The organism is Reyranella sp. (assembly GCF_030651995.1).
GTDB lineage: Bacteria > Pseudomonadota > Alphaproteobacteria > Reyranellales > Reyranellaceae > Reyranella.
The window spans coordinates 1-57,384 of sequence record NZ_JAUSBN010000062.1; the positions used below are offsets into that span (position 1 = coordinate 1).

Annotated in this window: 47 protein-coding genes (1 of these 47 only partly in view); 27 read left to right on the plus strand and 20 right to left on the minus strand. The window is 67.2% G+C overall.

The features are described from left to right. The first annotated feature begins 53 nt into the window (after window positions 1-53). Together Q7V45_RS19165 and Q7V45_RS19170 are read left to right on the plus strand one after the other, a co-directional pair. Window positions 54-1,184 carry an acyl-CoA dehydrogenase family protein gene (locus tag Q7V45_RS19165; protein ID WP_304854966.1) on the plus strand — a complete coding sequence of 377 codons (1,131 nt, stop codon included), beginning with the start codon at window positions 54-56 and terminating at the stop codon, window positions 1,182-1,184. An 11-nt stretch (window positions 1,185-1,195) separates the two neighbouring features. Further along, the gene (locus Q7V45_RS19170) at window positions 1,196-2,452 is read left to right on the plus strand and encodes an acyl-CoA dehydrogenase family protein (RefSeq protein ID WP_304854967.1); all 1,257 of its coding nucleotides are present in this window, start codon (window positions 1,196-1,198) and stop codon (window positions 2,450-2,452) included. Window positions 2,453-2,467: 15 nt separating this feature from the next. On the opposite strand, the gene Q7V45_RS19175 is transcribed toward Q7V45_RS19170, so the two are convergent. Further along, on the minus strand, window positions 2,468-3,589 hold the full coding sequence (locus Q7V45_RS19175) for an autotransporter outer membrane beta-barrel domain-containing protein (protein ID WP_304854968.1): 1,122 nt from the start codon (window positions 3,587-3,589) through the stop codon (window positions 2,468-2,470). A 119-nt stretch (window positions 3,590-3,708) separates the two neighbouring features. On the opposite strand from Q7V45_RS19175, the gene Q7V45_RS19180 reads away from it, so the two are divergent. Together Q7V45_RS19180 and Q7V45_RS19185 are read left to right on the plus strand one after the other, a co-directional pair. Beyond that, window positions 3,709-5,358: an amidohydrolase gene (locus Q7V45_RS19180; protein ID WP_304854969.1), complete on the plus strand. Its 1,650-nt coding sequence runs from the start codon at window positions 3,709-3,711 to the stop codon at window positions 5,356-5,358. A gap of 10 nt (window positions 5,359-5,368) precedes the next feature. Next, window positions 5,369-6,313: a GTP-binding protein gene (locus Q7V45_RS19185; RefSeq protein WP_304854970.1), complete on the plus strand. Its 945-nt coding sequence runs from the start codon at window positions 5,369-5,371 to the stop codon at window positions 6,311-6,313. On the opposite strand, the gene Q7V45_RS19190 is transcribed toward Q7V45_RS19185, so the two are convergent. Beyond that, on the minus strand, window positions 6,277-7,275 hold the full coding sequence (locus Q7V45_RS19190; RefSeq protein WP_304854972.1) for a D-2-hydroxyacid dehydrogenase: 999 nt from the start codon (window positions 7,273-7,275) through the stop codon (window positions 6,277-6,279). The genes Q7V45_RS19185 and Q7V45_RS19190 overlap by 37 nt on opposite strands. Window positions 7,276-7,313: 38 nt before the next feature. Between Q7V45_RS19190 and Q7V45_RS19195 the strand changes: the two genes are divergently transcribed. Continuing rightward, window positions 7,314-7,895, plus strand: coding sequence for a glutathione S-transferase family protein (locus tag Q7V45_RS19195; protein WP_304854973.1), 582 nt, complete (start codon window positions 7,314-7,316; stop codon window positions 7,893-7,895). Between the two features lie 124 nt (window positions 7,896-8,019). On the opposite strand, the gene Q7V45_RS19200 is transcribed toward Q7V45_RS19195, so the two are convergent. The 3 genes from Q7V45_RS19200 to Q7V45_RS19210 form a co-directional block, all read right to left on the minus strand. Next, window positions 8,020-10,350, minus strand: coding sequence for a xanthine dehydrogenase family protein molybdopterin-binding subunit (locus tag Q7V45_RS19200; RefSeq protein ID WP_304854974.1), 2,331 nt, complete (start codon window positions 10,348-10,350; stop codon window positions 8,020-8,022). 80 nt (window positions 10,351-10,430) lie between these two features. Continuing rightward, window positions 10,431-11,069, minus strand: coding sequence for an NIPSNAP family protein (locus tag Q7V45_RS19205; RefSeq protein ID WP_304854975.1), 639 nt, complete (start codon window positions 11,067-11,069; stop codon window positions 10,431-10,433). Between the two features lie 17 nt (window positions 11,070-11,086). Further along, window positions 11,087-12,271, minus strand: coding sequence for a mandelate racemase/muconate lactonizing enzyme family protein (locus Q7V45_RS19210; protein ID WP_304854977.1), 1,185 nt, complete (start codon window positions 12,269-12,271; stop codon window positions 11,087-11,089). Window positions 12,272-12,462: 191 nt separating this feature from the next. Here Q7V45_RS19210 and Q7V45_RS19215 point away from each other — a divergent pair, with 191 nt between their 5' ends. Beyond that, on the plus strand, window positions 12,463-13,422 hold the full coding sequence (locus Q7V45_RS19215; protein WP_304854978.1) for a hypothetical protein: 960 nt from the start codon (window positions 12,463-12,465) through the stop codon (window positions 13,420-13,422). Window positions 13,423-13,593: 171 nt separating this feature from the next. On the opposite strand, the gene Q7V45_RS19220 is transcribed toward Q7V45_RS19215, so the two are convergent. From Q7V45_RS19220 to Q7V45_RS19230, 3 genes are all read right to left on the minus strand, one after another. Continuing rightward, the gene (locus tag Q7V45_RS19220; protein WP_304854979.1) at window positions 13,594-14,457 is read right to left on the minus strand and encodes a transglutaminase family protein; all 864 of its coding nucleotides are present in this window, start codon (window positions 14,455-14,457) and stop codon (window positions 13,594-13,596) included. 11 nt (window positions 14,458-14,468) lie between these two features. Beyond that, entirely contained in the window at window positions 14,469-15,554 is a 1,086-nt protein-coding gene (locus Q7V45_RS19225; protein WP_304854980.1) for a sensor histidine kinase, read from the minus strand. 331 nt (window positions 15,555-15,885) lie between these two features. Next, window positions 15,886-16,065, minus strand: a complete 180-nt coding sequence (locus tag Q7V45_RS19230; protein ID WP_304854981.1) for a hypothetical protein — start codon at window positions 16,063-16,065, stop codon at window positions 15,886-15,888. A 199-nt stretch (window positions 16,066-16,264) separates the two neighbouring features. On the opposite strand from Q7V45_RS19230, the gene groL reads away from it, so the two are divergent. After that, window positions 16,265-17,920, plus strand: a complete 1,656-nt coding sequence (gene groL / locus Q7V45_RS19235; protein WP_304854984.1) for a chaperonin GroEL — start codon at window positions 16,265-16,267, stop codon at window positions 17,918-17,920. A 48-nt stretch (window positions 17,921-17,968) separates the two neighbouring features. Continuing rightward, window positions 17,969-18,508 carry a hypothetical protein gene (locus Q7V45_RS19240; RefSeq protein WP_304854987.1) on the plus strand — a complete coding sequence of 180 codons (540 nt, stop codon included), beginning with the start codon at window positions 17,969-17,971 and terminating at the stop codon, window positions 18,506-18,508. A 33-nt stretch (window positions 18,509-18,541) separates the two neighbouring features. Here Q7V45_RS19240 and Q7V45_RS19245 read toward each other — a convergent pair whose 3' ends face one another. Further along, on the minus strand, window positions 18,542-18,826 hold the full coding sequence (locus Q7V45_RS19245; RefSeq protein ID WP_304854988.1) for an acyl carrier protein: 285 nt from the start codon (window positions 18,824-18,826) through the stop codon (window positions 18,542-18,544). Between the two features lie 489 nt (window positions 18,827-19,315). Between Q7V45_RS19245 and Q7V45_RS19250 the strand changes: the two genes are divergently transcribed. The 6 genes from Q7V45_RS19250 to Q7V45_RS19275 all read left to right on the plus strand — a co-directional run bounded on the left by Q7V45_RS19250 (window position 19,316) and on the right by Q7V45_RS19275 (window position 25,632). Further along, window positions 19,316-19,993: a DUF4286 family protein gene (locus tag Q7V45_RS19250; RefSeq protein ID WP_304854989.1), complete on the plus strand. Its 678-nt coding sequence runs from the start codon at window positions 19,316-19,318 to the stop codon at window positions 19,991-19,993. A gap of 47 nt (window positions 19,994-20,040) precedes the next feature. After that, window positions 20,041-20,892, plus strand: coding sequence for a sulfite oxidase heme-binding subunit YedZ (locus Q7V45_RS19255; RefSeq protein WP_304854992.1), 852 nt, complete (start codon window positions 20,041-20,043; stop codon window positions 20,890-20,892). A 12-nt stretch (window positions 20,893-20,904) separates the two neighbouring features. Next, on the plus strand, window positions 20,905-21,591 hold the full coding sequence (gene modB / locus Q7V45_RS19260) for a molybdate ABC transporter permease subunit (RefSeq protein WP_304854995.1): 687 nt from the start codon (window positions 20,905-20,907) through the stop codon (window positions 21,589-21,591). Next, a complete protein-coding gene (modC, locus tag Q7V45_RS19265) occupies window positions 21,588-22,649 on the plus strand; it encodes a molybdenum ABC transporter ATP-binding protein (RefSeq protein WP_304854998.1) in 1,062 nt (353 codons plus the stop codon). Before modB ends, modC begins: the two co-directional genes overlap by 4 nt. A 55-nt stretch (window positions 22,650-22,704) precedes the next feature. After that, complete coding sequence (locus Q7V45_RS19270) at window positions 22,705-24,333, plus strand: FMN-binding glutamate synthase family protein (RefSeq protein ID WP_304855000.1); 1,629 nt, start codon at window positions 22,705-22,707, stop codon at window positions 24,331-24,333. A 69-nt stretch (window positions 24,334-24,402) separates the two neighbouring features. Then, a complete protein-coding gene (locus Q7V45_RS19275) occupies window positions 24,403-25,632 on the plus strand; it encodes a PLP-dependent aminotransferase family protein (RefSeq protein ID WP_304855002.1) in 1,230 nt (409 codons plus the stop codon). Between the two features lie 71 nt (window positions 25,633-25,703). Here Q7V45_RS19275 and Q7V45_RS19280 read toward each other — a convergent pair whose 3' ends face one another. The 4 genes from Q7V45_RS19280 to Q7V45_RS19295 all read right to left on the minus strand — a co-directional run bounded on the left by Q7V45_RS19280 (window position 25,704) and on the right by Q7V45_RS19295 (window position 29,277). Next, window positions 25,704-26,123: a VOC family protein gene (locus Q7V45_RS19280; protein WP_304855004.1), complete on the minus strand. Its 420-nt coding sequence runs from the start codon at window positions 26,121-26,123 to the stop codon at window positions 25,704-25,706. A gap of 14 nt (window positions 26,124-26,137) precedes the next feature. Next, window positions 26,138-26,764: a YceI family protein gene (locus Q7V45_RS19285; protein WP_304855006.1), complete on the minus strand. Its 627-nt coding sequence runs from the start codon at window positions 26,762-26,764 to the stop codon at window positions 26,138-26,140. A gap of 25 nt (window positions 26,765-26,789) precedes the next feature. Further along, window positions 26,790-27,326, minus strand: coding sequence for an SRPBCC family protein (locus Q7V45_RS19290; protein WP_304855007.1), 537 nt, complete (start codon window positions 27,324-27,326; stop codon window positions 26,790-26,792). Between the two features lie 346 nt (window positions 27,327-27,672). Next, the gene (locus Q7V45_RS19295; protein WP_304855009.1) at window positions 27,673-29,277 is read right to left on the minus strand and encodes an NAD(P)/FAD-dependent oxidoreductase; all 1,605 of its coding nucleotides are present in this window, start codon (window positions 29,275-29,277) and stop codon (window positions 27,673-27,675) included. A gap of 113 nt (window positions 29,278-29,390) precedes the next feature. Between Q7V45_RS19295 and Q7V45_RS19300 the strand changes: the two genes are divergently transcribed. The 5 genes from Q7V45_RS19300 (at window position 29,391) to Q7V45_RS19320 (ending at window position 38,078) form a co-directional block, all read left to right on the plus strand. Beyond that, window positions 29,391-30,704 carry an FAD-binding oxidoreductase gene (locus tag Q7V45_RS19300; RefSeq protein WP_304855011.1) on the plus strand — a complete coding sequence of 438 codons (1,314 nt, stop codon included), beginning with the start codon at window positions 29,391-29,393 and terminating at the stop codon, window positions 30,702-30,704. Next, on the plus strand, window positions 30,701-33,001 hold the full coding sequence (locus tag Q7V45_RS19305) for a xanthine dehydrogenase family protein molybdopterin-binding subunit (RefSeq protein WP_304855012.1): 2,301 nt from the start codon (window positions 30,701-30,703) through the stop codon (window positions 32,999-33,001). The genes Q7V45_RS19300 and Q7V45_RS19305 overlap by 4 nt, the downstream gene beginning before the upstream one ends. Next, window positions 32,998-33,591 (plus strand): DUF938 domain-containing protein, encoded by a 594-nt coding sequence (locus Q7V45_RS19310; RefSeq protein WP_304855013.1) that lies wholly within the window; start codon window positions 32,998-33,000, stop codon window positions 33,589-33,591. The genes Q7V45_RS19305 and Q7V45_RS19310 overlap by 4 nt, the downstream gene beginning before the upstream one ends. Window positions 33,592-33,706: 115 nt before the next feature. Beyond that, a complete protein-coding gene (locus Q7V45_RS19315) occupies window positions 33,707-34,882 on the plus strand; it encodes an efflux RND transporter periplasmic adaptor subunit (RefSeq protein WP_304855015.1) in 1,176 nt (391 codons plus the stop codon). Window positions 34,883-34,901: 19 nt separating this feature from the next. Further along, on the plus strand, window positions 34,902-38,078 hold the full coding sequence (locus Q7V45_RS19320; RefSeq protein ID WP_304855016.1) for an efflux RND transporter permease subunit: 3,177 nt from the start codon (window positions 34,902-34,904) through the stop codon (window positions 38,076-38,078). A 17-nt stretch (window positions 38,079-38,095) separates the two neighbouring features. Here Q7V45_RS19320 and Q7V45_RS19325 read toward each other — a convergent pair whose 3' ends face one another. Together Q7V45_RS19325 and Q7V45_RS19330 are read right to left on the minus strand one after the other, a co-directional pair. Next, complete coding sequence (locus Q7V45_RS19325) at window positions 38,096-38,548, minus strand: hypothetical protein (RefSeq protein ID WP_304855017.1); 453 nt, start codon at window positions 38,546-38,548, stop codon at window positions 38,096-38,098. Between the two features lie 2 nt (window positions 38,549-38,550). Then, window positions 38,551-39,045, minus strand: coding sequence for a pyridoxamine 5'-phosphate oxidase family protein (locus Q7V45_RS19330; protein WP_304855018.1), 495 nt, complete (start codon window positions 39,043-39,045; stop codon window positions 38,551-38,553). 128 nt (window positions 39,046-39,173) lie between these two features. Here Q7V45_RS19330 and Q7V45_RS19335 point away from each other — a divergent pair, with 128 nt between their 5' ends. After that, window positions 39,174-40,397, plus strand: a complete 1,224-nt coding sequence (locus Q7V45_RS19335; RefSeq protein WP_304855020.1) for an FAD-binding oxidoreductase — start codon at window positions 39,174-39,176, stop codon at window positions 40,395-40,397. Here Q7V45_RS19335 and Q7V45_RS19340 read toward each other — a convergent pair. Continuing rightward, on the minus strand, window positions 40,394-41,791 hold the full coding sequence (locus tag Q7V45_RS19340) for an ATP-binding protein (RefSeq protein WP_304855022.1): 1,398 nt from the start codon (window positions 41,789-41,791) through the stop codon (window positions 40,394-40,396). The genes Q7V45_RS19335 and Q7V45_RS19340 overlap by 4 nt on opposite strands. Continuing rightward, entirely contained in the window at window positions 41,788-42,450 is a 663-nt protein-coding gene (locus Q7V45_RS19345; RefSeq protein WP_304855023.1) for a response regulator transcription factor, read from the minus strand. The genes Q7V45_RS19340 and Q7V45_RS19345 overlap by 4 nt, the downstream gene beginning before the upstream one ends. A gap of 161 nt (window positions 42,451-42,611) precedes the next feature. On the opposite strand from Q7V45_RS19345, the gene Q7V45_RS19350 reads away from it, so the two are divergent. The 4 genes from Q7V45_RS19350 (at window position 42,612) to Q7V45_RS19365 (ending at window position 46,833) form a co-directional block, all read left to right on the plus strand. Beyond that, entirely contained in the window at window positions 42,612-42,983 is a 372-nt protein-coding gene (locus tag Q7V45_RS19350; protein ID WP_304855025.1) for a PepSY domain-containing protein, read from the plus strand. Window positions 42,984-43,129: 146 nt separating this feature from the next. Continuing rightward, window positions 43,130-43,600 carry a DUF2271 domain-containing protein gene (locus Q7V45_RS19355; RefSeq protein WP_304855048.1) on the plus strand — a complete coding sequence of 157 codons (471 nt, stop codon included), beginning with the start codon at window positions 43,130-43,132 and terminating at the stop codon, window positions 43,598-43,600. Window positions 43,601-43,625: 25 nt separating this feature from the next. Further along, the gene (locus Q7V45_RS19360) at window positions 43,626-45,836 is read left to right on the plus strand and encodes a PepSY domain-containing protein (protein ID WP_304855028.1); all 2,211 of its coding nucleotides are present in this window, start codon (window positions 43,626-43,628) and stop codon (window positions 45,834-45,836) included. Then, complete coding sequence (locus tag Q7V45_RS19365; protein WP_370692629.1) at window positions 45,826-46,833, plus strand: FAD:protein FMN transferase; 1,008 nt, start codon at window positions 45,826-45,828, stop codon at window positions 46,831-46,833. Before Q7V45_RS19360 ends, Q7V45_RS19365 begins: the two co-directional genes overlap by 11 nt. Here the strand turns inward: Q7V45_RS19365 and Q7V45_RS19370 are convergent. Next, the gene (locus Q7V45_RS19370; RefSeq protein WP_304855033.1) at window positions 46,830-47,207 is read right to left on the minus strand and encodes a response regulator; all 378 of its coding nucleotides are present in this window, start codon (window positions 47,205-47,207) and stop codon (window positions 46,830-46,832) included. The genes Q7V45_RS19365 and Q7V45_RS19370 overlap by 4 nt on opposite strands. Window positions 47,208-47,431: 224 nt before the next feature. After that, window positions 47,432-49,216 carry an alpha/beta hydrolase gene (locus Q7V45_RS19375; protein ID WP_304855035.1) on the minus strand — a complete coding sequence of 595 codons (1,785 nt, stop codon included), beginning with the start codon at window positions 49,214-49,216 and terminating at the stop codon, window positions 47,432-47,434. Between the two features lie 260 nt (window positions 49,217-49,476). Between Q7V45_RS19375 and Q7V45_RS19380 the strand changes: the two genes are divergently transcribed. From Q7V45_RS19380 to Q7V45_RS19390, 3 genes are read left to right on the plus strand one after another with little or no spacing between them, the layout of a single operon-like run. After that, window positions 49,477-52,086 carry a plasma-membrane proton-efflux P-type ATPase gene (locus Q7V45_RS19380; protein ID WP_304855037.1) on the plus strand — a complete coding sequence of 870 codons (2,610 nt, stop codon included), beginning with the start codon at window positions 49,477-49,479 and terminating at the stop codon, window positions 52,084-52,086. Between the two features lie 14 nt (window positions 52,087-52,100). After that, the gene (locus Q7V45_RS19385; protein ID WP_304855038.1) at window positions 52,101-52,931 is read left to right on the plus strand and encodes a PPK2 family polyphosphate kinase; all 831 of its coding nucleotides are present in this window, start codon (window positions 52,101-52,103) and stop codon (window positions 52,929-52,931) included. Window positions 52,932-52,959: 28 nt separating this feature from the next. Next, window positions 52,960-54,192, plus strand: a complete 1,233-nt coding sequence (locus Q7V45_RS19390; RefSeq protein WP_304855040.1) for an SLC13 family permease — start codon at window positions 52,960-52,962, stop codon at window positions 54,190-54,192. Between the two features lie 32 nt (window positions 54,193-54,224). Here Q7V45_RS19390 and Q7V45_RS19395 read toward each other — a convergent pair whose 3' ends face one another. After that, window positions 54,225-57,384 carry the 3' portion of an AsmA family protein gene (locus tag Q7V45_RS19395; RefSeq protein ID WP_304855042.1) on the minus strand. Its footprint extends 11 nt past the window's final position, so only the last 3,160 of its 3,171 coding nucleotides appear in the window; its start codon lies beyond the right edge, outside the window; the stop codon is at window positions 54,225-54,227.

Sequence of the window (57,384 nt, forward strand, 5' to 3'; positions counted from 1 at the left end):
ACGCTTCCGGTCACCCCTCCCAGTGCCTAAAATCGGCGCTGGGAGGATTTTGTATGAAGTTCAGTTTCTCGAGCGAGCAGGAAGAGTTCAGGACCAGCCTGCGCCGCTTCCTGGCCGAACGCTCGCCCACCAAGGAAGTCCGGCGCCTGATGGAAACCGACGCCGGCTTCGAGCCCGCCGCCTGGCGCAAGCTCAACACCGAACTCGGCCTGACGGCGGTACGCATTCCGGAGGCCTATGGCGGCCAGGGATTCGGCTTCGGGGAACTCGGCATCGTGCTGGAGGAGATGGGCCGGGCGATGCTCTGCGCGCCCTTCTTCTCGACGGCCGTTCTTGCGACCGGCGCCATCCTGAATGCCGGCACGGAAGACGAGAAGCAGGCGCTCCTGCCCGGCATCGCCGCGGGCGACACGATCGCGACCTTGGCCTGGGTCGAAGCCCCCGCCCATTGGGATGCGGCGGCCACCAGGATGACGGCGACGTCGTCGGGCGGCACCTGGAAGCTCGACGGCCACAAGAGCTACGTGCTGGACGGCCACACCGCCGATCTCATCGTCGTGCTGGCGCGTGCGCCGGGCACCTCGGGTGACGCGGGCCTGTCGCTGTTCACCGTCAAGGGCGACGCCAAGGGGCTGGAGCGTCGGAACCTCAAGGTGATGGACCCGACGCGCAAGCTGGCGCGGCTGGACTTCAAGGGTGTCGAGGCGACCCTTCTCGGCACGGCGGGCGGCGCGGCGGCCCCGTTTGCCCGGACCATGGTCGAGGCTTCGGTCTGCCTCGCCAACGAAATGGCCGGCGTGTCCGAACGGCTGCGCGAGGATGCGCTGGCCTATGCGCAGATGCGCATGCAGTTCGGCCGGCCCATCGCCTCCTTCCAGTCGATGAAGCACAAGCATGCGGACATGCTGGTCGACGTCGAGTTGGCGAAGTCGGCCGCCTATTACGCTGCCGCGGCGCTCGACGAGGGCGACGAGGACATCGTCGCCGTGGCCTCGCTTGCCAAGGCGGCCGCCAGCGAAGCCGCCCTGCAGACGGCTGTCCACGCCGTCCAGATCCATGGCGGCATCGGCTTCACCTGGGACAACGACACCCATCTCTGGTTCAAGCGCGCCAAGAGTTCGGAGGTGCTGCTGGGCGATGCCCATCACCACCGCGAGAAGATGATGCAGAACTGGGCCGACTGAGGAGCACGAAGATGAGCGAACTCACCGAAGACTCCGTCCGCGCCGAAGTGCGCGCCTGGCTGGAAGCCAACTGGAACCCCGAACTGGGCCTCGTCGAATGGCGCAACAAGCTGGCCGATTCCGGCTGGGGCGTCCCGGGCTGGCCGAAGGAATGGTACGGCCGCGACCTGCCGGCCGGCCTGGTGCCGGTCGTCGACGAGGAATTCGCGCGCATCGGCGCGATCGGCGTCGCCAAGGCCGGCATCCGCACCCTGGCCGCCGCGACCATCCTGGCGCACGGCACGGATCTCCATAAGGAGAAGTACCTGCGCCGCATCCTCACCGGCGAGGATACGTGGTGCCAGCTGTTCAGCGAGCCCGGCTCCGGCTCCGACGTGGCCGGCGCCGTCACGCGGGCCGAGATGCAGGGCAACAAGTGGATCGTGAACGGCCAGAAGGTCTGGACGACCTCGGCCCATCACGCGCACTGGGGCCTGCTGCTGGCCCGCACCGACTGGGACCAGACCAAGCACAAGGGGCTTTCCTACTTCATCATCGACATGCACCAGCCCGGCGTGAACGTGCAGCCGCTGAAGCAGATGAACGGCCATGCCTCGTTCAACCAGGTGTTCCTGACCGACGCCGTGGTCGAGCCGGAGTTCCTGGTCGCCAACGTGGGCGACGGCTGGGCCGTCACGACCACGACGCTGATGCACGAGCGTCGCGGCGCCGACGGGCTGCGCAGCTGGGCCATGGGCTCCGACCGCAAGGGCCGCGCCTACGACGAGGAGCGCGCCGAGATCGCGACCACGATGGAGCCCTACAAGTGGTATCCCCAGCGCGCCGGACGAGTTGATCTCATCCTTGAGCGGGCCAAGGAAACCGGCCATCTCGACGATCCGGTGGTGCGGCAGGAGATCGCCCGGCTGATGATCATGTCCAAGGCCGCCGAATGGACGGCCCGCCGCGCCCGTGCGGCCGCCCAGCAGGGCAAGCCGCAGGGTCCCGAAGGCTCGCTCGGCAAGCTGGTCGCGAGCCATGTCGCCCGCGCCGCCGCGCGCGTGCACACCCAGCTCTCCGGTGCCGATGCGCTGCTGTCGGGCTCGGACAGCCCGATGAACGGCGTGATCGCTGAAATCCTGGTTTCGGTGCCGGCCACGTCGATCGCCGGCGGCACCGACGAGATCCAGCGCAACATCATCTCCGAGCGCGTCCTCAAGATGCCCAAGGAGCCGAGCATCGACACCACCAAGCCGTTCCGCGACGTGCCGCGGAACATGGTGCGTTAGCGGAGCGCCTGTTTCCTAGAAGTGCCAGGCCGCACGGAGGGCGGCGGTCTGGCTGAGGAGCGAGGTTCCGGCGATCAGCCCGTATTCGGCCCGGAATTCGAGGCCGCGGCTGCGATAGAGTTGCACACCGGCTTCGACGTTGGCAGTGACCGAAGGTCCCTGCAGGTAGGGCTGGAAACTGCCCATGAAAGCGAGCGGGCCGGCGAACTGCACGTTGAAGGTCGATGTGTTGCCGGGCAGGAAGCTCGCGCCGACCGCCGCGTAGGGCCGGAAGATCATACCCGTGCTCGCCACGTCCAGCCGGCCGCCGATCTCAACCATCGGCGTGGCGGAGAAATTGGTCTGCGAGAAGGCGCCGACGGACATCACCGTCGTGCCCTGAGACATGACCTGGAAGCCCGGCATGTTGCGATAGGCGAGAGCGAGGTCGAGGCGCGGTCGCACGTACCATCCGTCGAACGCGAAATCGTAGGCGCCGCGCAGATGGACCTGGGCGGTCTGGTTCGTCACGTCGACATCTGACAGAAGCCCCGGCGTGCTCGAAAATCGACTCCAGTTTGAGGCGAAGCCCGCGGAACCGGCGAGCAGCAGGGCGTCCTGCGAGTACTTCAGGGCGACGGCGACGTCGAACGACTGGCCGGTACCGAGCGTGGCCATGCCTTGTATGGTCTGGTTGGCAGCACCGAGGGTACCGCCGAGAAACCATCCCGGCACGATTTCGGCCTGACCGCCGGCCCGGTATGTGGCGCGCTGGATGGCAACGCCTTCCTGCTGCGTCCACTCCGCCCCGGCCTTGGTCCAGACGCAACCGTCCTCGCCGAGAAGCGTGCTCCCGCCGATGAAGACGGGACAACTCAGCACCGCGACCGGCCCGGAGCCGAAAGAAGGACCCGCTATTCCGATAATGGTGGGAAGGAACAGAAGCGCCGCCCCGATCGCGACCAGCGCGATAGGCTTGCCGATCGGTGTCTGGTTCGGATTGTCCTTGTGTAGCTTGAATTGCAAGACCGCCGACACGAGGACCGGGAAGTCGCTCGCCGGCACCTGCTGCGCGGACACGCGTTGCGGCGTCAGGGACGAAGAGAGCAACGCCACCGTCAAAACAGCCGCCCGCAGACAGCGCCAGAACGTCCCCATGTTCACCTCTCCCGGCCCCGCTGATCGCATCCCGGCGTCGTTGCGACAACAGGTGTCTGCGGTCGCGAGACTTCTTCGAAGCCCTTGGCGTCCCGTATCGCTGCCCGTTACTGTCCGGCATGACTTCCAGCCCGATCACCATCTTCCGCGCCCGCCGCATCCTCACCATGAATTCCGCCCGTCCGGAGGCCACGCATGTGGCCGTGCGCGACGGCCGCATCCTGGGCGTCGGCCCGCTGGAGGAGCTGGCCGGCTGGGGCACCTACACGATCGACGACAGTTTCGCCGACAAGGTGCTGATGCCGGGCTTCGTCGAGGGCCACAGCCACGCCGCCGAAGGCACGTTCTGGCGTTACACCTATCTCGGGCGTTTCGATCGCATGGATCCCGAAGGCAAGGTGTGGCCCGGCGCCCGGTCCATCGAAGACGTCGTGACACGCCTTCAGGAGGCCGAACGCCAGCTCGGCTCGCCCACCGAAGCGCTCGCCGGCTGGGGCCTCGATCCGATCTATTATGGCGACCGCCGCGTCGTGCGCGCCGACTTCGATCGCGTGTCGACGACGCGCGCGGTCGGCGTGATGCACGCGAGCGGCCATATCTTCAACGTGAACACCCGTGCGCTGGAGATGGCCGGCCTGCTGCGGCCGGGCGTCAATCATCCGGGCATCCCGCTTGGGCCCGACGGCCTGCCGACCGGCGAGCTGAAGGGTCCGGACGCGATGACCATCGTCGGCGCCCATGTCGGCTTCGACCGCGAAGCGCTGGCCAACGACGAGGACGGGCTGCGCCGCTTCGCCCGCCTGTGCGTGCGCCAGGGCGTCACCACCGCGACCGATCTCGCGAACCTGCTGCCGGACGACGCGGTGTCGATGATGGCCCGCGTCACCGGCGAGGCCGGCTTCCCGGTGCGCATCGTGTCGTTCCGCCGCTTCCAGGCGCTGACGCCCGAGCAGGTGGTCGACCTCGCCGTGAAGCTGAAGGCCAGGTCGACCGACCGGCTGCGGCTGGGCGCCATCAAGCTGTTCGTCGACGGATCGATCCAGGGGTTCTCGGCGCGGCTGCGCTGGCCCGGCTACTACAACGGCGCGCCCAACGGCCTGTGGTACACGCCGCCCGAGGCGATCGCCGGCGTCTACAGGCTCGCCCTCGAAAAGGGCGTGCTGGTGCACAGCCATACCAATGGCGACCAGGCCACCGAGATGGCGCTCGACTGTCTCGAGGGCGCCCTGCTCGACCAGCCGGCCCGCGACCATCGCTTCACGCTTCAACATTGCCAGTTGGCCGATGCCGCCCAGTTCCGGCGCATGGCCCGGCTCGGCATGTGCGCCAACCTGTTCCCCAACCATCATTTCTACTGGGGCGATCAGCATTACGAGACCACGGTCGGCCCGGAGCGCGCGATGCGCATGAACGCGTGTGCCACGGCACTCGCCAGCGGCGTGCCGCTCGCCATCCATTCCGACGCGCCGGTGACCCCGCTCGGCCCGCTCTTCACCGCCTGGGGCGCCGTCAACCGCCGCACCGCCAGCGGCCGCGTGCTGGGCACCACGGAGTGCATCTCGGTGGCCGACGCGCTGCGCACGATCACCCTGGGCGCCGCCTGGACGCTGAAGCTCGACGGCGAGGTCGGCTCGATCGAATGCGGCAAGCGCGCCGACTTCGCGGTCCTTGAAGACGATCCGCTGGAGATCGCGCCGGAGAAACTCAAGGACGTGCGCATCTGGGGCACGGTCCAGGCCGGTCGCCTCTTCCCCGCCAACGACACGTGAGGCCGGGGACGTGAGCGAACCGCGACCGGGCGGACGGCTGCCGGTCACGGTGATCGGCGGCTATCTCGGGACCGGCAAGACGACCCTGGTCAACCGCCTGCTGCGCGCCGCCGACGGCCAGCGACTTGCGGTTCTGGTCAACGACTTCGGCACGACGCCGATCGACCGCGACCTGATCGTGTCGTCGGACGGCGACACGCTGGAAATCTCCGGCGGCTGCGTGTGCTGCAGCTACGGCTCCGATCTCATGGACACGCTGATGGCGCTGCCCGCCCAGCGGCCCGACATCGAGCGCGTGGTGCTGGAGACCAGCGGCGTCGCCCTGCCCGGCATGGTGGCCAGCGCCGTCACCCTCCTGATGCCCTATCGCATCGACGGCATCGTGGTGATGGTCGATGTCGAGACGGTGCGGACGATGGCCGAGGACACCTATCTCGGCGACACGATCACGCGCCAGCTCAGCTCTGCCGACCTCGTCGTCGCCAACCGGTGCGATCTCGTGGACGGTGCCTCGCTGCAGGAGACCCTCGCCTGGCTCGCCGCCGAGACTCCTGCGGCACGGATCCTGCCGACGACACGGGCCGAGATCGCCCCCGACCTGCTGTTGGGATTGCGCGACGGCGCCCTGCCGCGCCTGTCGGCGACACTCACCACGCCGGGCGCACCCGACGCCGCTTCGCTGTACGATTCGCTGGAGCTGGACGTCCCCGAAGGCATCGACGTCGCTGAACTCGGCAGGCGCCTGAGCGCACCCGGCACGGGCGTTCTGCGCGCCAAGGGCATACTGAACGAGGTCGCGCTGCACGTCGTCGGACGGCGCTTCGAGATCGATGAGGCCCCGGCCGGCGCGAGACCGGGCAAGCTGGTCGTGATCGGCCTGCGGGCGCGCCTGGATCGGTCCGCCGTGGAGCAGGCGCTTCAGCCGAGATTGTCGACGTCGTTGCGCAGCGCCTGACCGGCGCGGAAGCGCGCCAGGTTGTCGAGGAAGATGCCGAAGATCGCCTCGTTCTGTCCCAGCGAGTGGCTGGCGGTGTGCGGCGACACCAGCACGTTGGGGAGGTCCCAGAGCGGCGAGGCCGCATCGAGCGGCTCGCGCTCGAACACGTCGAGATAGGCGCCCGCGAGCTTGCCGCTCTGCAGCGCCGCAATGACGTCCTGCTCGACCGCGATTTCACCGCGCGCCACATTGATCAGGTGCGCCCCCTCGGGCATTGCCGCGAAGGCCGCTGCGTTGGCGATGCCGCGCGTCACCGGCGAGGCCGGACAGCACAGGATCAGCCAGTCGGCCTGCGGCAAAACCTCGTGCAGCTGCTCGTAGGCGACGACTCTCTCGCACGGCGCCACCGGCTCGGCCGTCCGTCGCACGCCGATCGTGCGCAGACCCAGCATCGCGAGCAGCGAGGCAATGTTGCGGCCGATCGGGCCCATGCCGACGATGACGGCGCACTGGCCGGCGAGGTCACGCGGCGAACGTTCTCCCAGGCGCGGCTCCCAGGCATGACGGCGCTGCGCGTCCGCGAGCAGCGGGAAGCGCCGGTTGATGGCGATCACGGCGCCCAGCGTGCTGTGCGCCACGGTGACCGCCGTGGCGCCCGAGGCGGTCGTCACCTTGACGCCGCGCGCCCGCAGCTCGCGATAGATCAGGCGCTCGGCGCCGGCCGGATGGATCTGCAGCCATTTGAGGTTCGGCGACCTGGCGACCACCGCATCGAAGCCCTGCAGCTCGGGAGTCGGATTGGTGGGACTGGATTTCCCCGTCACCTCGCGGGTCATGAAGGCGATGTCGGCGGCGCTGGGACCCTCGGCCGCCAGCGCCTCCTCGGCGGTCAGGAAGGACAGCGTGCCCGGCGGCACCGCGGCCGCGATGCGCTCGCCCCAGATACGCTGTGCGTGGGACGACAGCAGAAGAGTAATCATGACGGCACGATAACCAACCTTCGACCGCGAAGACAGGCGTGGTACGCTGGATCATGCTCACTCTGTATTATTCGCCCGGCTCCAGCTCCATGGCAGCCCATATCGCCCTCCACGAAGTCGGCGCCCCGTTCGAGAAGCACGCGGTCTCGGTGCCGCGAAAAGAAACGCGTACGCCTGAATTCCTCGCGGTGAATCCCGCGGGCAAGGTTCCCGTGCTGATGATCGATGGCCGCCCGCTCACGGAGGTGGCGGGCATCCTCTACTATCTCGCCCGCACCTATCCCGCGGCCGGCCTGCTGCCGGCGGGCGACATCGAGGCCGAGGCGCAGGCCATCTCATGGATGTCCTATGTCGCGTCGACGATCCATCCGGCGATCCGGCAGGGCGTCGCCGAGGCACGCGACCTCTATGCCGTGGCCGACAGGCGCCTGGGCGACCGGACGTGGATCCTGGGCGACCGCTATTCGATCGCCGACATCCACCTGTTCCGCGTCTACTGGCGCTTCCGCGACCAGCTCGAGCGCAAGCCGGGCGATTTCCCTGCACTCGAAGCCCACCATGCCCGCATGCTGGAGCGCCCCGCCGTCAAGAAGACGATCGAGGTCGAGGCGAAGGGTTAAGCGTCCTCGTCGCAAAAACCACCGTCGTCCTGAGCGCAGCGAAGGACCTTGCGGAGGGACCAATGGACTCCCGAGCGGGCGCGAGATCCTTCGCTTCGCTCAGGATGACAGGAATACCGGACTGTCAGTCTGAATTCAGCGCCCGCCACACTTTCTCCGGCGTGGCCGGCATGTCGATGTGCTTGCCGCCCAGCGCATCGACGATGGCGTTCATGATCGACGGCAGCGCGCCGGCGCAGCCTGCCTCGCCGCAGCCTTTGACGCCCAAGGTGTTGGTCTTGGCCGGCACGGGATGGCTCTGGATCGTGAAGCTCGGCGCGTCCTGGGCGCGCGGCAGCGCGTAGTCGGTGAAGGAGCCGGTGAGCGGCTGGCCCTGCTCGTCGTAGACGGTGCGCTCCATGATCGCCTGGCCCAGCCCCTGCACGACGCCGCCATGCGCCTGGCCCTCGACCAGCAGCGGATTGATCACCGTGCCGAAGTCGTTGACCATGAAGTAGCGCACCAGTTCGATCGTGCCCGTCTCGGGATCGATCTCGACCTCGCAGACATGGCAGCCATTGGGAAACGACGAAGGCGGCGTGTCGGAGACATGCGCGACGTCGAGCGTCTGCGGCACGTCCTCCGGCAGCGCGAGACCGTCGCGCAGCTTCTGCGCCAGCTCCAGGATGCCGATGCTGCGGTCGGTGCCGGCGATCTTGAAGCGCCCCTTCTCAAACTCCATGTCGGCCACCGAGGCTTCCAGCACATGGGCCGCGATCTGCTTGCCCTGGTCGATCACCTTGCGACTGGCTTCGAGGAAAGCCTCGGCGCCCACGAGCGCCGAGCGCGAACCGCCGGTGCCGCCGCCCGCCTTGAGCTGGTCGCTGTCGCCCTGCAGCAGTTTGAAGCGCTCGAAGGGAATGCCCAGCAGGCCGGTCAGCACCTGCGCGAAGGCCGAGGCATGGCCCTGGCCGTAGTCGAGCGTGCCGCTCAGCATGGTGACGTCGCCATCGGGCTCGAAGCGGATGCCGCCATGCTCCTTGCCGGCCGGCGCCGTCACCTCGAGATAGCTGCCGACGCCGCGGCCGCGCAGCTTGCCGCGCCCGGCACTCTCCGCCTTGCGGGCCGCGAAGCCGTCCCAGTCGGAGATCTGCAGCGTCTCGTCGAGGATGGCGCGGAACTCGCCCGAATCGTAGAGATTGTTGGCCGGCGACTTGTACGGCATCTGCTCCGGCGCGATGTGATTGCGCCGCCGCAGTTCGATTGCGTCGATGCCCATCTCGCGCGCCGCCGTGTCGATCAGGCGCTCCATGAAGTAGTTGCCTTCGGGGCGGCCGGCGCCGCGATAGGCTGCGACCGGCGTGCAGTTGGTGAAGACGATCTTGGAATTCACCTCCATGGCCGGCGTCCGGTAGACGTCGATCAGGTTCTTCACCGCGTTCGTCGTGGCCGGCATCGGCGGATAGATGTAGGCGCCGGCATTGCCGTAGCCGGTGAGTCGCACCGCGAGGAACCTGCCGTCCTTGTCGAGCGCCAGTTCGGCGACACGCTCGTGATCGCGTCCGTGATGATCCGACAGGAAGCTCTCGGAACGTTCGTCGGTCCACTTCACCGGACGGCCGAGCTTCTTCGCCGCCAGCAGCAGCGGCCCATACTCGGGATAGGGCGGCGCCTTCATGCCGAACGAACCGCCGACATTGCCGGTGAGCACATGGAGCTTGTCCGGCGTGACGTTCAGCACGTCCTTGGCCAGGCCGCCGCGCAGGCCGAACACGCCCTGGCAGCCGACGTTCAGCACCCAGCGGTCCTTCGCCGTATCGTAGGAGCCGATGGCCGAGCGCGGCTCCATGGCATTGACCACGATGCGCTGGGAATCGATCTCTAGCTTTGTGACATGGGCTGCTTCCGCGAAGGCCTTGGCCACGGCCTCGGCGTCACCGAAGTGGAAATCCAGCACGAGATTGCCCGGGGCGTCAGCATGGATCTGCGGCGCCCCCTCGGCCAGCGCCGCTTCGGGGCTGGTCACGGCCGGGAGTTCCTCGATGTCGAGCATCACGGCTTCGGCGGCGTCCTTGGCCTGCAGCACCGTCTCCGCGACCACCATCGCCACGACCTCGCCGACGAAGCGCACCTTTTCCTTCGCCAGCGACCAGCGCGGCGGCCGCTTCATCGGCGTGCCGTCCCGTTGCGGGATGTTGAGCGGGCACACCAGCGGGCCGAAGCCTGCCTCGTCGAGATCGGCGGCCGTGAGGATCATGAGCACGCCCGGCAGGCTCTTCGCCTCGGACGTGTCGATGCCCTTCAACAATCCATGCGCGTTGCGGCTGCGCACCATCACCGCATGGGCCTGACCGGGAAGATTGATGTCGTCGGTGTAGCGGCCCTCGCCGCGCAGGAGGATCGGATCTTCCTTGCGGGTCACCGGCTGGCCCACGCCGAACTTCACGAAGGCAAGACTGTCGTCGAACGTGTCCATGCGCGTACTCACAACAAGAGTCATCCTGAGCCGCAGGCGAAGGATCCTTCGCTGCGCTCAGGATGACAATTACGTCGTTACTACTTCAGAGGCGAGTAGTTGGTCGGCAGCAGCAGCGTCGAATGCATCTCCTGCAGCTTGGCCGGGCCCTTGGCGAGATAGGCCTGCCACGCCGGATCCTTCATCGCCGCGGCGCGGGCCTCGAAGCGCTCCTGCAGGTTCTTGTAGCGCCAGAGATGGATCCACTCGTTGGGCTGCGGGAACTCCCCGGTCCAGGCGCCCCAGATCGGCGAGTACTTCTCGCGCGCCGCCTGGACTTCCTTGAAGTCCTTGCCGTACTGCACCGCACCGCCCAGGCCGCAGCGATAGATGCGCAGCTCGTAGATGTTGCCGGTGGTGCCGTCGTCCGGCTTGATGTCGACCACGGTGTTCATCAGGCGCAGGTCCTGGCGGACCACGCAGGTGCGCACGATCGGGATGTACTTCTCGGTCCAGTCCTTGTTCTTCTGCAGCTCGTTGCGCAAGCGCGTGCGCTCTTCATAGCTGTCGTACTTCCACAGATGCCAGATCTGGTTGAGGGCGCCGAACTCCGACGTCCAGTAGCCGTGGTTGACGCCGTAGTTGTTGCCGCGTGCCGGGCGGCCGATCGTCTCGGCGGCCTTGAGGTATTCCGGCATCTTGCCCGGCGCCAGCGTGTAGGTGCGAAACTCGTAGACCATGGGATTGTCTCTTCCTCTCAGGGATGCGGGTTCTTGGGCGGATGCGCCCTGACCGCCTCCTCGTTGATGTCGGCACCCCAGCCGGGCCGGGTGGGCACGATCAGTTCGCCATTCTGGATCACCGGCGGGTGAGTCACCAGATCGTCCTTCCACGGCACGTCGTCGATATCGATTTCCATGATGCGGAAGTTTGGCATGGCGGCGCAGAGATGCGCGCTCATCAGGGTCGACATGTGGCCGTAGAAATTATGCGGCGCGCAGTTGATCTCGTAGGCCTCGGCCATCGACGCGATCTTCAGCGACTCGGCGAGCCCGTTCCACGGTACGTCGATGATCGACACGTCGATCGAGCGGTTCTCGAAGTAGGGCCGGAACTGGCGGCGGCCGAACAGCGATTCGCAGGAGGCGATCGGCATCGAGGCGCGGTCTCGGATCAGGCGCAGCCCCTCGGGATCGTAGGAATCGATCTCCATCCAGAAGAGATTGTAGGGCTCGCAGGCCCGCGCGACCTTGATGTAGCCCTCGGTCTTGAAGTTGAAGTTGGTGTCGAGAAGGATGCCCATGTCATGGCCGGCGCCCTGGCGGAAGGCGGCCAGCCCATCGGAGATCGCACCCAGCACGGCGCCGTCGGCATTGAGCTCCGGTCCGCCGGGGCTCCTGCCGAAGCCCGGCTGGTACATGTTCGGTGGATCGAGATCGAAGCGGAAGATGTTGGTCTTGAGCGCCTTGAAGCCGCGCTCCTTCACATGCCGGCCGAGCGTCACCAGGTCTTCGAGCGAGCGCACCGGCTCGACGCCCATGACCTCGGCGTTGCGGAAGCGGTAGCTGCCGCAATGCGACCAGTAGAGCGGCAGGCGGTCGCGCACCGGCCCGCCGAACAGCTCGCAGACCGGGATGCCCAGCGCCTTGGCCTTCACGTCGATCAGGGCGTTCTCGATCGCAGCCATCGCCTGCTGGTTCATGCCACCGGGCGCCTGGCGGGTGATCGCATAGAGCGTCGACATGATGCGTTCGACGGGACGCGGATCCTGGCCGATCAGCCCCTGCGCCATGCGCCGGATCACGGCGGTGAGGCCGGCGCTGCCATAGCCTTCGTTGTATTCGGACCAGCCGACCAGCCCGTCATCGGTCGTGACCTTGAGAAAGGAGAAGTCGCGCCACCCGGCGTCACAATGCAGATCCTCGATCCTGGCGATTTTCATGTTTCCCTCCCGAAGGGCGCCAGCATAGACCAGACGCGCGCAGCGCCACGCCTCCGATTTGTCACGACAATTCACCGCCGGGCGGCGATTTGCCGATTGTTAATCGAGGGCGGGGAGGGCACGGGCTTGGCATGCGCTCCAACAAGCCGGTGAACATGGACATCGATCAGCTGCGGGGATGGGCGTCGATCATGGACAAAGCCATGATCGCGAGCCTCGTCGTCACCATCCTGGCCGTGGCGGCGCTGGGCATCACGACCTTCCTGTCGTTTCGCTACAGCGGCGCCGTGCGCGCTCACGAACAGTCGACACTCGATCGCTACAGAGGCCTCGAAAGCCTGGCCGCGCAGCACGAGCGCGAAGCCGCGGCGGCGCGCGAACAGGTGACCAGACTCGAACAGCAGATCGCCACGGCGCGAGACCGCACGGCCAGGCTCGAGCGGGAGGTCTCCGCCGCGCGGGATCGGGCGGCGGCGCTCGCGCTGGACGCCGACCTGGCGCGCGAGCGGGCCGCGGCCTCGGAGAAGGCCGCCCATGAGGCGACCGAGCGGGTGGCTCAGGCTCCGCCTGCGGGCAAGGCCGCCCCCGACACGGCTCGCCCGCCGCTGTTCGATGCGGCCGAAATCCGGCGGCGTCTCGCCGATCTCGGGAAGCTGGTCAAGGACGCGGCCACGCGGGCCCCGGAGCCGACCGCGGAGGTGGCCCCCGAGCCGACCCCCGAAGCGACCCCGCAGCCTGCGGCCGTGCCGGCCCCACCGCTCCCGCCGTTCGTCGCGAGCCTGCAGAGATTTGCCGGGACCCCGGCCGCGATCTTCCTGCTGGGCCAGATCTCTGATGCCCCCGCCATCGGCGCAGCGATTTCCGCCGATCTCGGCCAGGCGGGCTGGTTGCCGCAGACCTGGACCTGGGGCGGCGTGGCCGGCATTTTCGGTGTCGTCGTGCTGGTCCGGGACGGCAGCGACCCGGCCACGCACGAGGCCGCTGCCGCCCTCGTGGACGCTCTGGGCTCGGCCGGCTTCAACGCCAGCAAGGGAGACTGGCCGGCGAACTGGGGCCGCTTCCGCGGCACCCTCAACGGGCCGCAGACCCCCAGCCCGACCGACGCCGCCATACGTATCGTGGTGGGAGAAAAGGCGCGCAAGGCGCCCTGATCCCGGCCGCGCTCGACGCCGCTTTCAGAGCAGAGCTATCGCGAGTGATGCAAAGGTCCCTCACTCCGTTCGGGATGACAATTTTGTTGGGATTTGCGCAGTGCGCCGATCAAACAAACGGTGTCATCCCGAACGGAGTGAGGGACCTTTCGCTTACCCACAAAGTGGCTTTCAGAGCGGCGTCACCTCGAGGTCGACCCAGAGGCCGCGATAGGCGTCGCTGGCGCCGATGAAGTCGCCCGACACCGGGGTCACCTGCCAAATTTCGCGCGCCACCGCGACGGGGATCAGGTTTGCCCCGCCGACGCTGCGGTTGGTTGGGTCAAAGGTGATCCAGCCGGCGCCCGGCACATAGACCTCGGCCCAGGCATGCGTGGAATCGGCTTCGTAGTTTCCCGTCGCCCGATCCGGCCTGAAGAGATAGCCCGAGCAGAGCCGTGCACCGAAGCGCAGGCAGCGCGCCGCCTCGACGAACAGGACCGCCAGGTCGCGGCACGAGCCCAACCCGCGCGCCAGGGTCTCGAGCGGCGCCTGCGTCCCCTCGCTCTCGCGGCTCTGGTAGCGGATCTGCTGGGCGACGCCGGAACTGATGTCCTTCAACAGGGACAGCGTGTCCGTCGGGTCGCTGCGAACGAACCCCTTCGCCCAGGCCAGCAGCCTGCGATCGGGATCGAGATACTGCGGCACCACCAGTGCGCCGAGATCGGTCCAGTCGGCATCGGTGTAGGCGAAGGGATAGCGCGTCGCGACGGCGGCGATGTCGAACACCGGCCACGGATCGACGCCCAGCGTGAGCACCGCCTCGCTGTCGACCACCAGCCGGTCGGTGAGCCCCTCGAAGCCCGCCGTCGCCACGGCATTTCCGAACACGTCGTGCGCCCAGGTGACGGTGGCCGCCGGCGTCACCGTGACCTCGTGCGACACCAGCCGAAGCTCTCGGCTCTCGCGCGGCCGCAGCATCAGCCGGTGCGGCCCCAGGCGGACGGGTGCGTGATAGAGATAGGTCGTGCGGTGGCGAATCCTGAGGGTAAGCACGTGGACCTTCGTCAAGCGACCGGGAAGATGACCTTGAAGCACGAGCCGCGGCCGACAGGATTGGGATGCGCCGTGAGCTTGCCCTGCAGCTGGGCCACCAGCGCGTTCACGACCTTCATGCCGAGTCCCGGACCTCCCGTCGCCGTGACGTCGAAGCCCGCGGGCAGGCCCGGCCCCTCGTCGAGGACGCAGAGTTCGTACGCGCCTTCTGCCAGCCGGTGGAACGTGATCGTGATCGGGTCGCCGGCATGCTTGCGCGCGTTGGTGGCGAGCTCGTTGACGATCAGGCCGATCGGCAGCACCTGCTCCTTCGGCACGTCAACCTCGTCGGCGCCCTCGAGTCTGATCTCGCTTCCGACGCTGGTCGACAGCTCCTCGCAGAGCGTCCGGAGGTGGGCCGCGATCGGCACGCGACCGGCGGCTTCCTGGGTCGAGAAGGTCCGATGCACACGCGCCACCGACAGCACCCGGTTTGCGGCAGCACGCAACTGCTGTGTCACATCAGGCGACGCCGACACCTGGCTCTGCAGCTGCAGCAGGCTCGCCACGAACTGGAGGCTGTTCATCGCGCGGTGGTCCACCTCGCTGGACGTGATCTTGGCTTGAGTCAGCGCGCGCCGCGCCGCGAGCCGCATCGCCAGCAGGTCTGTCACCACGCTGCCCAGCGCCCGCAGCCGGCGCATCTGCTGCTCGTCGATCTGGCGCGATCGCCGGTCGATGACGCACAGCGTGCCGAGTTCGTACCCGTCGGGATCGTGCAACGGGACGCTGGCATGGAAGCCGTTCGTGAACTCGGCGCGCAGCCAGGACATCATGACCGGCACCGCAGGATCATCCCCGCGGTCGGCCTGTGTCGCCGCGAGCCCATGACGCGACTTGAAGAACACCTGCTCGGCACCGATGAACCCCAGGATCGCGACCGGCGTACTGAAAAGGTCGGCGGCCAGCGCGGTGATGCGGTCGAAGGCCGGCTCGGGCGCGGTGTCGAGTATCTCGTATTGCTCGAGCGCCGCGAGGCGGATCGCTTCGATGCCGGCCCGTTCGTGGGCCGGGCTGTCGGCATGGGCGCCCGGCGTGGGGTGCACGAGATGCAGCATGGAGTGCGCCCTTGCCCCCGTATCGCAAGAGAAGATCCTCCTGCGCCGTGAATCTCGGTGAACTTACGCTCAAACGGCCGTTGAGTCCGTGGAATTATCCGTATTCCGGATGAGTCATGAAGGCGGAGGGCCTGGAGGCGGCTCGCGAAGGGGCGGCATCGGAAGCGGAGGCGGAGGCCTCGACCCGGGCGGCGGCTCGCGAGGCGCCTGGTTCGGCGGCCGGGGGATACGTGCCATGCGAAGTCCCTTCGCTGTTGCCGGCCGGAGCCGTTGAACCGAATTCCAGTGTCGCACGTTCGAACTGACAGGAACGACCGGCCAGCATGCAATCTCAGGGTCGGCGTTCTTTCCTCGCGCGGCAATCGTCGAGGGCGGCAAGCGCAGACTGCCAGAGCGCGTGCGCCGCCTCCACGACCTGCACGTCATGGAAACTCTCCAGGCGCAGGTGTCTACCATGAGCGGCCTGCGCGGCTTTTTCGAGGCGCTCGAGTTCAGGGTCCATGTCGGTCATCGATCGTTAAGACGCGCCGGAAATCAACGTTGCACCTGATTCGAGACATTCCAGCACGCACCTTCGGATCGCACTCGAAGAATATCCCTCGCCATTGCCCCTCTTAATCACCATGTTAAGAGGAGGCGCCGCACCGCGGCCCGATCAGGTCTGCCCGTCAGACCGACCCATTCAGAACACCTCTCGGGGGCGAAACGCCATGTCCGCTAAGGAAGTCCGCTTCGGCGGCGACGCGCGCACGCGCATGATGCGCGGGGTCGACATGCTGGCCGATTCCGTGAAGGTGACGCTCGGTCCCAAGGGCCGCAACGTCGTGCTGGCCAAGTCCTACGGCGCGCCGCGCATCACCAAGGACGGCGTCACCGTCGCCAAGGAGGTCGAACTCTCCGACCGCTTCGAGAACATGGGTGCGCAGCTCGTCCGCGAGGTCGCGACCCGCACCTCCGACACGGCGGGCGACGGCACCACCACGGCCACCGTGCTGGCCCAGGCGATCACGCGGGAAGGCCTGAGATCGGTCGCCGCCGGCATGAACCCGATGGACCTCAAGCGCGGCATCGACCTTGCCGCCGACTGGGTGATCGAGGAGCTGAAGCGCCGTGCCCGCAAGGTCTCGACCAGCGAGGAGATCGCCCAGGTCGGCACCGTGTCCGCAAACGGCGACAAGACGATCGGCAAGATGATCGCCGAGGCCATGAAGAAAGTCGGCAACGAGGGGGTCATCACCATCGAGGAGGCGACCACGCTCGGTTCCGAGCTGGAGGTCGTCGAGGGCATGCAGTTCGACCGCGGCTACCTCTCACCCTATTTCGTGACCAACGCCGCCAAGATGAGCTGCGAACTCGAAAACCCCTACATCCTACTCCACGACAAGAAGCTCTCGGGCCTCTCGACCGTGCTGCCGCTGCTCGAGCTGGTGGCGCAGTCGGGCAAGCCGTTGCTCATCATCGCCGAAGACATCGATGCCGAGGTGCTGGCCACCCTGGTGGTCAACAAGCTGCGCGGCGGCCTCAAGGTCGCGGCCGTGAAGGCGCCGGGCTTCGGCGACCGCCGCAAGGACATGCTGGGCGACATCGCGATCCTCACGGCGGCGCAGGAAATCTCCGAGGATCTCGGAACGAAGCTGGAGACCGTGACGCTCGAGATGCTGGGCACTGCCAAGCGCGTCCACATCGACAAGGACAACACCACCATCATCGACGGCGCCGGCAAGAAGAAGGACATCGAGGCGCGCGTGAAGCAGATCCGCGCCCAGATCGACAAGGTCGAGTCCGACTACGACCGCGAGAAGCTGCAGGAGCGGCTGGCCAAGCTCGCGGGCGGCGTCGCCATCATCAAGGTGGGCGGCGGCTCGGAGTTCGCGGTCAAGGAGAAGAAGGATCGCGTCGAGGACGCCATGCACGCCACCAAGGCGGCGGTCGAGGAGGGCGTGGTCGCCGGCGGCGGTGCCGCTTTGCTCTACGCCACCCGCGCCCTCAAGGACTGCCGGGGCGCCAATCCAGACCAGCAGGCCGGCATCGACATCGTCCGCCGCGCGCTGCAGGCGCCGGTGCGCCAGATTGCCCAGAATGCCGGCCATGACGGGGCGGTGGTGGCCGGTCACATGCTGGAGCAGAAGGACGCCAACTTCGGCTTCGACGCCCAGAAGGGCGAGTATGGCGACATGATCAAGGCCGGAATCATCGACCCGGTGAAGATCGTCCGCACCGCGCTGCAGGGCGCCGCTTCCGTGGCAGGCCTGCTCGTCACCACCGAGGCCATGATCGCCGAGCTGCCCGATGCGGGCGGTGGTGCCGGTGGCATGGCCGGCGGCATGGGGGGAATGGGTGGCGGCATGGGGGGCATGGGCTTCTAGCCCGTGCCCTCGCGGTCGCGAACGAGCAAACCTTGCCGCGGAGGCCCGATGACCCTGCGTCCGGAATATTCCCTCGGCCACTCGGCCTACAACGACTTCCTGTTCGGCTCGCTCGGCCAGGATACGGCGGGCACGGAGGTCACCGTCCTCTCGGCCTTGTCGCGACTCGGCATCGATCCGTGGCAGGAGGCGGCGCGTCTCGCATCCCTGCCGCGCGACACGGCAGCCGAAGCTCTGGCCGCCACCATCCTGCGATTGCCCGACAGGACGGGCCCGGACACCGAGGTGCCGAAGATCGCGGCCCGCCTGGTGGCCTTGTTGCCGGAGGGCGCCGTCGCGGACATCCCGCAGACCAAAGAGGCCCGCGTCGCGTCGCTGGAAGCGGCCAAGTCCGGACGGGCGAGTGACAAGGTGGAGCCGGGCGCGAGCGTGACCACGAAGCGTGCCGCTGTCGTGAAACCGAAAGCCGGTCTCACGACCTGGCTGATGTGGGGCGCACTGGCCCTGGCGTTCTATTTCCTGATCGTGCAGCTCACGCCGACCCGCAGTCTCGAACCCGAGCGACGGGAAACCCAGCAGGGTTCCTGAAGGGTGAAGGTTCTCGGCACCCGGCCGTGAAGCCTAGGCCCCTCGCCGACGATCGATGAGCGCAACGAGGTCGTCGACGGTGACCAGCCTGTCGGATTCAGCGTCCGAGATCTCGACGCCGAACACATCCTCAGCCGCCATGACCAGCTCGACGAAGTCGAGGCTCGTCGCGCCGAGGTCGGCCACGAGGGCGGCATCGCCGCGCGCCCGATCGGGCGGAATGCCGAGGACGGACCCAACGATTTCCCGCACCTGGGCCGGGAGGGTTCGAAGTCCGGATGTGGGGACCGAAGGTGTCTGCGTGCCGGAGAGCATCATGGCGAACCTCAGATTGGTTAATCGGGCGGGCGTCTGCGCGCGACCCAAGCCTTTCCAATGACTTACAACGCAACCCGCTCCCAACGGTTGCGTTGGCGGCGAGCCCCCCGTTTACTTATCCGCGATACGCCATCTTCAACACAGTGATGGCCGGCCAGCCGTCCCCAATCCACTGCTCTTCGTCAGGAAGCGCCGACCGGTGTCCGAAGCAGAGCGTAGGAGACGACCAGCACCGCGAGGATGACCGGCAACAGGAAAGGCGGATCGTACCAGTGATTCATGCATGCGCTCCTCCAGTGAGGGCGGGAGCACATGCCTCTCTCAGCCATCGCAAGCCAAACGACAAGTGGGCGATGGTGTCCCTGTTTACACGCGGCACCGATCACTGTCGAGGAAGCGCTCTCCGTTGGATGCCCAGGAAAGATGTCACGGCGCCCTCGCGAAATGCTAGATTGCGCGGGCTCCGGAGCGTCCACGACAGGAGTTTTGATGCCCCTCCTCGGCAAGGGAATGCTGCTCACGTTCACCGACGTGGCTGCGCGTGACGAGCGTGACTACAACGAATGGTACAATCGCGAACATATCGACGATCGTGTGAACCTGCCGGGTTTCCATCGCGGCCGGCGGTACGCCGCGGTCAGCGCCAAGCCCAAGTATCTCGCGGTCTACGAATGCGACACCGTCGCCATCCTCGGCACGACGAACTATCTGAAGACGCTGGACCACCAGACACCGTGGAGCCAGCGGGTCATGGCGCGCTTCACGCATTTCGTCCGGATGACCCTGCGCATCCATGCCGACCAGACGCACGGGGTGGGCGCGGCCCTGGCGACGGTGCGCTTCGTGCCCGACCCGCACCGGCGCAAGGCGTTGGTCCAGTGGCTCTCCGAGCAGGCGCTGCCGAAGCTGATCGCGCGTCCCGGCGTGCTGGGCGCCGCCGTCGGCGAGAACGATCTCGAAGTGGTTCACGCGCCCCTGCAGGACAAGAGCATGGATCATCCCAGGGCCGACGAGTCCGAATGGGTCGTGTTGATCGAGGGCTCGGATGTCGCGGCCGTGGGCGCCGCCGCGCGGTCCCTGTTCACGCAGACACGCCGCAGATCCTTCGGCATCGAAGCCGCCCCCACGATCGGCACCTGGCGCTTCCTCTTCGGCAACCAGCGATGACGTATCTTTGACCCGCTGTTGATCGAGCCATCGCTTAGGGTCGCCTCGTGTCCAATCAGCGCATCATCTTCTGGCTGAGGCTCGCGACGCTGGTCGCCCTCTGCCTGCCCGCCGTCGATCTCGCCTGGCGCTGGTACGCCGGCGATCTCGAGCCACGCCCCGTGACGTTCGCCACCCACGCCACCGGCGACTGGGCCGTCGTGTTCCTGCTGGTCTCGCTGGCGCTGACGCCGGCGCGCGCGGTGTTCGACTGGTCGCCGCTGATCCATATCCGGCGATGGGTCGGCGTCGCGGCAGCGCTCTACGCCACAGCCCACCTGCTGATCTACGTGCTCGACCAGAAGTGGAACCTGATCGTCGTCGCCACCGAGATCGTGAAGCGCTTCTATCTCACCATCGGCTTCGTGGCCCTCCTCGCCCTGGTGGCGCTGGCGATCACCTCGACCAACGGCTGGCAGAAGCGGCTGAAGCGCAACTGGAAGCGCCTGCACTGGCTGGTCTATCCCGCCGTCACGCTGGCCCTCCTGCACTTCTTCATCCAGTCGAAGGTCAAGATCGGCGAGGCCGCCTTCGCCGCCGGACTGTTCGTCTGGCTGATGCTGTGGCGCGTGCTGCCCGTGCGGTTGCGCACGAGCTTCGCCGGGCTGCTCCTGCTGGCCGCCGCCGCCACGCTGGTCACGGTGGCTTTCGAAGCCGCGTGGTACGGGCTGGTGAACGGGATCGATCCGATGCGCGTGCTGGCCGCCAACCTCGATCCCGAACTGGTGCCGCGACCGGCGCAGAAGGTGCTGGCGGTCTCGCTGCTGGTGATCGGGCTGGTCGCGCTGCGGCGCGGGCTCGCGGCGGCGAGCAGGCTCTGGACGCAGCGCTATATCCGAAGGACTATATCGCCTTCCTGATCGGAAGAGGACATGACTCCGGACGAATGGACGGCCGTACGGCTGAGCCTCCTGATCGCCACCACGGCGACGCTCTGCAGCCTGCCGTTCGGCATCGCCATCGCCTGGCTGCTCGCGCGCAGACGCTTCTGGGGCAAGAGCCTGCTCGACACGCTGGTCCATCTGCCGTTGATCCTGCCGCCCGTCGTCACCGGTTATCTGCTGCTCCTGTCGTTCGGCCGGCGCGGACCGATCGGCGGCTTCCTGGCCGAGGAGTTCGGCATCGTCTTTTCCTTCCGCTGGACCGGCGCCGCGCTCGCCTGCGCCGTCATGGGCTTTCCGCTGCTGGTGCGCGCCATCCGCCTGTCCATCGAGGCGGTCGACCAGCGCCTCGAAGCCGCCGCGGGCACCTTGGGCGCCCATCCGCTCTGGGTCTTCGCGACCATCACCCTGCCGCTCTGCCTGCCCGGCATCATCGCCGGCGCGATCCTCGCCTTCGCCAAGTCGATGGGCGAGTTCGGCGCCACCATAACCTTCGTCTCCAACATCCCGGGCGAGACGCAGACCCTGCCGTCCCTGATCTACACCTTGACCCAGGTACCGGGGGGCGACGCCGCCGCGATGCGCCTCACCCTTGTTTCGATCGCGATCTCCATGCTGGCGCTGCTGGGGTCCGAGCTGCTGGCCAAGCGCATCGGCGCGCGGCGGCAGACGGCATGAGCCTCGACGTCGACGTCGACCACAGGCGCGGTGCCTTCAGGCTCCAGGCCCGCTTCACCGCCGCCCCGGGGCTGACGGCGCTGTTCGGCCGCTCGGGCTCCGGCAAGACCAGCCTGGTCAACATCGTGGGCGGCTTGATCCGTCCCGACCGCGGCCGCGTCGCCATCGACGGGCAGGCCCTCGTCGATACCGAACGGGGCGTCATCGTGCCCGCGCATCGACGGCGCATCGGCTACGTCTTCCAGGACAGCCGCCTGTTCCCGCATCTCAGCGTACGGCGCAACCTCCTCTACGGACGCTGGTTCGCGCGGGGAGGCGGCGGCGCGACGGCGGACCTCGGCGCGGTGATCGAGCTGCTGGGCATCGGCCATCTGCTCGAGCGCCATCCGGACTCGCTGTCGGGCGGCGAGAAGCAGAGGGTCGCCATCGGCCGGGCCCTGCTCGCGCGGCCGCGGCTGGTCCTCATGGACGAGCCCCTCGCCTCGCTCGACGAAGCGCGGCGCGCCGAGATCCTGCCCTACATCGAACGGCTGCGCGACGAAGCCGGCGTCCCCATCCTCTATGTCAGCCATTCGGTCGCCGAGGTGGCGCGGCTCGCCACGACGGTCGTGATCATGAGCGAGGGCACGGTCACGGCGGTCGGGCCGGTCCAGGACATCCTGCCGATCGCCGACGCCACGGATGGCGGCGCGATGCTGGAGGCGCGGATCGTCCGGCACGACGAGACGTTCCATCTGTCGGTGCTGGAAAGCGCCGCCGGGGAGCTGCAGGTGCCGCGTCTCGATGCGCCCGTCGGCGCGCCGGTGCGCGCCTACATCCGGTCGCGGGACGTGATGATCAGCCTGCAGCGTCCCGAGGATATCAGCGCGCTGAACGTGCTGGCGGGGCGAATCGCGTCGATTACCCCGACAGCCACCGCGCAGGCCGATATCCGCCTGGACTGCAACGGCGCCGTCCTGATGGCCCGGCTGACGGCCAAGTCGGTCGATCGGCTGGCCCTGGTCCCCGGGCGGCCGGTCTACGCGGTCGTCAAGAGCGTGTCATTCGAACGCAGTTAACTGCGCTAGAGTGAGGACGGGCATCCGGCCCACCAATGAAGCCTGGGGAAACCGAATGAAATCGATGTCGCTGCCGCTGCCGCTCACGCCGCGATTCATCACCTGGACGCTGGCGACCGCCTTCGCCGTGCTGCTGGGCGCCGCCTGGGCCGTCGATCCGCGCTCGTGGTGGATCGGCGTTGGCTTCCTCATCGCCCTCTTCCTCGCCGGCGTGGGCCTCTACGACTATTTCCAGACCAAGCACGCGGTGCTGCGCAACTATCCCATCGCCGCGCACCTGCGCTTCATCTTCGAGGCGATCCGGCCCGAGATGCGCCAGTACTTCTTCGAGGGCGAGAAGGACGGGCTGCCGTTTCCGCGCGACCGGCGCGCGATCGTCTACCAGCGCGCCAAGCTGGTGCTGGACGTGCGGCCCTTCGGCACCAACTACGACGTCTATGCCGAAGGCTACGAGTGGATGACACACTCGATTGCGCCCACGCCGGTCAGCAAGGAGCCGTTCCGCATCACCATCGGCGGGCCCGACTGCACGCAGCCCTACTCCGCCTCGATCTTCAACATCTCGGCCATGAGCTTCGGGTCGCTCAGCGCCAATGCCATCCGCGCCCTGAACGGCGGCGCCAGGCTGGGCCGCTTCGCGCACGATACCGGCGAGGGCGGCTACAGCCCCTATCACCGCGAGGGCGGCGGCGACATCATCTGGGAGATCGGCTCCGGCTATTTCGGCGCCCGCAACCCCGACGGCACCTTCTCGGCCGAGAAATTCGCCGCCGGCGCCGCCAACCCGCAGGTCAAGATGGTCGAGCTGAAGCTCAGCCAGGGCGCCAAGCCCGGCCATGGCGGCGTACTGCCGGCCCCCAAGGTCAGCGAGGAGATCGCCCTGACCCGCGGCGTGCCGGTCGGCGTGGACTGCATCTCGCCCTCGCACCACACCGCCTTCACCACGCCCATCGAGATGATGAAGTTCATCGGCGAGATGCGCCGTCTCTCGGGCGGCAAGCCGGCCGGCTTCAAGCTCTGCGTCGGCCACGAATGGGAGTTCCTCGCGATCTGCAAGGCGATGCTGGAGACCGGCATCTATCCCGACTTCATCGTCGTCGACGGCAAGGAGGGCGGCACCGGCGCCGCGCCCATGGAATTCCTCGACCATGTCGGCAAGCCGATGCGGCAGGGCCTGCACATCGTGCACAACGCCCTGGTCGGCATCGGCGCCCGTCAGCGAATCAAGATCGGCGTCGCCGGCAAGATCATCACCGCCTTCGACATCATCCGGGCGATGGCGCTGGGCGCCGACTGGTGCAATTCGGCGCGCGGCTTCATGTTCGCGGTCGGCTGCATCCAGTCGCAGTCCTGCCACACCGACCGTTGCCCCACGGGGGTGGCCACCCAGGATCCGACGCGCCAGCGCGCCCTGGTCGTGCCGGACAAGATGGAGCGCGTGGTGAATTTCCACCGCGCCACCCTGCACGAACTGGCCGAACTCACCGCCGCCGCGGGCCTCGACCATCCGGCCGACTTCAAGCCCATCCATATCTCCCGTCGCATCTCGCCCAGCGTCGTAGCGACCTATGCCGACCTCTATCCGGCGCTGGCCGAGGGTGAGCTGGTGTCGGGCACCAGCGACAAGCGTTGGCGCCGGGCCTGGGACATGGCCCACACCGATTCGTTCCGCGCGACGGCCTGAATCCGCGCAAACCGGTTGCGAATTTTCTTCGGTTGGCCCAGCAATTGGCCAACCGAAGAGGAAACGACCATGACCGCTCCGTTTGATTTTGCGCCCCTGCTGGCGCCCGGCACGCCCGCTCCCGCCGCCAAGTGGAACGGCTTCCCGAAGTACAACTTCATCGGCGGCCACAACGACGCCGGCAACGTGCCCGTCCAGGCGCTGATCGATGCGGCGACGTCGGTGCTGACACGCGAGGGCGCGACGCTCGCGACCTACGGGCTGAACAGCGGGCCACTGGGCTACAAGCCGCTGCGTGAGTTCCTTTCGGCCAAGCTCAGGGACCATGCCGGCATCGAGTGCGCCGCGGACGAGATCCTGATCACCTCGGGCTCGATGCAGGGCCTCGACCTGATCAACAGCCTGCTGGTGACGAAGGGCGACACCGTCATCATCGAGCAGGAGACCTATGGCGGCGCGCTCACCAAGCTGAACAAGCTGGGCGCCAACGTGATCGGCATCCCGCTCGACGACGAGGGCCTGCGGCTCGACGTGCTGAAGCAGAAGCTCGAGGAACTGAAGCAGAAGGGCATCACGCCCAAGTACATCTACACGATCCCGACGGTGCAGAACCCGACCGGCGCCATCATGGGCGAGGCGCGCCGCGCCGAGCTGCTGAAGATCGCCGCCGAATACGGCGTCATGATCTTCGAGGACGAGTGCTATTCCGACCTGATCTGGAGCGGCAAGCGCCCGCCCTCGCTCTACGCCATGGCCAAGGGCGAAGGCGTCATCTTCATCGGCTCCTTCTCCAAGTCGATCGCCCCGGCGCTGCGGGTCGGCTACATCGTGGCCAAGTGGGACATCCTCGGCCGCATCCTCGGCCTCAAGCAGGATGCGGGTTCCGGCGCGCTCGAACAGATGGTGCTGGCGGAGTTCTGCACCCAGCATTTCGCCAACCACGTGCCGAAGCTCAACAAGACCCTGGCGGCCAAGCTGCAGGTCCTGAGGGAGGCGCTGGCCGAACAGTTCGGCACCGAAGCCGAGTTCGGCGACCCCGAGGGCGGCATCTACCTCTGGATCAAGCTGCCGGACCAGGTCGACACGACCAAGCTCGCCCAGGCGGCGCTGGCTGCCGGCGTCTCGCTCAATCCCGGCCCGGAATGGTCGACCAACAAGGAATATGCCCGCTCGCGCCTGCGGCTCTGCTTCGCCAATCCCGAGCCCGAGACGATCCGCAAGGGCGTCGAGGTTCTGGCCGAAGTCTGCCGCCGCGAATTCGGCGTGCCACTGCGCTCCGCCAACGTCGAGAAGAAGTAGGCATTGCTTCAAGCAGAAAGGCCCGGCGGATCACTCCGCCGGGCCTTTTCCATTTCTCAAGAGCGCGACGCTCACATCTCCTGCGGCACCATCACCATCCACGAAACGCCGAACTTGTCGGCGACGCAGCCGAAGCGCGGCGAGAAGAACGTCTTGCCGATCGGCATCTGGATCTGGCCGTCCCTGGCCAGCGCCTCGAAGGCCCTGTCGGCCTCCGCTTCGGTCGCGACATCGAGGGCAAGAGAGAAGCCCTGGAAGTTCGTCCTGCCGTCATTCGCCATGCCGTCCGAACACATGATCATCGCCTCGCCGATCCGCAGGCTGGCATGCATCACCGCCTCGGGATCGACTTTCATGTGTTCCGCCGCGCCGGTATCGGGATTCTCCTTGAAGCGCATCATCATCTCGACCTTGGCGCCGAGCCTTTCCTGGTAGAAGGCGAGCGCCTCCTCGCAACGGCCGTTGAAAAACAAATAGGGCTGGACAGCCATTTCATCCTCCTCGGTTACGGGGTCCTCTCGAACTCGGTGTCGATCTGGATCTGGATGGGGTCGGCGAACAGCGGCGGCAGGCCGTAGTCCTGCGGGTTGATCGTCGCAACGGCATGGACGCCGATCCGCGGCTTGCCCTCGAAGCCCTTGCCCGCGCCGCCCAGCTCGACGTCGAAGGTGACGGGCCTGGTCTTGCCCATCAGGGTGAACTGCCCCTCGACCCTGCCGCGCGTCCTGTCGACCGGCTTGAACGACGTCGAGACGAAGGTGGCTTCGGGGAAGGCCCTGGACTTCAGGAAGTTGTCGCCCGCCAGCTCCTCGGCGAAGCCCTTCACGTTGGTCGTGATCGAGGCGGTTTCGACCGAGGCCGAGAGCTTCGACGTCTCGATCGCCGCCGGATCCCAGGTGAGCGAACCCTTCGCGCGATCGAAGCGGAACACGCTCTGCGAATAGCCGATATGGGAGACGCGAACGATCACCGCGGTGTGCTGCTCGTCGAGCGTGTAGGTTCCGGCCGTCGCCAGCGCGATGTCGCGCTCGCCGGCGAACACTCCCGGCGGCAAGGTCGCCGGCGCCTGGGCCAGCGCGGCCGCGGGCCCTAGCGCCAGAGCAATGGCAAGCGTGCGCAGCATGCGGTTCATCCGATCCTCCTCGACAAGCGTGACTTCACTTCTCGACGACGGTCCTCAGCTTCGCCAATCCTGCCGCGAAATCCCGGCCGATCATGTCGTCCATGTCCATGAAAGTGCCGATCAGCTTGGTCATGAAGGTGCTGGGACCGTACATCGCCCAGGTGACAATCGTCTGACCGCCCTTCGGTTCCACGGTCAGCTCGGCCATGTTGTGACCTTCGAAGGGCTTGAGGAAATCGAGCTTGATCACCACCCTGTGCGGCGGCGTCGAATCGACGATCTCCATGCGGCCCTTGCCGACAGCGTCGTTGCCGTCCCATTCGTAGACCGCGCCCTTGCCGCTGTCGGCGCCGCTGTAGGCGCGCTTCATCGCCGGGTCGCGGCCCTCGTAGGGCGACCACTCGGTCCAGCGCTTCAGTCCTTCGATATAGGGAAAGATCTTCTCGGGTGGCGCGTTCATCGCCGTCGACCGCTCGACGCGAAATGAATCGGGCCTCGTCGAGGCATAGACCAGAATCACCGCAATGGTCGCCAGGAGGACGGCCCCAACGATCGTCAGGATCTTCCGCATGCGGACCTCGCGTCTAATTACTTAACCATTGAGTTAATCATTTAGGGTGATACGATAACTGTCGTCAATAATCCATGGCCATACTTCCTTATCCAAAGCGCCCTCTCCGCCCGCGTCACACGCGGAGCAGGGTAATTGCATTCGCCCCAATGACCCGTCGTCCCGACCGGAGCGCGCAGCGCGGAGTGGAGGGACCTCTTTTCCTCGATTTGACGGCTCTAAGTGGAAAAAAGGTCTCTCCACTCCGCGCTGCGCGCTCCGGTCGAGACGACGGAGACTTCCATGTGCGACGGCCCTGATATGCGGGCGGAGAGGGCATTTGGTCTGACGCCGGACCAAAGTGATTTTACGCCAGCGCGAAGCCCTCGTAGCCGTTGGCCACGACCTTCTCGCAGGCCTGGATGTAGGCCGGCAGGCCGCCGATATACGGCATGAACACACGCGGCTTGCCCGGGATGTTGGCGCCGACATACCAGGAGCTGCAGGTCGAGCGCAGGGTGATGTTGGACACGTCGCCGACATGGCCGACCCAGGCTTCCTGCGCTTCCGGCACCGGCTCGATCACCGTCTTGCCCTTGGCGCGCAGCGCCTCGAGGCAGTCGGCAATGAAATCGACATGCTGCTCGATCGAGGGCAGCATGTTGGTCAGCACCGAGGGGCTGCCCGGGCCGGTGATCATGAACAGGTTCGGGAAGTCCACCACGGTCAGGCCGAGATAGGTCTTCGGCCCTTCGTTCCAGCGCTCCTTCAAGGTGACGCCGCCCCGGCCGCGGATGTCGACCTTGAGCAGGGCACCGGTCATCGCGTCGAATCCCGTCGCCAGAACCAGGCAGTCGAAGGTGAAGTCTTGTCCCTTGGCGCGCAGACCCTTCGGCGTGATGCGCTCGATCGGCTCGTCGCTGATGTCCACCAAAGTCACGTTCGGCCGGTTGAAGGTCTGCCAGTAGCCGGTGTCGACGCACAGCCGCTTGCAGCCGATGATGTTCTTCGGCACCAGCGCCGCCGCCGTCTTCGGATCCTTCACGACCTCGCCGACCTTGGCGCGCACGAAATCGGCCGCATACTGGTTGGAGTCGTCGTTCAGCAGCAGGTCCGAGAAGGAGGCCATGAATCCCAGGCCGCCATAGTCCCAGCGTGCCTGGAACTGGCGGTTGCGCTCCTCCTCCGGTGTCTCGACGGCCGAAGCGGGATTGATGGTGAAGTCGATGCCGGCCGGCTTGCTCTTGGCCCGCTTGCGCATCTCGGGATAGCTCGCCTTCACCTGCCGCACATAGTCGGGATCGAGCGGCTTGTTGTGCGCCGGCACGGTGTAGTTGGCGGTGCGCTGGAAGACGGTGAGGTGTTTGGCCTGCTCGGCCATCACCGGGATCGACTGGATGGCCGAGGAGCCGGTGCCGATCACGCCTACGGTCTTGCCCGTGAAATCGACCCCCTCGTGCGGCCAGTTGCCGGTGTGATAGGTCGGCCCTTGGAACTCCTCCAGCCCGGGAATCTTCGGCGTGTTGGGCGAGGACAGGCAGCCCATGGCGGTGATCACGAAGCGGGCCGTGACCTGCTCGCCCGTGCCGCCCCCGACCTTCTCGGTCTCGACGCGCCACAGGTTGGCGGCCTCGTCGAAGACGGCCTTGCCCACCCGCGTCTCGAAGCGGATGTCGCGGCGCAGGTCGTAGCGGTCGGCGACGTGGTTGGCGTAGCGCAGCAGCTCGGGCTGGGTGGCGTAGCGCTCACTCCATTCCCAGTCCTGCTCCAGTTTGGGATCGAACTGGTAGGAATACTGGACGCTCTCGACGTCGCAGCGTGCGCCGGGATAGCGGTTCCAGTACCAGGTGCCGCCCACACCCTTGCCAGCCTCGAACACGCGCGCCGTGAAGCCCTTCTGGCGAAGCCGGTGCAGCATGTACATGCCGCCAAAACCTGCACCGATGATCACCGCATCGAAATCGATCGACATGCGTCCTCCAGAATTGCGGAAGCGGGTAGAAAGCCCTCGGCAAAATTAGTGCGGGAGAGCAGGTGACCGCGCAAGCCTTCCCATGGCACCTCTTCTCGCGGAGAAGAATGGAAATGGCTGAAGTCGACTATCCAACGAGTTGGTATGCCGCCACGCGAGACGCGGACGGGGCGCGCGCGCCGCTCGCCACCCGGGAGGAAGCCGATGTCGCGGTCGTCGGCGGCGGCTTTGCGGGCCTGCACACGGCGCGCCTGCTGGCCCAGCAGGGAAAGCGGGTCGTGCTGCTGGAGCGGCGGCGCATCGGCTGGGGCGCGTCGGGCCGCAACGGTGGCTTCGTCGGTCCTGGCTATGCCCAGCGCTCCGGCGCCTTGATCGACCAGTTGGGTCTCGATCACGGCCGCCAGCTCTATGCCCAGTCGCAGCGCGGCGTGGCGATCGTCCGCGATGCCATCTCCGAACTGGGCCGCCCCGACATCCTGATGGGCAGCGGGAAGCTCAGCATCTCGCGCACCGATCAGGGCGCCGGGTTTGCCGACCGCACGCGCAGGCTCGCGGATCAGCTCAGCGCCTCCTTCGAGCCGTGGGAGACCTCGCGCGTGCGCGCGGTGCTCGCGACAGCGCGTTATCATCAGGCGATCCATGATCCGACCTCGTTCCACATCCATCCACTGAATCTCGCGCTGGCTTTGGCCAACGATATCGAACGGCAGGGCAGCGCGATTCACGAAGGCACGGAGGCCATCGGACTTGACCGCGACAGCAACGGATGGTGGCTGCGCACTCTGCACGGCAGCGTGAAGGCCCGGCATGTCGTGCTGGCCGGCAATGCCGATCTCGGCGCCGTGCAGCCACGCATTGCGCGGGCGGTGCTGCCGGTCGCGACCTACGTCGCCGTCACGGAGAAGCTCGGCCCCCGTCTCGGCCAGGCGATCCGCTGGACGGGCGCGATCTCCGACACGCGCCGCGCCGGCGACTATTATCGCGTCGTCGACGGAGACCGGCTGCTGTGGGGCGGCCGCATCACCACCGACACGACCGAGCCGCGGCGACTGCGCGAGATGATGCGCGGCGACATGCTGTCGGTCTATCCGCAGCTCGGCAACATCGACATCGCCTACGCCTGGCCCGGCATCATGGGCTACGCGCCGCACAAGATGCCCCAGGTGGGCGAGATCGAGCCCGGGCTCTGGGTCTGCTCGGCCTTCGGCGGCCATGGCGTCGCCCAGACGGCCGCAGGCGCCGATGCGGTCGCGGCCGGCATCCTGGGCGATCCCTCGCGCTGTCACCTGTTCGCGCCGTTCGGCACCGGCTGGGCCGGTGGGCCCGCCGGCCGTGCGGCGACGCAGCTTGCCTTCTGGGGCCTCCAGATGCGTGACTGGTGGGACGAGAAGCGCCAGGCGCAGAACGCGGAGACGTTGCGGACATGACGATCCAACGGATTGGCGACTCACCCCGGCGGCGCGAGGACGCGCGCTTCGTCACCGGCCACGGCGCCTATCTCGACGACCTGACGTTCGAGCGGCTGGCCCACGCCGTCGTGCTGCGCTCGCCGCATGCCCATGCGCTCGTTCGGTCGATCGACGCCACCGCGGCCCGGGCGGCGCCTGGCGTCCTCGCCGTCCTCACGGCCGCCGAGGCCACCGCCGACGGGCTGCAGCCGCTTCGCCCCTATGCCGAGGCGAACGTGCAGACCGGCGAGCCCTTCGCCTTCGCAGCCCAGCCGCTGCTGGCCATGGACAAGGTTCGTTTCGCCGGCGAGCCCGTGGGGCTGATCGTGGCCGAAACGCACGCGCAGGCGCTGGATGCCGCCGAGTTGGTGGTCGTGGACTATGAGACGCTGCCGGCCGTGACCTCGGCAGAGGCGGCCCGAGCCCCGGGCGCGCCGCAGCTCTCCGACGAGATCCCGGGCAATACCTGCCTCGATTGGCGGACCGGGGACATGAGCGGCGCCGAGGCCGCCTTCGCCGCCGCGGCGCATGTCGTGTCGCTCGACCTCGACAACCATCGAATCGTGATGAACCCGATGGAGCCGCGCGGCGGCGTGGGCACGTTCGATCCCGTGACCGGCCGCTATACGCTCCACGTCTCCAGCCAGAACATCCACATCAACCGCAACCACGTGGCCCGCGCGCTCGGGGCCGAGCCGAAGGACGTGCGGTTCGTGGCGCCCGACGTGGGCGGCGGCTTCGGCGCCAAGAACTTCGCCTATGTCGAGCATGCCCTGGTCCTGTGGGCCGCCCGCACGGTCGCCCGGCCGGTCAAGTGGATCGCGAGCCGCAGCGAGGTGTTCCTGTCCGATCATGCCGCGCGCGACATGCGGGCCGAGGCGTCGCTGGCGCTCGACGCGCAGGGCAAATTCCTCGCCCTCCGGATCGCCAGCGTTGCCAATCTCGGCGCCTACATGGCCGGCGCCGGCGGCGGCGTGCAGACCTTCCAGTACATCCACCTGCAGGGCTCGGTGTACCGCATCCCTGCGATCGCCCTTCACGTTGTGGCGGTCGTCACCAACACCGCCCCGATCGGCGTCACGCGCGGACCGGGCTTCGCCGAGGCGATCAACATCGTCGAGCGGCTGATCGATGCGGCAGCACACCGGACCGGCTTCGATCGCGCCGACCTCAGGCGCTGGAACATGGTGCCGCCCGAGGCAATGCCGATGACCAACGCCTTCGGCTTCGAAGTCGACAGCGGCCACTTCGCCGAATCGCTCGACCATGCGCTGGTTCGTGCCGACCGCGCGGGCTTCGAGGCGCGACGGCGCGAGAGCGCGCAGCACGGACGGCTGCGCGGGCTGGGCTTCGCCTATCACATCAAGGCGACCGGCGGGCCGCCCGACGAGAATGTCGACGTGCGCTTCGAAGCCGACGGCACGATCTCGCTGATCACCGGCACGCAGCATATCGGCCAGGGCCACGAGACGACCTTCCCGCAGATCCTCGCCCACCGGCTGGGCGTGCCCAACGCGCGCATCCGCCTCGTCCAGGGTGACACCGACGCGATCCCGTTCGGCGGCGGCCACGGCAGCTCGCGCGCGACCTACATGGGCGGTACGGCGATCTGGCGGGCCTCGGACGAGATCGTCGCCAAGGGCACGGTGCTCGCAGCGGACGCCCTGGAAGCCTCGGAAGCCGACATCCGCTTCGAGGAGGGCCGCTTCGTCGTTTCCGGCACGGACCGCGCCATCGGCCTGCTCGAGGTGGCCGCGCTCGGCCGCGACAAGGGGCAGCCGCTCGACACCTTCCACGCCTGGAAGCGCGAGCACATGACCTTTCCCAACGGCGCGCACGTCGTGGAGGTCGAGATCGACCGCGACACCGGGCGGGTGGCCCTCGCACGCTACACGGCGGTCGACGATTACGGCGTGCTGGTCAACCCGATGGTCGCCACCGGCCAGGCGCACGGCGCCATGGCCCAGGGCGCGGGCCAGGCGCTGCTGGAGCACGCGACCTACGATCCCGCGTCGGGGCAGATGCTCGCCGGCTCATTCATGGACTATGCCCTGCCCCGCGCCGACGACCTGCCGTCGTTCGACCTCGGCTTCAACCCCACCCGCTGCACGACCAATCCGCTGGGGGTGAAGGGCTGCGGCGAGGCCGGCGCCATCGCGGCCTTCCCCGCCATCGCCAACGCCATCCTTGACGCGCTGGCCCCGCTCGGCGTGAAAGGTTTCGACGGACCTGCGACCCCCTCGCGGATCTGGCAGGCCATCCAGGAGGCACGATGAAGCGACAGGCACCGGCGGCAGCCCGGAACCGGCAACCCATCCTCGACGTGCTGCAGCCGCGCCTGCCCGAAAGGGGGCTCGTGCTGGAGATCGCCAGCGGCACCGGCGAGCATGTCGTGCACTATGCCGGCGCCCGGCCCGACCTCACCTTTCAGCCGAGCGACCCCGATGCCGACGCCCGCGCCAGCATCGACGACTGGGTGCGGACCCTGGGCCTCGACAACGTGCGTCCGGCCCTCGAGATCGACGTCACCCGGGCGACATGGCCGGTCGAGCGGGCGGACGCCGTGGTCTGCTGCAACATGATCCACATCGCGCCATGGGAGGCCGCCGTCGGGCTGGTGACCGGCGCGGCGCGCCTGTTGGCCCCGGGCGGCCTGCTCTTCACCTACGGCCCCTACCGACGGGGCGGCCGGCACACCGCGCCCAGCAACGAGGCCTTCGACACCGACCTGAAACGGCGCAATCCCGCATGGGGCGTGCGCGACCTCGAGGCCGTCACCGAACTCGCCCTCGGGCAGGGCTTTGGGGAGCCGGACATCGTCGAAATGCCGGCGAACAATCTGTCGCTCTTGTTCAAGCGGCTGTGAAGCTGCTGGGCGGTGGCAATCGTGCAGGGGATGCGCTAACGCTTCAGCCGGCCTCGCGGGGAGCATCGTCGGAAACATGTCGAATCGTAACGATGAAGCCGTAGTTCTTGCAGTCATGAAACCGTTTCGGGCGCTGGCGCCCTTGGTGGCTGCGGTCGCACTGGCCGCGCTGGTGACCGGCTGCAAGCAGGAGAACAAGTTCCAGCCCCCGCCGCCCGCCGAGGTCAACGTCGGCGTGCCCGTAAAGCAGGACGTGGCGCCGTTCGAGGTGCTCACCGGCAACACCGTGGCCTTCGCGACCGTCGACCTGGTCGCCCGCGTCGAGGGCTTCCTGGTCTCCCAGGACTATGTCGACGGCTCCGAGAAGAAGAAGGGCGACAAGCTCTTCGGCATCGAGCAGACGATGTACAAGGCCCAGCTCAAGGAGGCCGAGGCCCAGCTCGACGGCGCCAAGGCCTCGCTGGCCCAGGCCGAGGCCGAGTTCACCCGCCAGGAGACCCTGCTGCGCCAGAACGTCTCGGCGCAGGCCACCTTCGACACAGCCAAGGCCAAGCGCGACAATGCGCGGGCCACGGTCGAGAATGCCGAAGGCAACCTCACGGTCGCCCAGACGAACCTGGGCTACACCACGGTCCTCGCGCCGTTCGACGGCGTCGTCAGCAAGCATCTCGTCTCGGTCGGCGAACTGGTCGGCGCCTCGACGGCCACCAAGCTCGCCTCGATCGTCCAGCTCGATCCGATCTACGTCACGTTCAACATGAGCGAGCAGGACATTCTGCAGATCCGCGAGAATCTAAAGAACCGGCGTGTCGACGTCGAGGAACTGAGCAAGGTGCCGGTCGAGATCGGCCTGATGAACGAGCAGGGCTTCCCCCACAAGGGCTTCCTCAACTACGTGTCGCCGGAACTCGATTCGACGACCGGTACGATCCTGGTCCGCGCCCTGTTCAACAATCCGACGCGCGCGCTGATCCCCGGCTTCTTCGTGCGGGTCAAGGTCCCGCAGGGCCTGAGCGCCACGGCCTCGCTGCTGGTGCCCAATCGCGTGATCGGAGAGGATCAGGCCGGCAAGTACCTGCTGACGGTCAACAAGGACAATGTCGTGGTCCAGACCCGGATCACCACCGGCCAGCTCCTCGCCAACGGCCTGCGCGTAATCCCGACGGGCCTGAAGCCGGACGATCAGGTCGTGCTCAGCACCAATGGCGCAGCGATTCCAGGCGCCAAGGTGGTTCCGAAGGTGACGACAATTCCCGTTGCGGCCGACGGCACTCCCGCCGCACCCAAGTGACCGGCCGGGGAACACAGTCATGATCTCCGCCTTTTTCATCAACCGGCCGGTCCTGGCCAACGTCCTCGCCATCATCATCGTGCTGATCGGCGGCGTGGCGCTGGCGACCCTGCCGGTCGCGCAGTATCCCAACGTCGTGCCGCCCACGGTCCAGGTCACCACGACCTACCCGGGCGCCAGCGCCGCGGTCGTCGTCAACGATGTCGCCCTGCCCGTCGAGCTGCAGGTCAACGGCGTCGAGAAGATGATCTACATGCAGTCCTACAGCACGGACTCCGGCACCTACACGCTCACGGTGACGTTCGAGATCGGCACCGATCTCGATTTCGCGCAGGTGCTGGTGCAGAACCAGGTCAGTGCGGCGCTCGCCTCGCTGCCGATGCCGGTGCAGGCCCAGGGCCTCGTCGTCCAGAAGAAGTCGACGTCGATCCTGCAGATCGTATCGCTTACATCCCCCGACCAGCGTTACGACAGCCTCTATCTCAGCAACTACGCCACCATCAATCTCGTCAACGAACTCGCCCGCCTGCCCGGCGTCGGCAACGTCAACGTGCTGGGCGTCGGCCAGTATTCGATGCGCGTCTGGCTCGACCCGCAGAAGCTCTACACGTTCGGCCTCAACCCGTCGGACGTGAGCAAGGTCATCCAGCAGCAGAGCCAGGACGTGACGGCGGGCCAGGTCGGCCAGCCGCCGGCGCCCAAGGGGCTGGATTTCCAGTACACGATCGACGTCGTCGGCCGCCTCAGCACGCCCGAGGAATTCGGCAACATCATCGTCAAGGCCGAGCAGGGCAACGGCGGCCGGATTGTGCGGGTGCGCGACGTCGCCCGTGTCGAACTGGGGGCCCAGACCTACTCCACGACGTCGCACATCAACGGAAAGCCCAACTCGGGCCTCGCGATCTACCAGCTGCCCGACGCCAACGCGCTCGACGTCGCCAAGGCCGTGAAGGCCAAGATGGCGGAGCTGTCCAAGGCCTTCCCGCCCGGCCTCGCCTACGAGGTGCCGTTCGACACCACCCGCTTCGTGACGGCCTCGATCCACGAGGTCTTCATGACCCTGATCGAGGCCGGCATCCTGGTGCTGATCGTGATCGTGATCTTCCTGCAGGACTGGCGCGCGATGCTGGTGCCCGCGACCACGATCCCGGTCACGATCATCGGCGCCTTCGCCGCGATGGCCGCCCTCGGCTTCACCATCAACACCACGACCATGTTCGGCATCGTGCTGGCGATCGGCATCGTGGTCGACGACGCGATCGTGATCGTCGAGGGCGTGGCGCACCATATCGAGCGCGGGATGACGCCGCACGACGCGTCGATCAAGGCCATGGACGAGCTGTTCGGGCCGGTCATCGGCATCACCCTGGTGCTGATGTCGGTGTTCCTGCCGGCCGCCTTCCTGCCCGGCCTGACCGGCCAGATGTTCGCCCAGTTCGCCCTCGTCATCGCCGCCACGGCGCTGATCAGCGCCGTCAACGCCGCCACCCTGAAGCCCACCCAGTGCGCGATGTGGCTGCGTCCCGCGACGCCGCCGGAGAAGCGCAACATCTTCTTCCGCGGCTTCAACAAGGTCTACGGCAAGCTCGAGGACGCCTATGCGGGCCTGGTCGGCTTCATGGTCCACCGGGCCGGGCTGATGGTGCTGCTGGCGCTCGTGGCGGCCGGCATCGGCGGCTGGGGTGTCGCCCGCCTGCCGACCGCATTCATTCCCAACGAGGACCAGGGCTACCTTATGATCGCCGTGCAGCTGCCGGACGGCGCCTCGCTCGAGCGCACCGGCGCCACGCTGAATCAGGTCGCCGAGATCGCCATGGCGGCGCCGGGCGTGGAGAACGTGGTCGCGCTGGGCGGCATGTCGATCCTCGACAGCAACTCCTCCCTCGCGAATGCCGCCGTGTCCTATGTCATCCTGAAGGACTGGGATACGCGCCTGAAGGCGGAGGGACAGGACCTCCGCTCGATCGTGCTGGGCCTGATGGAGAAGCTGAAGGTCCTGCAGGACGGCCGCGCCGTCGTCATCGTGCCGCCCGCCATCCAGGGTATCGGCAATGCCGGCGGCTTCCAGATGCAGATCGAGCAGAAGGACGGCAGCTTCGACTACGCCAAGCTGCAGGCCATCACCGACACGATGGTCCGGAACGCCAGCACGCAGTCGGCGCTCAGCAACGTCGTGACCACGTTCCGCTCCGGCGCGCCGCACGTCCGCATCGAGGTCGACCGCGTCAAGGCCGAGTCACTGCGGGTTCCGGTCGGCGATGTCTTCACGACCCTGTCGAGCTACATGGGCTCGTCCTACGTCAACCGCTTCAACAAGTTCGGCCTCAGCCTGCAGGTCTACATCCAGGCCGACTCGCAGTACCGCACGCGGCCGGAGGACATCCTGAAGCTGCAGGTGAAGAACCTCGACGGCCAGATGGTGCCGATCGGCGCCATCGCCGAGCTCAAGCCGGCGCTCGGCCCGCCGCTGATCAGCCTTTACAACCTCTACCCGTCCGCCGCGATCGTCGGCTCCCCCGCGACCGGATTCAGCTCGGGCGAGGGCATCGAGCTGATGGACCAGATTGCCAAGGCGATCCTTCCGCCCGGTACCGGCTACGAATGGACCAGCATGGCCTACCAGGAGAACATCGTCGGCAACCAGCTGATGTATGTCTTCGCGCTGGCCATCCTGCTGGTCTATCTCTGCCTCGCGGGCCAGTACGAGAGCTGGATCGCGCCGCTCGCCGTCATCCTCGCCGTGCCGCTGGCGCTCAGCGGCCCGGCGATCGCGCTCAACGCGGTCGGGCTCGCCAACAACATCTACACCCAGATCGGCCTGATGCTGCTGATTGCGCTGGGCGCCAAGAACGCCATCCTGATCGTCGAGGTGGCGCGCGAACGGCGGGCCGAGGGCAAGGAGATCATCGAGTCGGCGATCGACGCGGCGCGCACGCGCTTCCGTCCCATCCTGATGACCTCGTTCGCCTTCATCCTGGGCGTCGTGCCCCTGGTGACGGCCACGGGCGCGGGCGCCAACTCGCGCATCTCGCTGGGCCTCTGCGTGTTCAGCGGCATGATCGCCTCGACCTGCCTCGCGGTGCTGTTCGTGCCCTCGTTCTTCACGGTGCTGCAGCGCTTCGAGGAACGCGGCAAGGCCAAGAAGGGCAAGACAACGCCGCCGCCGGCCGAAGGCGTTGCCGCGGCCGGACACTGATACCCCGGGGTCGCCCCTCAGGGGCGGACGACCCGGATGCCGGAGTCGCCCACTCGGCGGCTTCCTGGAGCGGGAGGAAGCCGTTCCAGATCGCCGAGCATGAGCCTGAGGGCCACACGCTCGATCTCGATCTCGCGCGAGGTTCGCAGCCCCATCCGACGCAGCAACGTCTCCATCGGCAACCAGTTCGTGGCGGCGAGCCGCACCAGCGATGCCGTCCATGAAACGGGTATCGACGGCAATCGCCGATTGACCAAAGCCCCCGCCATGAAGCCGAGTGACGCCACGAGGGAGGCCCTGCTCTCGAGCACGCTTTCGAGATCCCGTTCCTCCGCGAGTTCGCGCAGCCGCCGCGCGATGCGCCGCCGATTGCCCGCACAGGAGCGCAATTGCGCCCCGATCGCCGCCTCGATGCGGCGATCCAGGACCCGAGGGGTGCCGAACGTTTTTCGCTCGATCCTCGTTGCCATCGTCAGCCCCTCAGGCTCACCGTGGCGACCTTGTCCTTGTATTCCTGCTTGGGGTCGGCGCCGAACAGCATCTTGATTCCCGCGACGATGCTCGACGCATCGAGCCAGATCTCGGCGCGCTCGGCGTCGAGGCGCAGCAGCGCGAGCTTGGGATCGGTCTTGCCGCCTTCGAACCAGGCCGCGACGTAGCGGTTCCACAGCCGGTCGATCGTCGCCGGATTGTTGTCGAGCGTGAGCCCGCCATGGACCGTCGCGAACAGGTCGTGGCCCTTCGAGGTGAAGGTCGCGATGGCGCGATTGCCCTCTCCGGCGCCGAGCTTCTCGACGATGGCATTGTCGCGGCTGGCGAAGAACCAGATCGGCCCGCGCTCGCCGTCGAGCTGCGCGGTCATCGGGCGCGCATGGCCGTCCTCCACGCCGTCGAGGCCCAGCATCATGGTCATGTCGGACTTCAGTGCCGACCAGAACTTGTCTTCGATTTCCTTCGGGGTGGGCATCGTCGGCTCCTGTGTGATGGCGTGGGCAGACCGGCCAACGCACACTTCGACGATGCGTTGCAACGTTGCGACTGCCTCCGACGTTGGACGCGGGTGAATTTGGCCAAACCTCCCCCCAAGTCTCTCCATTGAGCGCTACCCAGCACCGAAAGCTGCGGACCGGGCGGACGGTCTGGCAGAGCATCCCCGTTGCACGCGTGCCGGAACGGCGCCTTCGGCGCGATCTCGCCTGCGACGTCGTCGTGATCGGTGCCGGAATAAGCGGTGCGCTCATCGCCGAGCGCCTGACGGAGGACGGGCTCGACGTGGTCATGGTCGACCGCCGCGGGCCCCTTGCCGGGTCGACGACGGCCTCTACGGCCCTGCTGCAGTACGAACTCGACCTTCCTCTGTGTCGCCTTGCCAGGCGCATCGGGCCCGCGCGGGCGGAGCGACTGTGGCGGCGATCCAAACTCGCCCTCGATGCGCTCGACGAGCGGCTGCATCGCCTGGGGTTGGACGCGGACTGCGTGCATCGCAGCTCGCTCTACCTCCAGGGCGACGTGCTCGACGTCGAGGGATTGCGCGAAGAGGCCAGCGCGCGTCGACACGCCGGCTTCGAAGTCTCGTTCCTGACCCGCGGTCAGGTGCGCGACGCTTACGGTATCAAGGGCCGCGCGGCGCTGCTCAGCCATGGCGGCATGGCGGCCGATCCGCGCAAGCTTGCTTCGGGATTCCTGCGCGCGGCCCTCGCCCGCGGGGCGCGCCTCTATGCGCCCGTGGAGGCGACCGGGATCGATCCGCTCGTGTCCGGCGCGGTCGTCCATACCGCGGGAGGTCCGTCGCTCCGCGCGCGCGCCGTGGTCTTCGCCACCGGCTACGAGATGCCCAAGGGCGTGCCCCGCATGGGTCACCGCGTGACCTCGACCTGGGCGCTCGCAACGCGTCCGCAGCCGCGGGCAGCCTGGCGCGACGAGGTCATGATCAGCGAGGCGTCCGATCCCTATCTCTACCTGCGGGTCGGGCCGCAGGGCCGCATCCTGTGCGGCGGTGAGGACGAGGCCTTCATCGACCAGGAGACGCGCGATGCGCTGATCCCGCAGAAGATCGCCGCCTTGCAGGAGAAGCTGGTGCGCCTGCTGCCGCAGGTGCGCCCCGAGGCGGACTATGCGTGGGCCGGCAGCTTTGGCGCGTCGCCCACCGGATCGCCCTCGATTGGCGCCGTGCCCGGCATGAGGAACTGCTTCGCGGCCCTCGGATATGGCGGCAACGGCATCACCTTCTCGATGCTGTCGGCGCAGGTCCTGTCGGCGGCGATCGGCGGCCGCGACGATCCCGACGCCGATCTCTTCTCGTTCCGCCGCAAGTTCTAGAGGGCGCTCTCCACGCTGGAGGCCGGTCTCTTCTCCCCGGACTTCTCCGCAAGTCCCTCCAGCTTGGGAGGCGGGGCCGCGAACCTCGCCTCGAAGCCGCTTTGCTGCCCAGGCAAGGGCGATGTCAGGATGAGCCGACTGCCGGTTCCGGTGGCAATGGTGTTGACGATGGCAAGGCCGAGACCGGAACCCTCCGCGGTGGCGCGGCCACGCTCGAAAGGCTGCAGCAGGCGCGACAGCAGGTCGGGAGGAACGGCTGGCCCCTCGTTGGAAACGGTCAGCATGCCATCCCCTGACAGAGCGATCACGACCGGCCTGTCAGGCGGCCCGTGCTTGAGACCGTTCTCGACGAGGTTGCGCAAAACGATCGCGAAGGAGTCGGCGTCGATTCCGGCCGGTACCGGCGTTTCCGGAACATCGACGATGATCCGTCCGGTCATGCCGGGCTTCCGCACCATCTCATCGACGACCATCTTCGCGACGCTTGCAATGTCGGTCGTCTCCCGGCCCCGGAGGCGGCCGCCCTCCGCCCTCGCCAGTTGCATCAGCTTCTCGGACAGTCGCGAAAGACGCTGCAACGCCCTCTCGATCTGCAGCGCCCGCTCCCGGGAATCGGCATCCTTCGTCTCGGCGATGAGCCGTTGCGTCTGTGCCAGCGCCGCGGCAACGGGCGTGCGCAGTTCGTGGGCCGAGTTGGCGGTGAAACTGCGCTCGGCATCCAGGGCCCGGCTCAGTCTCAGGAGAAGATGGTTCACCGCGTCCGCGATCGGCCCGATCTCGGACGGCAGGCCCGCGGCTGGAATGGGCGTGAGGTCGCCACTGCCGCGCGCCTCGATTCCCGTTCGCAGGTTCGTGATCGGCGCCATAGAGACGCGAACGACCACCCAGACGAGGAGAAGGCTGGCGGGGATCAGCAGGGCCAGCGGCCAGGCGAGACCCAGGAGGGCCTCGTTCGCGACCTCGCGGCGATGCGCAAGCGGCTCGGCCACGGCGATGGTGATGGTGCCTTGCAACGCGGCATCGAAGTAGACCCTGTGCGTCGGGGTATCGACGAATCCCATCCTCGAAAAGGGTGGAAACACCGAATCATCGGCACGGTGCGAGCGCAGCAGCATGCCGCCGCGATTATCGCGTACCGCATACGTGAAGTACTCGTCGTGCTCTCTCAGCGTGACGATACGCTGGGACGTGTCGCCTTCTTCGCGGCCCAGGATATCGAGCACGGCGAGCGGGAGAAGACGCTGGGCGGTCTCCTCGAGTGCGCTGTCGAAGACCTCGTTCATCTCGTGACGAAGCCTTTGCGCCGTCGCCACGGTGGCAAGACCCCACAACAGCGCGACGCCAAGCCCCAGCCACAGAGAGATCCGCCACTGCAGGCTGCGCGGCGCGGTCACGCGGCACGTCCCAGCCGGTAGCCGACGCCCCGTACGGTTTCGACGATGCCATGTCCGAGCTTCTTGCGAAGGCGACTGACGTGCACCTCGGTCGTGTTGCTCTCCACCTCCGCCCCGAAGGAATACAGCCGCTCCTCCAGTTGCGCCTTGGACAGGATCTGGCCGGGACGCTGCACGAAAGCCTCGAACAGCGCCCATTCGCGAGCCGTCAGGTCGATGGTCCGTCCCGCACGGAGGATTGAGCGCGCGGCAAGATCTATCTCGAGGTCCCCGATACGGACCAGAGGATTGGGATTCCCGGCATAGCGCCGCGCCACGGCGTTCAGCCGCGCCGACAGCTCGGAAAGGTCGAAGGGCTTGACCAGATAGTCGTCGGCCCCCGCATTGAGCCCCTCTATGCGATCGGACAGCTGATCCATCGCGGTCAGGATGATGACCGGCGTGACACTTCCCCGGGTGCGGAGGTCGCGCAGCAGGCCAATGCCCCGGCCATCCGGCAGCATCAGGTCCAGCAGAAGAAGGTCATAGGCGGCGCTGCCGATATGATCCCGCGCCGCATCCAGCCGTGTGACCCAGTCCACCGAGTGGCCTTCGGCGGCGATCTGATCGCGCACGGCCGCGCCAAGAATCGTATCGTCCTCGATCAACAGAACTCGCATGGTTCCGATCCGGTCAGTTGCTGAGTCCGCTTACCGGACCTCCAATGAACTTTAATCAGCGACCTGACATTGACCTGAAGCAAATGCCGGCGCGCCTTCAGGTCGCCGTCAGGAAACCGGCCCAAGAGAAGACATCGAGACCCTTGGCGGGAGTACGGAACGTGAAAAGGACGGTATTGATCGCCGCTATTCTTTCGAGCGCGCTGGCGTCCCCGGTTGCCCTGGCCCGGGAGGACGACTGCAAGGTCCCCATGGCCCAATGGCAGCCGCGCGAAGCCGTCGAGCAAATGGCGAAGACCCAGGGTTGGACAGTCCGGAGAATAAAAATCGATGACGGCTGCTATCAGATCAGGGGAATTGATGCAGACGGCCGCGAGATCGCCGTGAAGATAGATCCAGAATCGCTCGCCATCGTCCGGATGAAGCAGAGGAACGGACGTGGCGATGGCGACGACGGACGACGCACCGTCCCGGTGCCCCCCGCCAACGAGATCCTCAAGTCACCAACGCCTCCCAAGGCGGAGATTCAGTAGCGACGCCTCGTGTGACATCGATCTTTCCGCAGTCTCCAACCTGACGGCGACCTGAAGCGAAGTCCTGTCGCGCTTCAGCAGTGCTTCAGCCTTTGCGTCCAGTGTGGGCTCGCTCAACACGACCAGCTGGAGATGAGACCATGCGAATCAAGACACTGCTTGCCGGCCTTGCCATGACGACCGCCCTGACCGTCCCGGGGCTGGCCATGGCCCGCCCCGTCACCCTGACGACCACGCTCAAGAACTACGGCGGCAACGGCGCCTATCTCGCGCTCTACGTGACCGACGCGTCGGGAGCCTACAAGGGCACACTGTGGGTGGCCGGCTCCAAGTCGAAATACTACAGCCACCTGAGCGGCTGGGACCGCGCCTCCCGCGGCAACGTCGCCGGCATCAACGGCATCACCGGCGCGAGCGTCGGCGCGGGCCGTACGCTGAAGGTCACCGTCGACCTGGCAGATGCGCTGTTCGATGCCGGCTACAAGCTGCACATCGACGTTGCGGCCGAGGACATGCGCGACAGCCCGTCCGAGGTCGTCGTTCCACTGACCGCCGCCGGGGCAGGCCGACCCGTGGCGGGTCGCAGCTACGTCCAGACCTTCACCTACGACATGTAGGCCGACGCCACTCGGGAGGCTTGTCATGCTGCGCTGGATTCACAAGATTCTCGCCCTTTCCGTCATCATTCCGCTGATGGCGGTCGTCATCAGCGGCTCGGTGCTGTCGGTGATGCCCGCGCTGGAGCGTGCCGGAGCGGTTTCACATCCTGCAGACGGCATCAGTGTTGCCGAGCTGGCCGTGCGGACCGTCGCCACCCATCCCGGTGTGGAGCAGATCAAGAGGCTGCCCTCGGGCAAGGTCGTTGCGTTCTACGCCGGGACCGATGGACCGGCTGCGATGGTCGTCGATCCCTCCAGTGGCGAACCGGTTTCGACCTACGCCCCCTCGGCATTCGAGCGCTGGATGACCAATCTTCACCGGTCCTTCTTTCTGGGCGACGACGGGCGCATGGCCGCCGGCGCGGCTGCATTGGCGTTGCTCGTCCTGACGCTGTCCGGCGTGCAGATGACGGCCCGGCGACTGGGCGGATGGGCTCGCCTTCTCGATCGCTCGCGCGGCGGCGGCATGGAACGGCTGCATACCGATCTGGGCCGGTTGGCAACGCTTGGGCTCATCGTGTCGACGCTCACTGCGCTCTTCCTGTCGCTGACGACGTTCGGGTTGATCCCGGACGGCCAGTCGCAGGCGCCCGACTTCCCGACGATGGCACAGGGCGGTTCCGCTCTGCCGCTGGCCCGGATCGAGGTGTTGCGCGGTATCGATGTCAGCCAGCTTCGCGAACTGACATTTCCCAACCCGGCCGATCCGACAGACTTCTTCCGTCTGACGACCGCCGACGGCGAGGGCTACGTCGACCCGGCGAGCGGAAAGGTGTTGGCCTGGCAGGATCATACGGTCGGCCGCCAGATCCACGAATTCATCTACAGGGTGCATACCGGCAGAGGATTGTGGTGGGTCGGGGTGCTGCTCGGGCTCAGTGCCCTCGGCGTTCCGGTGCTTGGCGTGAGCGGCACCGTACTGTGGTGGAGGAGGCGCCGTGCGCACGCGCCGATCGCCGCCAATGTCCCCGCCAGGACGGCCGATACGGTGATCCTGGTCGGGAGCGAAGGCGGCAGCACCTGGGGGTTCGCCCGGACGCTGCATGCGGCGCTGACGGCCAACGGCCACACGGTCCACACCGTCGCCATGGACTGTGTCGCGCGACCCTATCCGGCGGCGCAGCGAATGTTCCTGCTGACGGCGACCCACGGCGTCGGCACGGCGCCGACGAACGCCGGCGCATTCCTCGAACGCCTCGACCAGATCGGGGCACCACCGCGTTTCCGGTTCGCCGTCCTGGGCTTCGGCGATCGCCAGTTCCCTCAGTTCTGCCAGTTTGCGCGCGATGTCGATGCCGCGTTGACGCAAAGAGGCTGGACGTCGCTGCTCCCCCTGGAGACGATCGACCGTCAGTCCCCGCAGGAATTCGCGCGCTGGGGCAAGGCGCTCTCGTCCGTCATGGGCGAGGATCTGGTGCTGGCGCACGTGCCCGAACGTCCGCGCACCCATGCGCTGACACTCATCGACCGTGTCGACTACGGCACGGAGGTGCAGGCGCCCAACTGCGTGCTGCGCTTCGCCTTGCCCGAAAGCAGCCTGCTCGCGCGTCTCGCGGGCCGTGGCTGGCCGCGGTTCTCTGCCGGCGACCTGCTGGCGATCGTACCGCCGGGCGTCACCCTGCCCCGCTACTACTCGCTGGCCAGCTCGGCCCGCGATGCCTTCGTCGAAATCTGCGTGCGCAAACATCCCGGCGGCCTCTGCTCGGGCCTGCTCCACGGCTTGCAGCCCGGCGACCAAATCGAGGCCTTCGTGAAGCCCAATCCGTCCTTCCGTCCGGTGCAGGGACGCAAGCCCGTCATCCTGATCGGTGCCGGCACCGGTATTGGCCCCCTGGCGGGATTCATTCGCGCCAATAGGGGACGACAGCCCCTGCACCTCTATTTCGGCGGGCGCGATCCGCAGTCGGACTTCCTCTATCGGCGTGAGATCCAGGAGTGGCTGGGCGACAGGCGGCTGACCAGCCTGTCGGCTGTCTTCTCGCGCGTGAGAGGCGGCGGCTACGTGCAGGATCGCCTCCGTGCCGATGCCGATCGCTTGCGCACCCTCATCGGTGCAGGCGCCCAGGTCCTGGTTTGCGGCGGACGCGAGATGGCGGCCGGCGTGAAGGAAACGCTGGGCGAACTGCTGGTTCCCGCCGGCCTGACGCCAGGCCTTCTCAAGGACGAAGGGAGATACCTCGAAGATGTCTACTAGTCTCCGTCGCCACGCCTTGAGCGGGTCAACCATGGGAACGCGATGGTCCGCGATTCTCCATGCCCCACCCGAGCTCGACATCCCTGCATTTGAAAACGCCCTGGCGCGTGCCGTCGAACGGGTCGACCGCCAGATGTCCACCTGGAAGCCGGACAGCGACCTGATGCGCCTCAATGCCGCCGCTCCCGGCACCTGGATCTCATTGCCTCGGGAACTCTTGCAGGTTCTGACCAGAGGGCTGGAGATCGGGCGCCTGTCCGGAGGCGCGTTCGACATCGGTGTCGGGCGCCTGGTCAATGCCTGGGGCTTCGGAGCCGCCGGTTCGATCCCCGACAAGGAAGCGATCCAGGCGGCGCTTCACGAACGGCTGCCACCAACCCATACGGTCCTGGAGCTGGATGCGCCGGGAGCACGGGCGCGCAAGCAGGCGCACTTCGACCTCGACCTGTCAGGGATCGCCAAAGGCTTTGCCGTCGATGAGATGATGCGCACCGTGAAGGCGTTCGGCATCTCCGACGCGCTGGTCGGACTGGATGGTGAACTCGCAGCAAGCGGCACGACGCCGGACGGAACGCCGTGGCGCATCGCGGTGGAGAAGCCCGACTACGAGCTTCGCAGTCCGCTCGGCACGATCGAGTTGCAGGACGCTGCCGTCGCCACGTCAGGTGACTACCGGCACTGGATCGAGGTCGGAGGGACGCGGCTGTCCCACACGATGGACCGGCTGCGCGGCGGTCCGATCGACAATGCGATCGCTTCGGTTTCAGTCGTTTCGTCGAGCTGCATGGAGGCCGACGCGTGGTCGACCGCGCTCATGGTTCTCGGGCGGGCGGAAGGCAGGGCACTCGCCGAGAAGTACGGCTTCGATGCCTTGCTCATCGAGCGAAGCGACGGGGCGCTTCGTCAGATCGGACTCGGCCGTGTCTTTGAAACCGCCCCAGCCGGGGTACCGCCCTCCGGACATCGCTTCGATACTCTCTCGCCCAGAAAGGTCTAGGCGGCGCTCTGCTGAGCCAGACTCTCGGCCAGCGCCTCGACCAGCTGCTCGGAGCGGAAGGGCTTGTCGAAAAACGGCCGGTCGCCATGGCGCAACGGCATCAGGGCCGTCGACCGGCCGCTGGCGAAGACATAGGGAACGCGCAGCGCCTGCAACGTGTCGGCGACGGGAAAGACCAGCTCGTCCTTCTGGAGGCGGATGTCGAGGATCGCGGCATCGATCGCGTGATCGGCAATCAGCGCGAAGGCGCTCTCCACGCTGTTGGCAGGTCCCACGGGAGTGGCCCCCGCAGCGAACAGGGCCGCCCTTAGATCCAGCCCGATGGCCGAATCGTTTTCGACGATCAGGATCGTGCGCCCGTCGAGAAGAGGCAAGGAACGCTACTCCAGTCAGCGTGACGTGAACGGCAGGACATCCTCCAAGTGGCATGGGCCTGCGCAACCTTCAAGGCCGGCCACTCGTTTGTAAGTGCCGTGACATGAAGGAGATCTCAATGGGCCGTTCGATTTTGCTCTGGATGCTCGGCATTCCGATTCCGATCATCATCCTGCTCGCCCTCTTCTGGCGCTAGGCGCTCTGCCGGCCAAGTGGGCGAACGTCAGTCCTGCAGCACGTAGGTGCCTGGTGCGTCGCAGAGCGGCGCCAGCCCGGCCGAGGGATTGCCCATGTGCGGCGGCAGCTGCCCGCCCTCCGACCGTGACGTAAGCCACGCGGCGAGCGTGGGCCACCACGAGCCATCGCGCTGCGGCGCGATCGCTGCCCACGTCTCGGGATCGACATAGCGGTCCTCGGCCTTCTTGGTCATGACACGATGATGTCGACCGTCACGGCCCGGCTCGGACACGATGCCGGCGTTGTGCCCGCCAGGGGTCAGCACGTAGGTGACTTCGGTGTCCACCAGCAGGTGGACCTTGTAGGTCGACCGCCAGGGCGCCACGTGATCCCAGGTCGTTCCGACGGCGAAGATCGGCACCCTGATGTCGGTCAGTGCAATGGGCCGGCCGTCGACCTGATACCGTCCCTCCGCCAGATCGTTGCCGAGGAAAAGGCCGCGCAGATATTCCGAATGCATCCGATAGGGCAGACGCGTGGAATCGGCGTTCCAAGCCATGAGATCGCTCATCGGCTCGCGCGTACCCATCAGGTAGCGGTGCAGGACCACGGACCATACGAGGTCGTTGGAGCGCAGCAGCTGGAAGGCCCCGGCCATCTGCTTCGCATCCAGGAACCCCTGCTCCCACATCATGTCCTCGAGGAACGCGATCTGGCTGTCATCGATGAACAGCATCAGTTCGCCGGCCTCGCTGAAGTCGGTCTGCGCCGCCAGCAGGACCATCGTCTTGAGCCGTGAGTCGCCGTCACGCGCCATGGCCGCCGCGGCAATCGCCAGCAGCGTTCCGCCCAGGCAGTAGCCCAGCGCGTGCACCTGGCGCCCGGGGACGATGTCTCCCATGGCATCGAGAGCCGCCATGACGCCCAGCCGACGATAGTCGTCGAGGCCCAGGTCGCGATCCTCGGCAGACGGGTTCTTCCACGAGATCATGAACACGGTGAAGCCCTGCGCGGTCAGGTATCTTACCAGCGAGTTCTGCGCCGAGAGGTCGAGAATGTAGTACTTCATGATCCAGGCCGGCACGATCAGCACCGGCTCGGCGTGGACCTGGCGAGTCACGGGTTCGTATTGCAGCAACTCGATGAGCCGGTTGCGGAAGACGACCTTGCCGGGGGTCGCCGCGACGGTGCGCCCGACCTCGTAGGCCTCGGCGCCCACAGGCTTCTTGCCGCTGGCGGCGCGTTGCCAGTCCTCGAACAGGTGCTGCAGTCCGTCGAGAAAGTTCTGCCCGCCGGTCTCGAAGGTGCGCTGCTGGAGTTCGGGGTTGGTCGGCAGGAAGTTCGACGGCGCGAAAACGTCGAGCATCTGCCGGCACGCGAACCTGACGATATCCTCGTGATGACGCGTCACGCCGCGGACGTCGGACGTCGCGTTGTGCCACCACTGCTGCTGCAGCAGGAACCCCTGGTAGAGGAGATTGAACGGTGGATGCTGCCAGGCCTCGCCGGCAAAGCGCCGGTCCTGGGGCAGCGGCTCGATCGCCAGTGGAGCCTTGCCGGGGCGCTGCGCCTGTTGCCAGGCGAAGTCGGCGAAGCGCATCGACTTGCGCGCCATCTTGTCGATCAGCTGCAGGCGCTTGCCGGGCGCCGCCATCAGATGGGCCACCCAGTCGAGATAGGCCGCCGCGATGGCCGCCGGCGAAAGGCCCATGGTGAATCGCGCCATCGCCGCACGGAGCGCACGATCGGTGACGTCCGACAGCGCCGTGACGACATAGGAATCGCGCTCGGTCGGCGAGGTTGCGACGGAGGCACTCTCGTTCGGCACCATTTCAATCACCGCCTTCTGCAATTGCGGGGCGCACGCTAGCTGCTCGCGAACGACGGGCATTGAGACACATCAAGAGCCGGCAAACCTCAGGCGCCGGACGCGGACGCCGATGTTGGTTGGTCGCCGGGAGCCGCTGCTTTCTTGATCCAGATCATGTTCCCGCCCCATGCCATCCCAATAAGTATGATCGACCGATCATTGCTGCTCGCGCTCTCGGCCGGCGATGGCGAACAGCGGACGACGACAGCGGGGCGACCGTCATGGACACAGCCGCAACAACCGGCCAGCCCGGCAAGGACGCCGCGACCGTGGCCGATCTCGAGAAGCTTCCCATCGAGCACGTGCTTGCCGCCCTGGACACGGTTCCCGGGAGAGGTCTGTCGGCCGCGGTGGCCGACCGTCGCCTCGGCCAGTACGGTCCCAACGCCATCGTCGAGAAGGAGAAGAGCCTCGCGGCGAAGCTGCTGGGCTGCTTCACGGGACCGATCGCCTATCTCATCGAAGCGGCTGCGGCCATCTCGGCGTTCCTGGGCCACTGGGAAGACTTCGCCATCATCGCCGCGCTGCTGCTGTTCAACGCAGCCCTCGATCTGTGGCAGGACATGAAGGCCTCGAACGCGCTGGCGGCCCTCAAGAAGGGCCTGGCGCCCGTGGCCACGGTGCGACGCGACGGAACGTGGAGCCAGATCGCCGCCTCGACCCTGGTGCCGGGCGACATCGTGAAGATCCGCCTGGGCGAGATCGTGCCCGCCGACCTGCGCCTCGTCGGCGGCGACTACGCGGCGATCGACCAGTCCGCCCTCACCGGCGAATCGCTGCCCGTGGCCAGGAAGATCGGCGACGAAGCCTATTCGGGCAGCGTCGTGAAGCAGGGCGAGATGGAGGGCGTGGTCATCGCCACCGGCTCCAGCACCCTCTTCGGCCGCACCGCCAAGCTCGTGGCCGGCGCCGGCGCGGCGAGCCACGCGCAGAAGGCCATGTTCCAGATCGGCAACTTCCTGATCGTGCTGGCGCTGGCGCTGGCCGCCGTGATGGTCGCCTTTCGCGTCTATCACGACATCGTCGTGGCCGACTCCTGGAGCACCGGCGATGCGCTGGGCATCCTGCAGTTCGTGCTCGTCCTGCTGGTGGCCTCCATCCCCGTCGCCATGCCCGCGGTATTCTCCGTCACCATGGCGCTGGGCGCCCTCGCGCTGTCGCGCCAGAAGGCGATCGTGTCGCGGCTGGAGGCGATCGAGGAGATGGCCGGAGTGGACATCCTCTGCTCCGACAAGACCGGCACGCTCACCAAGAACCAGCTCAAACTCGGCGACCCGATCCTGTTCGCCGCAAGGGACGGGCAGGAGGTCGTGCTCGCCGGCGCGCTGGCCTCGAAGATCGAGGACCGTGACGCCATCGACACGGCCGTGATCGAGGCGCTGACCGACCCCGGGTCCCTGAAGGCCTGGAAGCAGACCGGCTTCACGCCCTTCGATCCCGTGACCAAGCGCACCTCGGCGCACGTTACCGCGCCCGACGGACGCGAGATCGTCGTCTCCAAGGGGGCGCCCCAGGTGATCGCCGAACTCGTCAAGGCTGACGAGAAGGCCGCTGCGGCCGTGCACAGGACGGTCGAGGAGCTGGGCGCACGGGGCTATCGTGCACTGGGCGTGGCACGCTCGGACGACGCCGGGGTGACCTGGCGGCTGCTCGGCATCCTGCCGATGTTCGACCCGCCACGCGACGATTCGAAAGCGACCATCGATCTCGCGCGCGCCAAGGGCGTGACCATCAAGATGATCACCGGCGACGATACCGCGATCGCGCGCGAGACCGCGCGGCAGCTCGGGCTCGGCACCAACATCATCGCCGCGGCCGACGCCTTCCCGAAGGACATGGACCCCAACAACGTGCCGCCGCACATCGTCGATGCAATCGAGACGGCAGACGGGTTTGCGAGGGTCTTTCCGGAGCACAAGTACGCCATCGTCAAGGCCCTGCAGGGCCGCGGCCATCTGGTGGCGATGACCGGCGACGGCGTGAACGACGCGCCGGCCCTGAAGCAGGCCGACTGCGGCACCGCGGTGTCCGGCGCCACCGACGCCGCACGCGGCGCGGCCGCGCTGATCCTGACCTCGCCGGGCCTTTCGGTGATCAACAGCGCCATCGACGAGGCGCGTCGCATCTTCGGCCGCATCACCAGCTACACGATCTACCGCGTCGCGCTCACCATGACGATCATGTTCCTGGTGGTGCTGTCGTCCATCACGCTGGGCTTCCAGCCGCTGACGGCCGTCATGATCGTCATCATGTCGCTGCTCGACGACATTCCGATCATGACCATCGCCTACGACAACACGCCGGTGTCCGAGCGTCCGATCCGATGGCGGATGGCACGCCTGCTTTCGGTGTCGGCGGTGCTCGGCCTGTTCTCCGTGGCCCAGGCCTTCGGCCTGCTGCTGATCGGCATGGAGGTGCTGTCCAACCCGGCCTGGAACGCCTGGTTCGCGCTCGACGACCGCGCCCATCTGCAGACCGCGGTGTTCCTGCAGCTCGTGGTCGGCGGGCATCTCCTGCTGTTCGTCACCCGCACGGAACGCTGGTTCTTCCTGCCGCCGTTCCCGGCAGCGCCGCTGTTCGCCGCCATTGCGGCCACGCAGGTCGTGGCCGCCCTGATGTGCGGCTTCGGCTGGCTGGTACCGGCGATCTCCTGGGAGACGATCGCGGCGGTGTGGGCCTACAATCTCGTCTGGATGGTCGTGCTGGGTGCGGTTCGCCTCGCGACGGAGCGGACGATCGACAATCGCACGGCCGGCCGCCTGCGCAGTGCGTCGATCGTGACGCAATCGCTGCAGAGCCACGTGCCCCTGCGCCCGAAATCCATAAGCTGAAAGGAATTGCCGCGATGAACTACGCACGCGAGCTGATCGTGGCGCCGGGACACAAGGTCAGGCTCAAGGACATCGATCCCGGCTTCCACGGCAAGCACGAATCCGCCGACACGGCGGCGCCGGAGATCGCCGCCTATCTCGAGAAGCTCAAGGCACTGCAATACACGCTCTATGCCGAGCGCGCCCATTCCGTGCTCATCGTGCTGCAGGGCATCGACGCGGCCGGCAAGGACGGTGTGTGCCGGCACGTCATCGACGCCATGAATCCCCAGGGCTGCGCCGTCACCGGCTTCAAGCAGCCCACGACCGAGGAACGCGGCCACGACTTCCTGTGGCGGGTTCACCGGCATGCGCCGGAACTCGGCCAGGTGGCGATCTTCAACCGTTCCCATTACGAGGACGTGCTGGTGGTGCGCGTGCACCATCTCGTACCCAAGGAGACATGGTCCCTCCGCTACGACCATATCAACGCATTCGAGAACCTGCTGGCCGACAGCGGCACGACGATCCTGAAGTTCTTTCTCTGGATCTCGAAGGAAGAGCAGCTCGAGCGCTTCAAGCAGCGGCTGGACGATCCGGCGCGCCAATGGAAGATCAGCGACAGCGACTACAGGGAACGCGAATACTGGGACGACTACGTCAGGGCCTACGAGGACATGCTGGAGCGCTGCTCGACGGCCAGGGTTCCCTGGTACGTCATCCCGTCCAACCACAAGTGGTTCCGAAACCTTGCGGTATCGCAGATTGTCTGCGAGGCCATGGAAGGGATGAAGCTGCAGATGCCAAAGCCCACCGTCGACCTGGACCAGATCCGCAAGGCCTACCACAAGGCTTCGAAGGGATGAGGGCCGACCTGAACGGGCAGCCGGCGTCATGGCCCTGACCGTTGCGATCTTCCTCGCGACCTACGTCGCGATGGCGGTGGGGCGACTGCCGGGCTTTCGCGTCGACCGCACGGGCGCGGCCCTGCTCGGCGCCATCGCGATGCTGGTGTTCGAGAAGATCGACGTCGACGCCGCGTGGGCGGCGGTGAGCTTTCCCACCATGGCCCTGCTGTTCGGCCTGATGATCGTTTCGGGCGCGTTCTCCGTCTCCGGCTTCTACGGCTGGCTCACTGCCCGTGCCGCCGCACTCAAGCTCGGCCCCGCAAAGCTGCTCGACGTGATGATCGTCACCTCGGGCGTGCTGTCCTCGATCCTGACCAACGACGTCGTCGTGGTGGCGATGGTCCCCCTGCTGCTGCAGTTCTGCGTGGCGCGCCGTCTCAACACCACGCCGTTCCTGCTCGGCTTCGCCTTTGCCGCCAATTCGGGATCGGCCGGCACCATCATCGGCAGCCCGCAGAACATGATCATCGCCCAGGGGCTGGACCTCAGCTTCGTCGGGCTCATGCGCGCGGCCATGCTGCCGTCGATCCTGTCGCTGGTCGTGATCTGGGGCGTGCTCGTGGTGCTGTACCGGGGACGCTGGATGAACGTTGACGCCGCTCCCGCGTCAACCGCCGCGGCGCCGCCACCGGTGACGCTCGACCGGGTCGAGATCGCCAAGGCCGCCGTCGTGACCGTGCTGGTGGTTGCAGCCTTCTGCCTGACCGACTGGCCCCGCGAGCTGATCGCCCTCGCCGCAGGGGCAGTGCTGCTCCTGAACCGCCGCATCGCCTCTGCCGACGTCATGAAGCACGTCGACGGCGACCTGTTCATTCTTCTGGGCGGGCTGTTCGTGGTCAATGCCGCGTTCGCCAGCACCGGCATTCCGCAGCGGATGATCGCCGATCTGACGCAATGGGGTCTTGACCTCACGCATCCGGTGGCCCTGCTGGTGGGGAGCGGCGTGCTGAGCGACATCGTCGGCAACAATCCCGCGGTCCTGCTCCTCATGCCCTATATCCAGGGCGGCAACCCGGAGCAGACGGGCGCTGCGATGGCGCTGGGAACCGCCATGGCGAGCAACGTCGTGGTGTTCGGCAGCCTGGCGGGGATCATCGTCGTGGAGGAAGCGGCCAAGCGCGGCGCGCCGGTCTCCCTGGCGGAGTTCTCCCGCGCCGGCGTGCCGGTGTCGCTGATCAGCATGCTGGTCGCGGCAGGCTGGCTGCTTCTCCTTGCCTGACACGTCGAAGTTTCCCGTCTCAGATGCCGGCGTCAGCGCCTCGGCTCGGCCTGCAGAGTCGGCGCTTCCAAGGGACCGCGCACGGACATCAAATAGTCCATCGAGCCCGGCGTGCCGGTATCGAGGGCGATCAACGCGTCCACGGCTCGTTGCCGCAGATCGAGCCGGCTTCTGACGTAGGCCGTCGCATGCGGCGCGCGGACGGTGTGTTCGTCGAAGGTGACGATGCCGCCGGCGACCTCGAAGCCGCCTCTCGTCGCGATCCAGCTCCCCACGAACCCATCGATGACGGCCGACGTGAAGCCCATCTCGGTGCTGAACAGGCTGGCCACGCCGGTCGCGAAGGAGGCGAAGGAGGCGGATCCCCGGACGACACTTGCGCGGACGTCGCCCTTGGAGACTCCGCGTCCCACGGCCGACGCGATGATCTCGTCCATCGTTTCGCCCTCCGCTTTCAGGGTGAGCCCTTCCAGGTTCAGCGTGCCCTCGAGGGCCACCGCCAACTGATCGGCGCCGAATTCGTTGGCGCGTCCGGCGACGGCAATGGCGTGCGAGATGTCGATGTCGCGGACCCCACCCCTCACTTCCACGACCGGCACGTCGCGGCGCGCATCGATCGTTGCCGTCAACTCGAGGCCAGCGCCTTCAAGGGTGCCCGCCAACCGCGTCACCTCCAGGACACCGCCGTGCAGCTTCGCAGCAAGGTCGACGGCCTCCAGGGTGAACGGTCCCCACGCGAGGCGCGGCATCGTGAGCGCCATCGTCGCGTCCAGCGCGCGCAGCGGCGCCGTCAGACTCCCGCTTCCCGGGGATGCCGACACATTCGTCCATGAGCCGCCCGCGCCCTCCTCGCTGAAGCGAGGCGCCGGTGGCAACCAGCGATCCAGCCGCAACCCGGCGGGCGCCCGCAGGGATACGGTGACGTGTGGGCGTGCGACCAGGGTCGAGGACAGCTCGCCGGACATCGCCATGCCGTCGACCTCGAGGTTGCCACGGAACGTCGCGCGCGCGGCATCGCCGTGAAAGGCGCCTTTGGCCTCGACCTCCGCCAGTTCCCGGCGCGGGCTGCCGCTGGCCGCCGCGACGAGCGCACCGATGTCGGGGCTGGCCAGGGAGAAGCGGGGAAAGTCGAAGCGACGGTCGGCCTCGAAGGAGAGCCGGCCCGCCGCCGTGATGGTGGCCCCGAGCATGGCCACCGACAGGTCGGACAGGACCGCTTCCTTCAGGGTTCCAACGGCGCGGCCCGCCACCTGGGCGGCCCCGATGCGGCCATGGACGAAGCGCGGCAGGGAGGCATAGTCGAGCATCCGGTCGGCGTCGCGAACGACGGCGCGGTATGCCAGATCGAAGCGTGGGACGGTGCCGAAGTCGGCAATCGAGCCGAAGAGTTCCAAGTGCGAACCCAGAAGCTCGTTCACGCCCACGTGCTTCAGCTTCAGCTCGTTGCCGCGAATGACGGCGTGGGCATCGACACCGTGAGCCATCTCGCCACGATAGAGCACTCTGTCGATCGTCGCCTTCAGATCCAGCACCGGCGGCGGAGGCTCGCTATCCGCCGACGGCGAGACCGGAACCGTATCGGGAGCAGGCATGAAGTCCTGCAGGGCCAAACTGCTCAGCTGGTAGGCGTCGAGGTTGAGGTTCGGCAGATGTAAGCGGCCCGTGATGACGGTCGGAATCGAGTAGGCGATGTCGGCGGTCGCCGTGCCCTGCTGGTCGTCGAGTTCGAAGGTCGCGTCGGTGACGCGGACGAACCCCTTTGCCGGCCGTGTCTTGCCGGATATCCGCAGCGTTTGCAGGCGGTCGGGCGGCAGCGATGTCGTATCGATGCCGATCCATTTCAGCGTCTGGCGCAGGTTCGTGCCTTCGACCTCGATGATGCCGTCGTATCCCGCGTGCATCGCGTCGCCTTCGAAGCCGACCCGCCGGTTCAGCCGGAACTCTCCCGGCAGCACGGCCTTCAGCGCCTGCACGTGCAGGACGTCGTTCTCGTACCGGAACGTCACGGCGACCTCGCGCACCGTGTCGAGACGATAGCGCACCGTGTCGACCTCGACGGTCAGTTGCACCTGCACCGACGGCAGGTCGTCGCCGGACGGCTCGGTCGGTTCAGCGGCCGGCCGCGCCGAACCGCCGATCGGTGCGACGAACAGCGCCTGCCCTTGCAGCCGCTCGACCCAGCGATCCGCGTCGAGATGGGCGGCCACCAGCCGTCCGCTCACCAGCAGCGTCTCTCCCCCGACGACCGCGAGACTGCCGAGGATCCGTTCGCCTGCCAGGTTGAAATCCAGATCGTCGATCGACAGCCGGTCGTCGGCCAGCTCGACATCGGCCGAAGCGGCCAGGGTGCGGACAATCGCCTCGTTCACCCGCATCGGCCGCCGGCCGGTAAGTGTCGTGACCGACTGGACGAACTCGGGCAGGAATTCGGTGTCGAACGACACGCGGCCGCGCAGCGGGTCGCGCGCCGTGCGCTCCCCGGGCCAGCCCGTGAAGACGAGACGGCCGCCCGGCACGCCGAGCGTCAGGCCGATCGGCGCATCGGCCGTCGCGGCTGTCTTCAGGTCGAGCGTGAGCGTCGCCGGGACGCCGTTGACGACGGCGGTTCCGTGCAGGTGCAGAACGCCATCGCTCGGCGCAAGCGACCCCGACAGGTGAATGGCCTGCGCTTCGAGCGGCTGGCCCGACAGGCCGGACGCATGAACGACCCGGCCGTTCCGGATCTCCAGACGCGTGAGCGCCAGACCCGGCGTGGTCGCCCCCTGCCCCGCCCAGCCTTCGGGCAGACGCAGACGCCAGTTGGGTTCACCGTCGGCCCCCGACTCCAGCACCAGGCGTGGCTCGTCGACGACGACCTGCACCAGCTCGATGCGGCCCTGCAGCAGAGCCGACCAGGACAGGGTCACCAGGATCCGCCGCGCTTCGAGCATGTGCGGCGTGACGGCGCCCGGTGCGTTGCCGAGGCGAAACTGCTGCGCCACGAGCATCGGTTGCGGCAACAGGGCGATCTCGAGCGGGCCGTCCAGAACCACCTCGCGCCCGGTGGCTTCCGCGAGAATCCCCGCGAGACGTGCCTTGTGCGGTTCCCAGTCGATCGCCCGGGGCAGGATGAACAGACCGGCGAACACAACGGCCAGACCGGCGGCGACCCAGGCGAAGGTCCGCACGAACCGTGCAACCGTCTTCAGCAAG

Coding starts and splice junctions, on each gene's coding strand:
- Q7V45_RS19165 (WP_304854966.1), top strand. CDS start 54: ATGAAGTTCAGTTTCTCGAGCGAGCAGGAAGAGTTCAGGACCAGCCTG.
- Q7V45_RS19170 (WP_304854967.1), top strand. CDS start 1,196: ATGAGCGAACTCACCGAAGACTCCGTCCGCGCCGAAGTGCGCGCCTGG.
- Q7V45_RS19175 (WP_304854968.1), bottom strand. CDS start 3,589: ATGGGGACGTTCTGGCGCTGTCTGCGGGCGGCTGTTTTGACGGTGGCG.
- Q7V45_RS19180 (WP_304854969.1), top strand. CDS start 3,709: ATGACTTCCAGCCCGATCACCATCTTCCGCGCCCGCCGCATCCTCACC.
- Q7V45_RS19190 (WP_304854972.1), bottom strand. CDS start 7,275: ATGATTACTCTTCTGCTGTCGTCCCACGCACAGCGTATCTGGGGCGAG.
- Q7V45_RS19200 (WP_304854974.1), bottom strand. CDS start 10,350: ATGGACACGTTCGACGACAGTCTTGCCTTCGTGAAGTTCGGCGTGGGC.
- Q7V45_RS19205 (WP_304854975.1), bottom strand. CDS start 11,069: ATGGTCTACGAGTTTCGCACCTACACGCTGGCGCCGGGCAAGATGCCG.
- Q7V45_RS19210 (WP_304854977.1), bottom strand. CDS start 12,271: ATGAAAATCGCCAGGATCGAGGATCTGCATTGTGACGCCGGGTGGCGC.
- Q7V45_RS19215 (WP_304854978.1), top strand. CDS start 12,463: ATGGACAAAGCCATGATCGCGAGCCTCGTCGTCACCATCCTGGCCGTG.
- Q7V45_RS19225 (WP_304854980.1), bottom strand. CDS start 15,554: ATGCTGCATCTCGTGCACCCCACGCCGGGCGCCCATGCCGACAGCCCG.
- Q7V45_RS19230 (WP_304854981.1), bottom strand. CDS start 16,065: ATGACCGACATGGACCCTGAACTCGAGCGCCTCGAAAAAGCCGCGCAG.
- groL (WP_304854984.1), top strand. CDS start 16,265: ATGTCCGCTAAGGAAGTCCGCTTCGGCGGCGACGCGCGCACGCGCATG.
- Q7V45_RS19240 (WP_304854987.1), top strand. CDS start 17,969: ATGACCCTGCGTCCGGAATATTCCCTCGGCCACTCGGCCTACAACGAC.
- Q7V45_RS19245 (WP_304854988.1), bottom strand. CDS start 18,826: ATGATGCTCTCCGGCACGCAGACACCTTCGGTCCCCACATCCGGACTT.
- Q7V45_RS19250 (WP_304854989.1), top strand. CDS start 19,316: ATGCCCCTCCTCGGCAAGGGAATGCTGCTCACGTTCACCGACGTGGCT.
- modB (WP_304854995.1), top strand. CDS start 20,905: ATGACTCCGGACGAATGGACGGCCGTACGGCTGAGCCTCCTGATCGCC.
- modC (WP_304854998.1), top strand. CDS start 21,588: ATGAGCCTCGACGTCGACGTCGACCACAGGCGCGGTGCCTTCAGGCTC.
- Q7V45_RS19270 (WP_304855000.1), top strand. CDS start 22,705: ATGAAATCGATGTCGCTGCCGCTGCCGCTCACGCCGCGATTCATCACC.
- Q7V45_RS19275 (WP_304855002.1), top strand. CDS start 24,403: ATGACCGCTCCGTTTGATTTTGCGCCCCTGCTGGCGCCCGGCACGCCC.
- Q7V45_RS19280 (WP_304855004.1), bottom strand. CDS start 26,123: ATGGCTGTCCAGCCCTATTTGTTTTTCAACGGCCGTTGCGAGGAGGCG.
- Q7V45_RS19285 (WP_304855006.1), bottom strand. CDS start 26,764: ATGAACCGCATGCTGCGCACGCTTGCCATTGCTCTGGCGCTAGGGCCC.
- Q7V45_RS19290 (WP_304855007.1), bottom strand. CDS start 27,326: ATGCGGAAGATCCTGACGATCGTTGGGGCCGTCCTCCTGGCGACCATT.
- Q7V45_RS19295 (WP_304855009.1), bottom strand. CDS start 29,277: ATGTCGATCGATTTCGATGCGGTGATCATCGGTGCAGGTTTTGGCGGC.
- Q7V45_RS19300 (WP_304855011.1), top strand. CDS start 29,391: ATGGCTGAAGTCGACTATCCAACGAGTTGGTATGCCGCCACGCGAGAC.
- Q7V45_RS19305 (WP_304855012.1), top strand. CDS start 30,701: ATGACGATCCAACGGATTGGCGACTCACCCCGGCGGCGCGAGGACGCG.
- Q7V45_RS19310 (WP_304855013.1), top strand. CDS start 32,998: ATGAAGCGACAGGCACCGGCGGCAGCCCGGAACCGGCAACCCATCCTC.
- Q7V45_RS19315 (WP_304855015.1), top strand. CDS start 33,707: ATGAAACCGTTTCGGGCGCTGGCGCCCTTGGTGGCTGCGGTCGCACTG.
- Q7V45_RS19320 (WP_304855016.1), top strand. CDS start 34,902: ATGATCTCCGCCTTTTTCATCAACCGGCCGGTCCTGGCCAACGTCCTC.
- Q7V45_RS19325 (WP_304855017.1), bottom strand. CDS start 38,548: ATGGCAACGAGGATCGAGCGAAAAACGTTCGGCACCCCTCGGGTCCTG.
- Q7V45_RS19330 (WP_304855018.1), bottom strand. CDS start 39,045: ATGCCCACCCCGAAGGAAATCGAAGACAAGTTCTGGTCGGCACTGAAG.
- Q7V45_RS19345 (WP_304855023.1), bottom strand. CDS start 42,450: ATGCGAGTTCTGTTGATCGAGGACGATACGATTCTTGGCGCGGCCGTG.
- Q7V45_RS19360 (WP_304855028.1), top strand. CDS start 43,626: ATGCTGCGCTGGATTCACAAGATTCTCGCCCTTTCCGTCATCATTCCG.
- Q7V45_RS19365 (WP_370692629.1), top strand. CDS start 45,826: ATGTCTACTAGTCTCCGTCGCCACGCCTTGAGCGGGTCAACCATGGGA.
- Q7V45_RS19375 (WP_304855035.1), bottom strand. CDS start 49,216: ATGGTGCCGAACGAGAGTGCCTCCGTCGCAACCTCGCCGACCGAGCGC.
- Q7V45_RS19380 (WP_304855037.1), top strand. CDS start 49,477: ATGGACACAGCCGCAACAACCGGCCAGCCCGGCAAGGACGCCGCGACC.
- Q7V45_RS19385 (WP_304855038.1), top strand. CDS start 52,101: ATGAACTACGCACGCGAGCTGATCGTGGCGCCGGGACACAAGGTCAGG.
- Q7V45_RS19390 (WP_304855040.1), top strand. CDS start 52,960: ATGGCCCTGACCGTTGCGATCTTCCTCGCGACCTACGTCGCGATGGCG.